General features: G+C 72.1%; 48 protein-coding genes. 25 read left to right on the forward strand and 23 right to left on the reverse strand.

The genetic code is table 11. The features are described from left to right. Positions 1–121: 121 nt before the first annotated feature. Positions 122–1,861 (reverse strand): ABC transporter ATP-binding protein, encoded by a 1,740-nt coding sequence (locus tag ACTIFU_RS03160; protein WP_439576835.1) that lies wholly within the window; start codon positions 1,859–1,861, stop codon positions 122–124. A 291-nt stretch (positions 1,862–2,152) separates the two neighbouring features. Here ACTIFU_RS03160 and ACTIFU_RS03165 point away from each other — a divergent pair, with 291 nt between their 5' ends. Next, positions 2,153–2,833: a PEP-CTERM sorting domain-containing protein gene (locus ACTIFU_RS03165; protein ID WP_439576836.1), complete on the forward strand. Its 681-nt coding sequence runs from the start codon at positions 2,153–2,155 to the stop codon at positions 2,831–2,833. On the opposite strand, the gene truA is transcribed toward ACTIFU_RS03165, so the two are convergent. The 3 genes from truA to def are packed head-to-tail and all read right to left on the reverse strand — an operon-like array spanning position 2,809 to position 4,999. Next, positions 2,809–3,567 carry a tRNA pseudouridine(38-40) synthase TruA gene (gene truA, locus ACTIFU_RS03170; RefSeq protein ID WP_439576837.1) on the reverse strand — a complete coding sequence of 253 codons (759 nt, stop codon included), beginning with the start codon at positions 3,565–3,567 and terminating at the stop codon, positions 2,809–2,811. The two genes, ACTIFU_RS03165 and truA, sit on opposite strands and share 25 nt — an antisense overlap. Continuing rightward, complete coding sequence (gene fmt, locus ACTIFU_RS03175; RefSeq protein WP_439576838.1) at positions 3,567–4,478, reverse strand: methionyl-tRNA formyltransferase; 912 nt, start codon at positions 4,476–4,478, stop codon at positions 3,567–3,569. Before fmt ends, truA begins: the two co-directional genes overlap by 1 nt. Next, a complete protein-coding gene (gene def, locus ACTIFU_RS03180; RefSeq protein WP_439576839.1) occupies positions 4,475–4,999 on the reverse strand; it encodes a peptide deformylase in 525 nt (174 codons plus the stop codon). Before def ends, fmt begins: the two co-directional genes overlap by 4 nt. A gap of 177 nt (positions 5,000–5,176) precedes the next feature. On the opposite strand from def, the gene ACTIFU_RS03185 reads away from it, so the two are divergent. Together ACTIFU_RS03185 and ACTIFU_RS03190 are read left to right on the forward strand one after the other, a co-directional pair. Then, on the forward strand, positions 5,177–5,608 hold the full coding sequence (locus ACTIFU_RS03185) for an Hsp20 family protein (protein ID WP_439576840.1): 432 nt from the start codon (positions 5,177–5,179) through the stop codon (positions 5,606–5,608). Positions 5,609–5,690: 82 nt separating this feature from the next. Then, complete coding sequence (locus ACTIFU_RS03190; protein WP_439576841.1) at positions 5,691–5,921, forward strand: DUF1150 family protein; 231 nt, start codon at positions 5,691–5,693, stop codon at positions 5,919–5,921. Between the two features lie 133 nt (positions 5,922–6,054). Here ACTIFU_RS03190 and phnC read toward each other — a convergent pair whose 3' ends face one another. The 6 genes from phnC to ACTIFU_RS03220 all read right to left on the reverse strand — a co-directional run bounded on the left by phnC (position 6,055) and on the right by ACTIFU_RS03220 (position 12,225). Next, positions 6,055–6,861, reverse strand: a complete 807-nt coding sequence (gene phnC / locus ACTIFU_RS03195) for a phosphonate ABC transporter ATP-binding protein (protein WP_439576842.1) — start codon at positions 6,859–6,861, stop codon at positions 6,055–6,057. A gap of 115 nt (positions 6,862–6,976) precedes the next feature. Beyond that, positions 6,977–7,807, reverse strand: coding sequence for a phosphonate ABC transporter, permease protein PhnE (gene phnE / locus ACTIFU_RS03200; RefSeq protein WP_439576843.1), 831 nt, complete (start codon positions 7,805–7,807; stop codon positions 6,977–6,979). Then, entirely contained in the window at positions 7,804–8,691 is an 888-nt protein-coding gene (phnE, locus tag ACTIFU_RS03205; protein WP_439576844.1) for a phosphonate ABC transporter, permease protein PhnE, read from the reverse strand. Before phnE (ACTIFU_RS03205) ends, phnE (ACTIFU_RS03200) begins: the two co-directional genes overlap by 4 nt. Position 8,692: 1 nt before the next feature. Continuing rightward, positions 8,693–9,610, reverse strand: coding sequence for a phosphate/phosphite/phosphonate ABC transporter substrate-binding protein (locus ACTIFU_RS03210; protein WP_439576845.1), 918 nt, complete (start codon positions 9,608–9,610; stop codon positions 8,693–8,695). Between the two features lie 120 nt (positions 9,611–9,730). Then, positions 9,731–10,711 carry a 2-dehydropantoate 2-reductase gene (locus ACTIFU_RS03215; protein WP_439576846.1) on the reverse strand — a complete coding sequence of 327 codons (981 nt, stop codon included), beginning with the start codon at positions 10,709–10,711 and terminating at the stop codon, positions 9,731–9,733. After that, on the reverse strand, positions 10,711–12,225 hold the full coding sequence (locus tag ACTIFU_RS03220; protein ID WP_439576847.1) for an acyl--CoA ligase: 1,515 nt from the start codon (positions 12,223–12,225) through the stop codon (positions 10,711–10,713). Before ACTIFU_RS03220 ends, ACTIFU_RS03215 begins: the two co-directional genes overlap by 1 nt. Positions 12,226–12,467: 242 nt before the next feature. Here ACTIFU_RS03220 and ACTIFU_RS03225 point away from each other — a divergent pair, with 242 nt between their 5' ends. From ACTIFU_RS03225 to ACTIFU_RS03270, 10 genes are all read left to right on the forward strand, one after another. Then, complete coding sequence (locus tag ACTIFU_RS03225; protein WP_439576848.1) at positions 12,468–13,475, forward strand: Bug family tripartite tricarboxylate transporter substrate binding protein; 1,008 nt, start codon at positions 12,468–12,470, stop codon at positions 13,473–13,475. A gap of 48 nt (positions 13,476–13,523) precedes the next feature. Beyond that, positions 13,524–14,012, forward strand: coding sequence for a tripartite tricarboxylate transporter TctB family protein (locus tag ACTIFU_RS03230; RefSeq protein WP_439576849.1), 489 nt, complete (start codon positions 13,524–13,526; stop codon positions 14,010–14,012). A 1-nt stretch (position 14,013) separates the two neighbouring features. Then, positions 14,014–15,510, forward strand: a complete 1,497-nt coding sequence (locus ACTIFU_RS03235; protein WP_439576850.1) for a tripartite tricarboxylate transporter permease — start codon at positions 14,014–14,016, stop codon at positions 15,508–15,510. A gap of 80 nt (positions 15,511–15,590) precedes the next feature. After that, on the forward strand, positions 15,591–16,787 hold the full coding sequence (locus tag ACTIFU_RS03240) for an MFS transporter (protein ID WP_439576851.1): 1,197 nt from the start codon (positions 15,591–15,593) through the stop codon (positions 16,785–16,787). 10 nt (positions 16,788–16,797) lie between these two features. Continuing rightward, the gene (hydA, locus tag ACTIFU_RS03245; protein ID WP_439576852.1) at positions 16,798–18,237 is read left to right on the forward strand and encodes a dihydropyrimidinase; all 1,440 of its coding nucleotides are present in this window, start codon (positions 16,798–16,800) and stop codon (positions 18,235–18,237) included. 54 nt (positions 18,238–18,291) lie between these two features. Continuing rightward, positions 18,292–19,575, forward strand: a complete 1,284-nt coding sequence (gene hisD / locus ACTIFU_RS03250; protein ID WP_439576853.1) for a histidinol dehydrogenase — start codon at positions 18,292–18,294, stop codon at positions 19,573–19,575. A 40-nt stretch (positions 19,576–19,615) separates the two neighbouring features. Beyond that, positions 19,616–20,989, forward strand: a complete 1,374-nt coding sequence (locus ACTIFU_RS03255; protein WP_439576854.1) for an extracellular solute-binding protein — start codon at positions 19,616–19,618, stop codon at positions 20,987–20,989. Positions 20,990–21,037: 48 nt separating this feature from the next. Beyond that, the gene (locus ACTIFU_RS03260; protein WP_439576855.1) at positions 21,038–21,931 is read left to right on the forward strand and encodes a carbohydrate ABC transporter permease; all 894 of its coding nucleotides are present in this window, start codon (positions 21,038–21,040) and stop codon (positions 21,929–21,931) included. Continuing rightward, entirely contained in the window at positions 21,928–22,815 is an 888-nt protein-coding gene (locus ACTIFU_RS03265) for a carbohydrate ABC transporter permease (RefSeq protein ID WP_439576856.1), read from the forward strand. Before ACTIFU_RS03260 ends, ACTIFU_RS03265 begins: the two co-directional genes overlap by 4 nt. A gap of 5 nt (positions 22,816–22,820) precedes the next feature. Beyond that, a complete protein-coding gene (locus tag ACTIFU_RS03270) occupies positions 22,821–23,909 on the forward strand; it encodes an ABC transporter ATP-binding protein (protein ID WP_439576857.1) in 1,089 nt (362 codons plus the stop codon). On the opposite strand, the gene ACTIFU_RS03275 is transcribed toward ACTIFU_RS03270, so the two are convergent. From ACTIFU_RS03275 to ACTIFU_RS03305, 7 genes are all read right to left on the reverse strand, one after another. Continuing rightward, the gene (locus ACTIFU_RS03275; protein WP_439576858.1) at positions 23,910–26,426 is read right to left on the reverse strand and encodes an ATP-binding protein; all 2,517 of its coding nucleotides are present in this window, start codon (positions 26,424–26,426) and stop codon (positions 23,910–23,912) included. A 118-nt stretch (positions 26,427–26,544) separates the two neighbouring features. Then, positions 26,545–28,119 (reverse strand): amidohydrolase, encoded by a 1,575-nt coding sequence (locus ACTIFU_RS03280; protein WP_439576859.1) that lies wholly within the window; start codon positions 28,117–28,119, stop codon positions 26,545–26,547. A 47-nt stretch (positions 28,120–28,166) separates the two neighbouring features. Next, a complete protein-coding gene (locus tag ACTIFU_RS03285; protein ID WP_439576860.1) occupies positions 28,167–28,763 on the reverse strand; it encodes a SphA family protein in 597 nt (198 codons plus the stop codon). 725 nt (positions 28,764–29,488) lie between these two features. Further along, on the reverse strand, positions 29,489–30,379 hold the full coding sequence (locus tag ACTIFU_RS03290) for an NAD(P)-dependent oxidoreductase (RefSeq protein ID WP_439576861.1): 891 nt from the start codon (positions 30,377–30,379) through the stop codon (positions 29,489–29,491). A gap of 3 nt (positions 30,380–30,382) precedes the next feature. Further along, positions 30,383–30,778 carry a carboxymuconolactone decarboxylase family protein gene (locus ACTIFU_RS03295; RefSeq protein ID WP_439576862.1) on the reverse strand — a complete coding sequence of 132 codons (396 nt, stop codon included), beginning with the start codon at positions 30,776–30,778 and terminating at the stop codon, positions 30,383–30,385. A gap of 58 nt (positions 30,779–30,836) precedes the next feature. Further along, positions 30,837–31,412 carry a thiamine pyrophosphate-dependent enzyme gene (locus ACTIFU_RS03300; protein WP_439576882.1) on the reverse strand — a complete coding sequence of 192 codons (576 nt, stop codon included), beginning with the start codon at positions 31,410–31,412 and terminating at the stop codon, positions 30,837–30,839. A 5-nt stretch (positions 31,413–31,417) separates the two neighbouring features. Continuing rightward, positions 31,418–31,957 (reverse strand): phosphonopyruvate decarboxylase, encoded by a 540-nt coding sequence (locus tag ACTIFU_RS03305; protein ID WP_439576863.1) that lies wholly within the window; start codon positions 31,955–31,957, stop codon positions 31,418–31,420. 166 nt (positions 31,958–32,123) lie between these two features. Here ACTIFU_RS03305 and ACTIFU_RS03310 point away from each other — a divergent pair, with 166 nt between their 5' ends. Genes ACTIFU_RS03310 through ACTIFU_RS03320 form a run of 3 tightly spaced genes read left to right on the forward strand, consistent with a single transcriptional unit; the run spans position 32,124 to position 35,352 of the window. Next, a complete protein-coding gene (locus ACTIFU_RS03310) occupies positions 32,124–33,662 on the forward strand; it encodes a hypothetical protein (RefSeq protein WP_439576864.1) in 1,539 nt (512 codons plus the stop codon). Beyond that, positions 33,662–34,318, forward strand: coding sequence for a hypothetical protein (locus ACTIFU_RS03315; protein ID WP_439576865.1), 657 nt, complete (start codon positions 33,662–33,664; stop codon positions 34,316–34,318). Before ACTIFU_RS03310 ends, ACTIFU_RS03315 begins: the two co-directional genes overlap by 1 nt. Continuing rightward, entirely contained in the window at positions 34,309–35,352 is a 1,044-nt protein-coding gene (locus ACTIFU_RS03320; RefSeq protein WP_439576866.1) for a peptidoglycan-binding protein, read from the forward strand. The genes ACTIFU_RS03315 and ACTIFU_RS03320 overlap by 10 nt, the downstream gene beginning before the upstream one ends. A gap of 9 nt (positions 35,353–35,361) precedes the next feature. Here ACTIFU_RS03320 and ACTIFU_RS03325 read toward each other — a convergent pair whose 3' ends face one another. Further along, a complete protein-coding gene (locus ACTIFU_RS03325) occupies positions 35,362–35,772 on the reverse strand; it encodes a hypothetical protein (RefSeq protein WP_439576867.1) in 411 nt (136 codons plus the stop codon). A 124-nt stretch (positions 35,773–35,896) separates the two neighbouring features. Then, entirely contained in the window at positions 35,897–36,919 is a 1,023-nt protein-coding gene (locus ACTIFU_RS03330) for an NAD(P)/FAD-dependent oxidoreductase (RefSeq protein ID WP_439576868.1), read from the reverse strand. Positions 36,920–37,009: 90 nt separating this feature from the next. Between ACTIFU_RS03330 and tsaE the strand changes: the two genes are divergently transcribed. The 8 genes from tsaE (at position 37,010) to ACTIFU_RS03370 (ending at position 47,765) form a co-directional block, all read left to right on the forward strand. Beyond that, positions 37,010–37,480: a tRNA (adenosine(37)-N6)-threonylcarbamoyltransferase complex ATPase subunit type 1 TsaE gene (gene tsaE / locus ACTIFU_RS03335; protein ID WP_439576869.1), complete on the forward strand. Its 471-nt coding sequence runs from the start codon at positions 37,010–37,012 to the stop codon at positions 37,478–37,480. After that, positions 37,477–38,460, forward strand: coding sequence for an aminoglycoside phosphotransferase family protein (locus ACTIFU_RS03340; RefSeq protein WP_439576870.1), 984 nt, complete (start codon positions 37,477–37,479; stop codon positions 38,458–38,460). The genes tsaE and ACTIFU_RS03340 overlap by 4 nt, the downstream gene beginning before the upstream one ends. Then, positions 38,457–39,194 carry a nucleotidyltransferase family protein gene (locus ACTIFU_RS03345; protein WP_439576871.1) on the forward strand — a complete coding sequence of 246 codons (738 nt, stop codon included), beginning with the start codon at positions 38,457–38,459 and terminating at the stop codon, positions 39,192–39,194. Before ACTIFU_RS03340 ends, ACTIFU_RS03345 begins: the two co-directional genes overlap by 4 nt. After that, positions 39,184–42,183: a double-strand break repair protein AddB gene (gene addB / locus ACTIFU_RS03350; protein ID WP_439576872.1), complete on the forward strand. Its 3,000-nt coding sequence runs from the start codon at positions 39,184–39,186 to the stop codon at positions 42,181–42,183. The genes ACTIFU_RS03345 and addB overlap by 11 nt, the downstream gene beginning before the upstream one ends. After that, complete coding sequence (gene addA, locus ACTIFU_RS03355) at positions 42,180–45,653, forward strand: double-strand break repair helicase AddA (RefSeq protein WP_439576873.1); 3,474 nt, start codon at positions 42,180–42,182, stop codon at positions 45,651–45,653. The genes addB and addA overlap by 4 nt, the downstream gene beginning before the upstream one ends. Positions 45,654–45,728: 75 nt before the next feature. After that, complete coding sequence (gene trxA / locus ACTIFU_RS03360) at positions 45,729–46,055, forward strand: thioredoxin TrxA (protein WP_439576874.1); 327 nt, start codon at positions 45,729–45,731, stop codon at positions 46,053–46,055. A gap of 82 nt (positions 46,056–46,137) precedes the next feature. Continuing rightward, positions 46,138–47,244 carry a PQQ-dependent sugar dehydrogenase gene (locus ACTIFU_RS03365; RefSeq protein WP_439576875.1) on the forward strand — a complete coding sequence of 369 codons (1,107 nt, stop codon included), beginning with the start codon at positions 46,138–46,140 and terminating at the stop codon, positions 47,242–47,244. After that, entirely contained in the window at positions 47,241–47,765 is a 525-nt protein-coding gene (locus tag ACTIFU_RS03370) for a cupin domain-containing protein (RefSeq protein WP_439576876.1), read from the forward strand. The genes ACTIFU_RS03365 and ACTIFU_RS03370 overlap by 4 nt, the downstream gene beginning before the upstream one ends. On the opposite strand, the gene ACTIFU_RS03375 is transcribed toward ACTIFU_RS03370, so the two are convergent. Then, a complete protein-coding gene (locus tag ACTIFU_RS03375; RefSeq protein ID WP_439576877.1) occupies positions 47,752–48,693 on the reverse strand; it encodes a bifunctional helix-turn-helix transcriptional regulator/GNAT family N-acetyltransferase in 942 nt (313 codons plus the stop codon). The genes ACTIFU_RS03370 and ACTIFU_RS03375 overlap by 14 nt on opposite strands. 142 nt (positions 48,694–48,835) lie before the next feature. Beyond that, entirely contained in the window at positions 48,836–49,150 is a 315-nt protein-coding gene (locus tag ACTIFU_RS03380; RefSeq protein WP_439576878.1) for a hypothetical protein, read from the reverse strand. A gap of 449 nt (positions 49,151–49,599) precedes the next feature. Between ACTIFU_RS03380 and ACTIFU_RS03385 the strand changes: the two genes are divergently transcribed. Then, positions 49,600–49,887 carry a hypothetical protein gene (locus ACTIFU_RS03385; RefSeq protein ID WP_439576879.1) on the forward strand — a complete coding sequence of 96 codons (288 nt, stop codon included), beginning with the start codon at positions 49,600–49,602 and terminating at the stop codon, positions 49,885–49,887. A 46-nt stretch (positions 49,888–49,933) separates the two neighbouring features. Here ACTIFU_RS03385 and ACTIFU_RS03390 read toward each other — a convergent pair whose 3' ends face one another. Beyond that, on the reverse strand, positions 49,934–51,208 hold the full coding sequence (locus ACTIFU_RS03390) for a bifunctional folylpolyglutamate synthase/dihydrofolate synthase (RefSeq protein WP_439576880.1): 1,275 nt from the start codon (positions 51,206–51,208) through the stop codon (positions 49,934–49,936). 7 nt (positions 51,209–51,215) lie between these two features. Next, on the reverse strand, positions 51,216–52,079 hold an 864-nt coding region (accD, locus tag ACTIFU_RS03395; RefSeq protein WP_439576881.1), incomplete at its 5' end, for an acetyl-CoA carboxylase, carboxyltransferase subunit beta.

The raw sequence follows: 52,079 nt of genomic DNA on the forward strand, positions 1-52,079 counted from the left end.
CCCCACCCACCCCACCTCGACCTCCGTGGGGGGCGGGGGGCCCGGCGGGCCGGGGGGCGCGGGGGGGGGGGGGGGGGGGGGGGGGGGGGGGGCCCCCCCCCCCCCCCCCCCCCCCCCAGCGCTATTTCGCGGTGTTCCCTGCCCCTTCCAGCCCGAACTGCGCCTCGTGCAGCGCGCGGTACACCGCCCCCTGCTCCAGCAGTTGCCGATGCGTGCCCTGCTCGGCGATCCGCCCATCGGCGACCACGACGATCCGGTCGGCGTTGCGGATGGTGGCAAGCCGGTGCGCGATCACCAGCGTTGTCCGCCCTTCGGCGAGTTCGGCCAGCGAGGCCTGGATCGCGCGCTCGGTCTCGGTGTCGAGCGCGCTGGTGGCCTCGTCGAGGATCAGCACCGGCGGGTTCTTGAGGAAGATGCGCGCGATCGCGAGGCGCTGCTTCTGCCCGCCCGAGAGCTTCACGCCGCGCTCGCCGATCACGGTGTCGAGCCCGTCGGGGAGTTCGCGGATCATCCCGTCGAGCCGCGCGCGCCGCGCCGCCTCGAGGATCTCCGGGTCCGAGGCGCCGAGCCGGCCATAGGCGATGTTCTCGCGGATCGTGCCGGCGAACAGGAACACGTCCTGCTGCACGATGCCGATCTGCGCGCGCAAGCTGGCGAGGGTGAAGTCGCGGATGTCGATCCCGTCGATCGTGATGCGCCCGGCATCGACGTCGTAGAAGCGCGGCAGCAGCGCGCAGAGCGTGGTCTTGCCGGCGCCCGAGGGGCCGACCAGGGCGATCGTCTCGCCCGGCGCGATGGCAAGCGCGATGTCGCGCAGCACCGGCCGGTCCGGCTCGTAGCCGAAGCGCACGCCCTCGTAGTGCACCGCGCCCTTCAGCGGCGGGGCGGGACGGGCCTCGGCGCGGTCGACGATGTCGGGTTCGGTGCCGATGAGCTGGAGGTAGCGGCGGAACCCGGCGATGCCCTTGGGGTAGGTCTCGATCACCGCGTTGATCTTGTCGAGCGGGCGGTAGAACACGCCGACCAGCAGCAGGAAGGCGACGAAGTCGCCGATCGTCATGGCGCCCTGGACGATGAAGATCGAGCCCGCCAGCATCACGACCACCTGCACGGCGCGCATGCCGAGATAGTTCAGCGTCAGGCTGATCGCCATGATGCGGTAGGCGTCGAGCTTCACCCGGCGGTACTTTTCGTTGTCATCGCCGAACAGGCGGCGCTCATGCGCCTCGTTGGCGAAGGCCTTGACGACGCGGATGCCGCCCACCGCCTCCTCGATGCGGGCGTTGAAGGCGCCGACGCGGCCGAACTGCGACTGCCAGTTCTGCGTCATTCGCCCGCCGTAATGGGTGATCACCCAGGCGGCGATCGGCACGACCAGCCCGGCGATCAGCGCGAGCGCGGGGTTCACCCAGATCATCAGCGCGAAGGCGCCGAGGAAGGTGAGCACCGCGATCAGCAGGTCCTCGGGGCCGTGATGCGCGACCTCGCCGATCTCCTCGAGGTCCTTGGTCATGCGCCCGACCAGGTGCCCGGTCTTCTGCCCGTCATAGAAGCGGAACGACAGCCGCATCAGGTGGTCGAAGGCGCGGCGGCGGAGTTCGGTCTCGATCGCGATGCCGAGCACATGGCCCCAGTAGGTGACGATCGCCATCAGCGCGCCGTTGACGAGGTAGAGCGCCATCAGCGCGGCGATCGCGAGCAGGATCAGCGGCAGCTCCTGGCCCGGCAGCAGGTGGTCGATGAAGCCGCGCACCGCCATCGGGAAGGCGAGCTCCAGCATGCCGGAGAGGGCGGCGCAGCCGAAGTCGAGCATGAGCAGCCGCTTGTGCGGGCGGTAGTACGCGAGGAAGGCGCGGAGCATTGGCGGTCCTGGAGGAGGTCTGTCGCGCACGGCGCGCGTTTTGCCGGCCCGCAGGGACGCCGGCGGCGATCGAGACCGCGGCGTGGCCGACTCCTGTGTGCCGGAGCCGGCCGAGGGTTGGCAACACCTGCGCGGCCGATGCCGGGCGGACCGTGTCGGAAAACTTTACACGTCCCGGAGGATAGTTCGATGCAGAATTGAAGACTCGAGCAGTTTCAAAGGGTTGTAACTTTGGTGTGTGGTTTGCATGACAATTTATCCATGTCTCCACAATTTGACTGGAGGTGCACCATGCGCCGCTCGCTCCCCGCCCTCCTTGCCGCCGGGCTGATCACCCTGCCCGCCGTGCCCGCCGAGGCGAACCTGCTCGTGAACCCCGGCTTCGAGGACTCCTTCAACGGCTGGACCACCTCCGGCGACACATCGCGGTTTGTGTGCGCGACCACGGTGATCGGCTGCGCGCCCGACGGCGGGACGTTCAACGCCTTCGTCGCCGCTGGTTTCGGAGGGATCACCAGTTCCAGCCTCTCCCAGGCGGTGGATGTCGTCGGCCCCGGCACCTACGCCTTCGGCGCCTATCTCTCGTTCGACACCGACCAGATCGCCGGCAACTTCAGCCAGGGGCAGATCTCGCTCAGCGTGCAGGGCGCGGGCGTGTCGGCCACGCTCGGCGCCGATCCCAATGCGCTCGCAGGGGACATCAGCATTCCAGGCTCGGGCGGTTTCCTGTTCTCCGAGTGGATGCTGTTCAGCGGCACGCTGACCTATGCAGGGATCGGCCCCGCCTCCCTGCTCGTCAACATCAGCGCGCAGAGCTTCGACCCTGACCTGCGCTTGCTGCTCGGCGTGGACAACGTGTTCATCCGCGCCGCCGCGGTGCCCGAGCCCGCCTCGCTCGCGCTGCTCAGCGCCGGGCTGCTCGGCCTCGGCGCCGCGATGCGCCGGCGCTACGCGAACGGATCGGCGGCGTAGCGCACGGCGGTCAGCGCCAGCCCCTCGGCCGGGGCGGTCGGGCCGGCCGCGGAGCGGTCGCGCGCGGCGAGCGCGGCCGCCACGTCCGCGGGCGTCCACCGCCCCTCGCCCACCAGCTTCAGCGTGCCGACCAGGTTGCGCACCTGGTGGTGCAGGAAGCTGCGCGCCTCGGCGACGATGCGCACCAGATCGCCCTCGCGCGCGACGTCGAGCCGATCCAGCGCCTTCACGGGACTCGCGGCCTGGCAGGCGGCAGCGCGGAACGAGGTGAAGTCGTGCCGCCCGACCAGCAGCGCGGCGGCCGCCTGCATGGCGGCCTCGTCGAGCCGGCGCTTCACATGCCACACCCGGCCGGCGAGGAGTGCCGGGCGGGCGCGCCGGTCGAGGATGTCGTAGCGATAGGCGCGGCCGATCGCGGAGAAGCGGGCGTGGAACTCCGCCGGCGCGCGCACGGCCGTCACGACGGACACGCGGTGCGCGCCGAGATGGAAGTTCACCGCCTCGCGCAGCCGCAGCGGATCGATCGCGCGCGCGAGGTCGAGATGCACCACCTGCGCGTCCGCATGCACGCCGGCATCCGTGCGCCCGGCCGCGACCGCGACCACGGGATCGCGCGGGGTCAGGCGCGCGGCCGCCTCCTCCAGCGCCTGCTGCACGGAAAGGCCGGTCTCCTGCCGCTGCCAGCCGACGAAGCCCGCGCCGTCGTACTCGACCAGCAGGGCGTAGCGCGGCATCAGCCGAGCCGGTCGCCGGGCGCGAGCGAATAGCCGCGCAGGAAGGCGTCGATGTCCTGCGGCGCGCGGCCTGCCCGCTGCATCCGGGTCAGACGAAGCACCGTGCCGCCGCCGCAGGCGACGCGCCCGCCGTCGAGCAGGGTGCCGGGCGGCGCTTCGGTTCGATCCGCGCAGGGCACGGCGGCGAGCACCTTCAGCGTCTCCTGGCCGTGGCGCGTGTGCGTGCCGGGCCACGGGTTGAGCGCGCGCACCTGGCGGTCGATCACGGCGGCCGCGCGCGACCAGTCGATCCGCCCGTCCTCGCGGGTGAGCTTCGGCGCGTAGGTGACGCCCTCGTCCGGCTGCGGCACCGCGGGCGGGTCCTCCGCCAGCGCGCGCAGGATCAGCCGCGCGCCGAGTGCCGCCAACGCATCGTGCAGCGAGGCGGCGGTCGTGTCCGGCCCGATCGGCACCGCCTCGGCGAGCAGCATCGGCCCGGTGTCGAGCCCCTCCTCCATGCGCATGATGGTGACGCCCGTGCGGTCGTCGCCGGCCAGGATGGCGGCCTGGATCGGCGCTGCCCCACGCCAGCGCGGCAGCAGCGAGGCGTGGATGTTCAGGCAGCCCCGGCGCGGCGCGTCCAGCATCGGCCTGGGCAGGATCAGCCCATAGGCCGCGACCACCGCGGCGTCGAGATCGAGTGCGGCGAAGGCCGCATGCTCCGCCTCGTCGCGCCGCAGCCGCGCGGGCGTGCGCACCGTCAGCCCCAGCGCCTCGGCCGCGACGTGCACCGCGCACTTCGTCTCGCGCTGGCCGCGATGCGCCGGCTTCGGCGGCTGGCTGTAGACCGCCACGATCTCGTGGCCCGCCGCGTGCAGCGCCTTGAGCGCCGGCACCGCGAAGTCGGGGCTGCCCATGACGGCGAGCCTCACGCCTGCGCCTTCTCCTTCTGCGCCTTGGCCAGCCGGCGCAGGATCATGTTCCGCCGCAGCGACGAGATATGGTCGATGAACAGAACGCCATCGAGATGATCGATCTCGTGCAGCAGGCAGCGCGCCATCAGCCCCTCGGCCTCGATCGTGCGGCGCACGCCGTCCGGCCCGAGATAGCGCACCGTCACCGCGCGCGGGCGCGCCACATCGGCGTACTGGTCGGGCAGGGAGAGGCACCCTTCCTCGCGGACCTCGGTCTCGGCGCTGGCGCTGACGATCTCCGGGTTGATCAGCACCACCGGCTCGCGCCTGTCCTCGCGCTGGAGGTCGATCACGGTGAGGCGCAGCCCCACGCCGACCTGGGGCGCGGCAAGCCCGATCCCGGGGGCGCGGTACATCGTCGCGAGCATTCGGGGCACGAGGTCGCGCACGACGTCGGCGTCGCCGGGGCCGACCGGCCTCGCCTTGCGGCGCAGCAGCGGGTCCGGGGCGATCAGGATCCGGAGCAGCTCCCCCTCCATGGCGGGGGGCTGAGAGGCAGCGTCGATCATCCGCGTCAGGTAGCGTTCGCCCCCGACGGCGGCAATGCCCGGGCGCGCGGGCCGGTCTTGCGCCGGCGCAACGCGTTTCCCATCTCGATGGGGCCAGGGTGCCTTCGGGGCCCTGGCAGGATGCTCGCTCGGAACGAGGAGACCGACATGACCCGCACATCGCCGTTCGGCAGCCCGCTGTTTCTCGGCTTCGACCATCTCGAGCAGATGCTCGAGCGGCTGTCGAAGAACGGCGGCGAGGGCTACCCGCCCTACAACATCGAGCAGACCGGGCCGGCGAGCCTGCGGATCACCCTCGCGGTGGCCGGGTTCACGATGGACGACCTCGCGATCGTGCTGGAGGACAGCCAGCTCGTCATCCGCGGCCGCCAGGCCGAGGAGGCGCCGGGCCGGGTGTTCCTGCACCGCGGCATCGCCGCGCGCCAGTTCCAGCGCACCTTCGTGCTGGCCGAGGGGATCGAGGTGAAGGGGGCGTGGCTGGACAACGGCCTGCTGCACATCGACCTCGAGCGGCTCCAGCCCGAGAGCCGCGCGCGCACGGTACGGATCGGCTCGCGCCCGGGCGGCGCGACAGTTTGAAGGCCCGGGCGCGTAACCGGGGCCGGCAACGGACCGGAAACCAGGGTGTGGCCAAGATGGCGCACCGGAGGAGTGTGACGCGATGAACATGCACAGGATCCGCGGCCAGGCGAGTTTCCCTGCGCCGACGCGCCAGCAACTCGCCGAGTTGGGGCTGGGCGGCCTTGCCTATGTCCGCCCGGTGGTCGTGGACGGTCAGTCGGCCTTCGCGATCTTCGGCGCCGATGGCGCGCAGATCGGGCTCGCGCCGGACCGGGCGCTGGCCGACGCGGCGATCGTCCAGCACGAGATGGTGCCGGTCAGCGTGCACTGAGCGCGCGCGACCAGCCTATCCACCAAGCGACGGCGCGGGCCGTCGGGGCGATGGCGTCGGGGCGATGGCGTCGGGGCGATGGCGTCGGGGCGATGGCGTCGGGGCGATGGCGTCGGGGCGATGGCCGACGCGCCTATGCGGCGATCCGCGAGGGCGCGATGCCGAGCGACGTGGAGGTGACGGTCTCGGCCTGGTCGAGATCATCCTCGCTCATGCCGTAGAGGTCGCGCACCATCGCGGCGGTGAGCTGCGCCGGGACGCCGTCGAACACGACGCGACCGTTGCGCATGCCAACGATCCGGTCGCAGTACTGGCGCGCGGTGTCGAGCGTGTGCAGGTTGCAGAGCACGGTCAGCCCGTCCTCGCGGTTGATGCGGCGGAGCGCGTCCATCACCACCTTGCCGTTGCGCGGGTCGAGCGACGCGATCGGTTCGTCGGCGAGAATGATGCGCGGCTCCTGCATCAGCGCGCGCGCGATGGCCACGCGCTGCTGCTGGCCGCCCGAGAGCGTGTCGGCCCGCTGGAGGGCGGCCTCGGCAAGGTCGAAGCGGTCGAGCGTGCGGATCGCGACCGCGCGCTCCTCGGCGGTGAACAGCTTGAACAGCGAGCTGAGCGTGCCGCGGTGGTTGAGCCTGCCCATCAGCACGTTGGTCAGCACGTCGAACCGCTGCACCAGGTTGAACTGCTGGAAGATCATCGCGCAATCGGTGCGCCAGTCGCGCAGCGCCCGGCCCCGCAGCGCCCTGACGTCGCGCCCCTCGAAGGCGATCCGCCCCTCCGAGGGTTCGATCAGCCGGTTGATCAGGCGCAGCAGCGTCGATTTGCCGGCGCCCGAACGGCCGATGATCCCCACCATCTGCCCGTCGGGGATCGCGAGCGCGACGGCATCCACCGCGGTCACGGTGCCGAACCGCCGCGTCAGATCCGTGATCTCGAGCATGCCGACCTCCTGGACCGCCGCGGTCGGACTTAGCGTGTCGCCTGGCCGAGCCGGGATGATCGTTGCGTGACAAACGCGCCGCGGCGGTCGGCCGATCCCCTGCTCGCCCCTCCCGTCACCCGGCGATGATGCGCCGACGGAGCCGCCCCGAGGTCCAGTCGATCACCGCGACCGTGACGAGGATCAGCAGGATGATGAAGGCGACCTCCTGCCAGTCGTCGAGCCGGATCCGCTCGGCGAGCTGAAGCCCGATGCCGCCGGCGCCGACGACACCCAGGATGGTCGCCGAGCGCGTGTTGCTCTCGAAGAAGTAGAGCACGTGCGACAGCATTACCGGCAGCACCTGCGGCAGGATGCCGAAGCGCGCGCGCTCGACGGCCGTGGCACCCGCCGCTTCGATCCCCTCGACCTGGCGCCGCTCGACGTTCTCGATCGCCTCGGCGAACAGCTTGGCGAGCGTGCCGGTGTCGGGCACCGCGAGCGCGAGGATGCCGGCGAAGGGTCCCATGCCGACGGCAGCGACGAAGACGATCGCCCAGATCAGGCTGTCAATCCCGCGCAGACCATCGAACAGCCGGCGCAGGCCGAAATGGAGCAGCCGCACCGGCATCACGTTGCGCGCGCCGGCGAAGCCGAGCGGCACGGCGGCGACCGCCGCCAGCAGCGTGCCCATGAACGCCATGGCCAGGGTCTCGGCCAGCCCGTGCAGCATCTGACCGAGATGGCCGCCATGGGCGGGCGGGATCATGAAGCGCACGAGGAAGCCGAGCTTGCCGAGCCCGTCGACGAACGCGTCCCAGCCCGGCAGCACGCGCCAGAGCCCGAGCGCGAGCACGGCGATGAACAGCGTCCAGACCAGCGCCAGCCTGCACCGCTCGGCCTCCGTGCGGCGGAAGACGCGCGGATGCGCCTCCCGGATCGCTGCGAGCTCGGCCGCCCCGATCATCGTGTCGCCCGCCGCGGCCCCGCCTCGATCAGGCCATGGCGCAGCCGTTCACAGCCCATGTCGATGAGCGACACCGTGACGAGGATCAGCAACACGATCGCGCTGATGTCGGAATAGATGAAGCGCCGCACGACGAGGTAGAGCTCCTCGCCGATCCCGCCCGCGCCGACGATGCCGAGCACGCTCGCCGCGCGCACGTTGATCTCGAAGCGCAGCAGGCCATAGCTGACGAAGTTCGGCAGCACTTGCGGCAGGACGGCGAAGCGCATCGTCTCGGTCCAGCTTGCGCCGGCGGCCGAGAGGGCCTCGATCGGGCGCGGATCCACGTTCTCGTTCACCTCCGCGAACAGCTTGCCGAGCGCGCCTGCGGAGTGGATGGCGATCGCGAGCACCCCGGCGAAGGGGCCGGGGCCGAAGGCGAAGACGAAGATCAGCGCGAAGACGAGCTCCGGCACGGTGCGCGCGAACTCGAAGCCGCGACGCGCGGCCCAGAACGACCACCGGTTCGGCGCGAGATTGACGGACGCATGAGCGCAGAACAGCACCGCCACGCCCGCGCCGGCGAGCGTGCCGACGAATCCCATCAGCACCGTGTCGAGCATCAGCAGAAGCCAGACATCGATCGCCCAGTACCACTCGCCGATGTCGGCGAGGGGCTGGCGGGGGGAGATCGCCGGCAGCGTCCGGTGCACGTAGTCGAGAATGTTCGGCACGCCGGCGGCGAAGCGCGCGAGGTCGACCTCGCCGACCACGGTGGAGGCGACGAACGCTGCGCCGAACACCAGCGCCCCGACGCCGGTCGTCAGCGCCTTCCGCCGCTGAAGGGCCCGGTAGTGGCCCTCGAACCGGGCGACGGCCGCGCCATCGTCCGCGATCGCCGTCACGTCAGGTGCGGCGCTGGCGACGCAGCCGGTCGAGCTCCTCGGTGATCGCGACCATGTCGAGATAGTCGTCGTGCGTGCGGCGCACCAGGCCGCGCGACTGGCCGCTTGTCAGCCCGCGCCACGCCTCAGGGTTCGTCTCTGGCAGGGCCATCAGCGTCTCGACGTAGAGGTCCCTGAGGCCCTGCGGCAGATTGGTGCGCATCACGAAGGGGCTGTTCGGAATGAGCGGGCTCTTCCAGACGATCCGCCACTGGCCCGGCGGGATCATGCTCTTCTCCTCCATCCGCTGGGGATTGCTGCGCTGCTCGTTGGTCCACCAGGTCGCGATCGCGTCGTAGCTGCCGTTCAGCAGCCCGATCACGCTCTGCTCGTGGTTCCCGGAGAAGGACGTGCGGGAGAAGAACGCGCCGGGATCGATCCCTTCGCGCCGCAGATAGAACATCGGCGCGGCGTAGCCCGAGGCGCTGTTCGGGTCGGCCCAGGCGAAGGACCGGCCGCGCAGATCGGCCAGCGACCGGTAGGGCGCATCGGTGCGCACGATGATCACCGAGTGGTAGCCGAGGCCGCCTTGAAGATCGGTGCCCGAGGCCACCGGCACGATCTTCTCGCCGGCGACGCGGCGCGCGAGCGCATAGGCGGCGGGGCCGAGATAGCCGAACTCGGCCTGGTCCGCGCGCAGCGCCTCGACGGTCGCGGCGTAGTCGGTGGCGCGGAAGACGCGGAACGGCACGCCGAGCGCCTCGGTGAAGTGGCGCGAGAACGGCTCGAAGCGAACAAGCACGTCGCGCTCGTTCTCCGAGCTGATCATGGCGAATCGCAGCTCGCGGAACCCGCCGCGCCAGTCGGCCTGGGCGGCGGCGGCGAAGGGAGCGAGGGCGGCACCGGCGAGCACGGCGCGGCGGCTGAGCACGGGCGTCATGGCGGTCTCCTCGGCGAGAGCGGATACGGCGGACTTAACAGCCTGCCGTTTCGTCGTCATGACCGTTTCGTGACGTCTCGATGACCGGTCCGGAGTCGTGGCGCTGGCGGCGCGCCGGCGCTACGGATAGCAGCCAGCCGCGCGGGCGCGCGCGCGCACCAGCGCCAGCACCGTGCGGCAGGTCGGCGCCGGCAGGTCGAGCAGCTCGGCGAACTCGACGATCACGCCGAGCAGCGCGTCGATCTCCATCGGCCTTCCGCGCTCCAGGTCCTGGAGCATCGAGGTGCGGTGCGCGCCGACCTCGGCCGCGCCGGCCATGCGCTTATCGACGTCGATGCCGAAGCGGATGCCGAGCGCCTCGCCGATCGCCTGCGCCTCGACCATCATCGCCCGGCACACCGCGCGCAGCTCCGGCTCGCCGGTCAGCACGTCCAGCGTCTGCATGGTCAGCGCCGAGACCGGGTTGAAGGTCAGGTTGCCCCAGAGCTTGACCCAGATCTCGTCGCGGATGCGCGGGCGGACGGGCGCCTTGAACCCGGCCGCGATCAGCGCCTGCGAAAGGCGGTTCGCGCGCTCGCTGCGGGCCCCGTCCGGCTCGCCGAGCGAGAACCGGTCGCCATAGGTGTGCTCGATCACGCCAGGCTCGATCACCTCGGCGGCCGGATAGACGATGCAGCCGATCGCGCGCTCGGGCGGCAGCGCGCGGAGAAGTTTCCCGCCCGGATCGACCGACTCGACGGCGCGCCCGTCGAACGGTCCGCCGTGCCTGTGGAAGTACCACCACGGGATGCCGTTCACCGCCGAGACGATCGCGGTCCCGGGGCCCAGCAGGGGATGCATCGCCTCGGCGACGCCGGGCAGCGAATGCGCCTTCAGCGTGATCACCACGTAGTCCTGCGGCCCCGCCTCGGCGGCGGTCGCGGCGCAGCGCGGGCGGGTCACGATCTCCTCGCCACCGGAACGCAGCCGCAGCCCGTTCGCCTGCATCGCCGCGAGATGCGGGCCGCGCGCCACCACGGTGACATCGGCCTCGCCCTTCTGCGCGAGGCGCGCGGCGAGCAGGCCCCCGATCGCGCCGGCGCCGAAGACGCAGATGCGCATCAGGCGGTGAGCCCCAGCTTCTCGGCGAGCCCGATGCGCTGGAGCTTGCCGGTCGCCCCCTTCGGGATCTCGGTGAGGAACAACACTTTGCGCGGCACCTTGAAGTCGGCGAGGTGCTGGGCCGCGAAGTCGCGCAGTTCGCGCTCGGTCAGTTCGGTGCCGTCGCGCAGCACGATCGCCGCGCCGACCTCCTCGCCGAGCTTCGCATGCGGGATCGCGAAGGTGACGGCCTGGGCCACGGCGGGATGGGCGGAGAGCACGCCGTCCACCTCCAGCGGGCTCACTTTCTCGCCGCCGCGATTGATCAGTTCCTTCAGCCGCCCCGTGAGCGTGAGATAACCCTCCGCGTCGAAGGCGCCCTGATCGCCGGTGCGGAACCAGCCTTTCGTGAACGCCTTCGCGTTCGCCTCCGGATTGTTCTCGTATCCGTTCGTCACGCTCGGGCCACGGATCACCACCTCGCCGATCGCGCCCTGCGGCAGCAGCGCGCCCGCCTCGTCCATGATCGCGATCTCGGGGCCGGCCGCGATCCCGACCGAGCCCGGCTTGCGCGGGCCGGCAAGCGGGTTGGACGCCATCTGGTGCGAGGCCTCGGTCATGCCGTAGCTCTCGACCAGCGGCGCGTGGAAGGTCTGTTCCAGCGCCAGCATCACGGGGCCCGGCAGCGAGGCGGAGGAGGAGCGCAGGAAGCGAAGCGGCGCGCGCGCGATGATCTCGGCATTGCGCTCGGCGCGGGTGAGGATCGCCTGGTGCATGGTCGGCACGGCGGTGAACCAGGACGGCCGCTCCTCGTCGAGCCAGCGGAAGAGGCGCAGCGCATCGAAGCCCGGCGTGCAGATCACCGCGCTGCCGGCGGCGAGCGAGGCGAGCGTTGCCGCCATCAGGCCATGGATGTGGAACAGCGGCATGATGTTGAGGCACGCGTCCTCGGGCGTCAGCGCGAGCGTGGCGCGGATGCTGCCGGCCGAGGCGGTGACGTTGCCGTGCGTCAGCGGCACGATCTTCGGCCGCGCGGTGGTGCCCGAGGTGTGCAGCACCAGCGCGACGTCGTCCGTGCCGGCGGGGCCGGGCGAGGCGGCGGTCGCGGGCGTGCCGCCGTCAAGCGTGAACTCGCCGGCGGCCGCGCCCGGCACGAGGTCGAGCACGGGGATGCCGAGCCGCGCGGCAACGGCGCGCGCGGGCGTGTCGGTGCCCTTGAGCACGACCAGCGCCTTGGCCTTCAGGTCGTCGAGATAGAAGGCGAACTCCTCATCGCGGTAGGCGGGGTTCAGCGGCGCGGTGGTGGCGCCGCAGGCGATGGCGACGAAGGCGGCGGCCATTTCGGGGCCGTTCGGCAGCACGATCGCCACGCGGTCGTTGCGGCCGATGCCGATGCGGTTGAGCGCCGCGACAGTCCGGTCGGCGAGGCTGCGCAACCCGGCATAGGTGAGCGTGCTGCGCCCGGGCGCACGGATCGCCGACTGTGTCGCCGCGCCGGCGCCCAACAGATCATGGATGGTGAGGAACGGTCGCATCGTCATCCCTTGCGGCAGGCGGCGGAGTATGGCCTGCAGGACGGCGGCGTAAAGGGCACGCGCCCCGCGGCATGGGCAGCCCGCCGCGCCGCCGAGATATGATCGTTCGTTTGCAGGCAGGCATACGACATGGATTTCCGTTGACAACGGCTGCCGCGCAACTCCATATCGGACATCAACGACACGGAACAAGCGTCGGCAGATGGTGACGGAAGGCTGCCCTGTCTCTCGGGAGATCGTGCATGCCGAACGCCCGCTGCCGCGTCCTCCTCCCCGCCATGCTTGGCTTGGCCGCCGTCGTTGCGGCGACCGAGCGCGCCGGCGCGCAGCCCGCCTGGGAGCCCACACGGCCGGTCCAGTTCCTCGTCCCCGCCGGCACCGGCGGCGGCGCCGACCAGATGGCGCGCACGATCCAGGGCATCGCCTCGAAATACGAGCTGATGCGCCAGCCGATCGTCGTCACCAACAAGGGCGGCGGCGCCGGCGCCGAGGCATTCCTCGAGGTGAAGAACAGCCGCGGCAATCCCCATATCCTGGTGATCACGCTCTCGAACCTGTTCACCACCCCGCTCGCGACCGGCGTGCCGGTGTCGTGGCGCGACATGACGCCGGTGAAGATGCTCGCGCTCGACGAGTTCGTGCTCTGGGTGCATGCCGAGAGCCCGTGGCGGACGGTGAGCGAGTTCATCGCCGCGGCCAAGACGCAGCGCCTGCGCATGGCCGGCACCGGCTCGCGCCAGGAGGATCACATCATCACCGCCGCGATCACCCGTGCCACCGGCGCGCAGTTCACCTACGTGCCGTTCCGCGGCGGCGGCGAGGTCGCGACCCAGCTCGTCGGCCGGCATGTCGACTCGACGGTGAACAACCCGATCGAGGCGGTCACGCACTGGCGCGCCGGCACGCTGCGGCCGCTCTGCGTGTTCGACGGCCAGCGCCTGCCGGTGACCGACAGGATGACGGCGACGATGGCCTGGAGTGACATCCCGACCTGCAAGGAGTCGGGCCTGGACGTCGAGTACCTGATGCTGCGCGGCATCTTCATGCCGCCCGGCGTGCCGCCGGCGGCGGTGGCGTTCTATGTCAGCCTGCTCGACCGCGTGCGCGCGACGCCCGAATGGCAGGAGCTGATGCGCAACGGCGCCTTCAACACCACGACCATGATCGGCGAGGACTTCGCCCGCTGGGTCGAGCGGGAGGAGGAGCGCCATCGCAGCCTGATGACCGAGGCCGGGTTCCTCGCGCGCTGATCCGGCCGAGACGCGCAAGCAACCGCCCCGCACCGGCGACGACACCCGATGGCTGACCGGGGACGTGGCGTACGCACACGCGCCGCCGAGCTCGCCGTCTCGGCCGGCATCGCCGCTCTGGGCTTCCTGATGGTCGCGGACGCCTACCGGCTCGGGATCGCCTGGGACCTGGACGGGCCGCAATCCGGCACGTTCCCGTTCTGGACCGGCCTCGTGATGATCGCGGCGAGCCTCGCCACCTTCGCCGCCGCCGCGCTGAGCCGATCGCGGGCGAGCTTCGCGACCGCCGAGGAGCTCGCGCGCGTCGCACGGCTGTTCGTTCCGGCCACCCTGTTCGTCGCCGCCGTGCTGGCGATCGGGCTCTACCTGCCGGCGGCCGCGCTGATGGCCTGGTTCATGACGGTGCTTGGCGGGTACCGCCTGGTCACGGCCGCCCTGAGCGGGCTCGGCATGTCCGTCGTGATCTTCGTCGTGTTCGAGAGGTGGTTTCTCGTCGCGCTGCCGAAGGGACCGATCGAGACGCTGCTGGGCTACTGACGTGGAGAACCTTCACGCCCTGATGGCCGGATTCGCGGTCGCGCTCGTGCCCGAGAATCTGCTGTTGATGGTCCTCGGCGTGATGCTCGGCATCGTCATCGGCGTGCTTCCCGGGCTCGGCGGAGCCAACGGCATCGCCATCCTGCTGCCGCTTACCTTCGCCATGCCGCCGGTCAGCGCCATCATCATGCTCTCCTGCATCTACTGGGGCGCTCTGTTCGGCGGCGCGATCACCTCGATCCTGTTCAACATCCCGGGCGAGCCCTGGTCGGTCGCGACTACCTTCGACGGCTATCCGATGGCCCAGCAGGGCCGTGCGGCCGAGGCCCTGACGGCAGCGTTCACCTCCTCCTTCGTCGGTGCCCTGTTCGCGATTCTGATGATCACTGCGATCGCGCCGCTGGTTGCCGCCTTCGCGCTCCGCTTCGGCCCGCCCGAGTTCTTCGCGGTGATGTTCCTCTCCTTCGCGTCCTTCGTCGGGCTGACCCAAGGCTCGGCCTGGAAGACGCTCACGGCGATGATGGCGGGGTTCCTGATGGCCTGCGTCGGCCTGGATACGGTCACGGGGCAGCTCCGCCTGACCTTCGGCTCGACCGAGCTGCTGCGCGGGATCGACTTCCTGGTCGCGGTGATCGGCCTGTTCGGGATCAGCGAGATCATGATCGCGATGGAGGAGGGCCTGGCCTTCCGCGGTGCTACTGCCCGGATCGACCCCAGGGTGGTCTGGCAGGTCTGGAGGACGCTGCCGCGCCACTGGGCGATCGCGCTGCGCTCCTGCGTGATCGGCTGCTGGATGGGGGTGACGCCGGCAGGGGCGACGCCGGCCTCGTTCATGTCCTATGGCATGGCGCGGCGGCTCTCGAGGGACGGTGCCGCCTTCGGCAGCGGACGCATCGAGGGGGTGATCGCGCCGGAGGTCGCCAACAACGCCGCCGGCGTGGCCGCGCTGCTGCCCATGCTCGCCCTCGGCGTGCCGGGCTCGCCGACCGCGGCGGTGCTGCTGGGCGGGCTCGTGATGTGGGGCCTTCAGCCCGGGCCGATGCTGTTCATCGAGCAGAAGGAGTTCGTCTGGGGACTCGTCGCGTCGATGTATCTCGGCAATCTCGCGAGCCTGGTCGTGGTGATGGCGCTGGTGCCGTGGTTCGCGGCCATCCTGCGCATCCCCTTCGCGATCATCGCGCCCTTGATCCTGATCGCCTGCGCGATCGGCGCCTTCACGGTGAACAACGCGGCCTTCGATCTGGTGCTGATGCTGGTCTTCGGCGTGGTCGGCTACGTCATGAAGAAGCTCGACTATCCGCTCGCGCCGCTGGTGCTGGCGCTGGTGCTCGGGAACCGAACCGAGCAGTCGTTCCGGCAATCGCTGCTGCTGAGTGACGGCTCGCTCGGCATCTTCTTCGCCAACTGGCTGGTCGGCGCGATCATGGCGCTCGGCTTCCTCATGCTGTTCTGGCCGATGCTCGGGCGGTTGCGCGCCGCCGTCCTGGCGCGGATCTAGCGGCGAGGCTTCGCCCGCGACCGAACCGTCCCGACCGCGGGAGGATGGTCCGACAGCGCCATCCGGCCTAGGCTGGCGGAATGGACGCCCAGACCCGCACGATCGTCTTCATCAACGCGGCGCACACGCTGACCCACTACGCGCTGCTGATCCTGCCGACGGCGGTGCTGGCGATGGGCGGGGCGTTTCCCGGGCTCGACTACGGCGCGATTGTGACGCTGGGCACGGCGATGTTCGCGATCTACGGGCTCGGCTCGCTGCCGGTCGGGTGGCTCGCGGAACGGTACGGCGCGCGGGCCATGATGGCGGCGTTCTTCGTCGGCACGGGGGCCGCGCTGGTCGCCTCGGGGCTGGCGGTGACGCCGATCACCTTCGCCCTCGCACTCGGGCTCGTCGGCGCGTTCCTCGCCATCTACCATCCGGTCGGCACCGCACTGCTGGTCGATGTCGCCGGGCCGGGAGTCGGCCGCGCGATCGGCATCAACGGGGTGTTCGGCAATCTCGGTGTGTCGCTCGCGCCGCTGCTGACCGGCGTGATCGTGGCGGTGTTCGGCTGGCGCGCCGGGTTCGTCCTGCCCGGCGCGGTCTGTCTCGCGATCGGGGTCGCCTATCTGCGCACGCCCGCCTCGGTGACCGCGGCAGCCCGGCGCGAGGGTGCGGTGTTCCCCGACATTCCCCGTGCGACCGCAATCAAGGCATTCATCGTGCTGACCGCGATCGCGGTGACGAACGGGCTGATGTTCAACGCGATCACCATCCTGCTGCCGAAGCTTCTGGAGGAGCGGCTGTCGGGCAGCGCCGATGCGCTGGCCTTCATCGGTCTGATCGCCTTCGCGGTGTCAATCTGCGGTGCGGCGACGCAGTACACAGTCGGGCGGATGGCGGACCGGGTGAGCCTGCGCGCGCTGTTCCTCGGCCTCGCGGCGAGCCAGATGCCGCTGGTGCTCGGCCTGACGCTGGCTTCGGGGTGGCTGACGGTACCGCTTGCCGCGGCGACGATCGCGACGATCTTCGGCCAGGTGACGGTGAACGATGCGATGCTCGCGCGCACGGTGCCGCCGGCATTGCGGGCGCGCGCCTATGCGGTGCGGTTCTTCGTCGGCTTCGTCGGCGCGGCGGCCGCGTCGCCACTGGTCGGCGTGCTGCATGCGCGCACCGGCGACATGCAGGCGGTGCTGTGGACGCTCGCCGCGGTGGGCTTGCTGACGGCGGGGTTCGCGGCGCTGTTCCCCCGCCTGACCACGGCGACGGTGCCGCGGCCCGCAGCGGCGGAGTGAGGGTGCAGGGATGAGCTTCGATCTGGTGCTGCGCGGCGGCACGGTGGTGACTGCATCGGAGGAGATGCGCGCCGATGTCGGCGTGACGGACGGGCGGATCGTCGCGATCGCCGAGTCGCTCGACAGCGCGGCGCGCATCCTCGACGCCGGGGGCCTGCTCGTGATGCCCGGCGGCGTGGACACGCATTGCCACATCGAGCAGCTCGAGGCGAACGGCACGGTGCACGAGGACAGTTTCGTCACCGCCTCGCAGAGCGCCTTCGCCGGCGGCACCACCAGCGCGATCTGCTTCGCGAGCCAGTTCAAGGGCCACCCGATCGGCCCGACGCTCGACGACTACCGACGGCGCGCGCGCGCCGCGCTGATGGACTACTCGTTCCACCAGATCATCACCGACCCGACCGACCAGGTGATCGCGCAGGAGCTGCCGGCCATCGTCGAGATGGGTATCCGCAGCTTCAAGGTGTTCCTCACCTACGACCCGCTGCACGTGGACGATGCGCAGTATCTGCGCGTGCTGGCGACCGCGCGCAGGCTCGGCGCGTTCGTCACCGTGCACTGCGAGAACTACCAGGCGATCCGCTTCATGACCGAGGCGCTGCTCGCGCGCGGCATGACGGCGCCGAAATATCACGCCTGGTCGCGCCCGCCCGTGGTGGAGCGCGAGGCGACGCATCGTGCGATCGCGCTCGCGGAGCTGCTCGACCAGCCGATCCAGGTGTTCCATGTCTCCTGCGCCGAGGCCGCCGAGGAGATCGCGCGGGCGCAGGCACGCGGCGTGAAGGTCTGGGGCGAGACCTGCACGCAATACCTGACGCTGACGGCAGGGCACATGGACCGGCCCGGCTTCGAGGGGGCCAAGTTCATGTGCAGCCCCTCGCCGCGCGACGAGCCCGAGCACGAGCGCGTCTGGGCGATGGTGCAGCGCGGCGTGCTGGATGTGATCAGCTCGGATCACTGCGGGTATTCCTATGAAGGGAGCGCCGGCAAGGGCCAGAACGGCCGCGACGCGAACTTCCGCGACATCCCGAACGGCATCCCGGGGATCGCCGCACGGCTGCCGATCGTGTTCAGCGAGGGCGTGTCGAAGGGTCGCATCAGCGCCTCCGCGTTCGTGGCGCTGACGGCGACCAACCCGGCGCGACTGTTCGGACTCTCGCCGCGCAAGGGCACGATCGCGGTCGGCGCGGATGCCGATCTCGCGCTGTGGGATCCGACCAGGCGCGTCACCATCACCAACGCGCTGATGCAGCACGCGATCGACTACACGCCCTATGAGGGGCTGGAGGTCACCGGCTGGCCGGTCGCGACCATCCGCCGCGGCGAGGTGGTGATGCAGGATGGACGGGTGCAGGCGGAGGAGCGGTCGGGCAGGTTCCTGCCGCGCGGACCCTACGTGCTCACGCGCGGCCGCGGCGTGTTCGCCAACGGCTTCGATCCGGTCGGTTGACGCGACCGCCGCGCGGTCCCTAGGCTTCGCGCAGAGGGAAGGGGGAGAGACGTCGTGGCGCGCAGCTACCTGAAGCGAGCCGAGCCTCGCACGCCGGCTGATCGGCGTGCGCTCGAGGACAGGGTCCGCGAGATCCTCGACGACATCGCCGCCAACCGCGATGACGCCGTGCGCCGCTACGCGCGCCAGTTCGACCGGTGGGAGAACGAGACGTTCCGCGTCTCTGACGACACGGTCCGCGCGGTCGAGCGCGCCCTGCCCGAGACCTTCAAGGAGGATTTCGCCTACGCCCACGCGAAGGTGACCGGCTTCGCGCGTGCCCAGCGGGACTCGATGCAGGAGTTCCAGACCGAGATCGAGCCCGGCATCACGCTCGGCCAGAAGCTGATCCCGGTCGCGAAGGTCGGCTGCTACATCCCGGGCGGGAAGTACCCGCTGATCTCCGCCGCGATCATGTCGGTCGCGACGGCGAAGGTCGCGGGCGTCGGCCACATCATCGGCGCGGCCCCGCCGCGCGACGCGGACGGGATCTATCCGCAGACGCTCTACGCGCTGCACCGCTCGGGCGCGGATGAGATCTACTGCATCGGCGGCGTGCAGGCGCTCGCGTCGATGGCCCATGGCTGTGTCGGCATGACGCCGCGCGACCTCATCACGGGGCCCGGCAACGCCTTCGTCGCCGAGGCGAAGCGGCAGCTCTTCGGCACGGTCGGCATCGACCTGCTCGCTGGCCCGACCGAGATCCTGGTGATCGCGGACGAGACCGCCGATCCGGCGCTGGTCGCGACCGACCTGCTCGGGCAGGCCGAGCACGGCCCGGACAGCCCGGCCTGGCTGATCACCACCTCGCGCCGATTGGGCGAACAGGTGCTGGGCGAGATCGCGCTGCAACTGAAGACGCTGCCGACCGTGGCAATCGCCGGCCAGGCGTGGGAGACGCTCGGCGAGATCATCGTCGTCGAGAGCGACGCGGAGGCGGTCGCGGTGTCGGACGAGTACGCCCCCGAGCACCTCGAAGTGCAGACCGCGCGCGACGACTGGTACCTCGCGAACCTGACCAACTACGGCAGCCTGTTCGTCGGCGAGCAGTCGACGGTCGCTTACGGCGACAAGGGTGTCGGCACGAACCACACCCTGCCGACCGGACGGGCGGCGCGCTATACGGGCGGGCTCTGGGTCGGCAAGTTCATCAGGACCGTGACGTGGCAGCGGCTCACCGATGACGCCTCGCGGCGGATCGCACCGATCATGGGGCGGATCTGCCATGAGGAGGGGATGCTGGCGCACGAGAAGACGGCGGATGTGCGCTTCGCCCGCTACGCGCCGAAGAACGTGTGACGCAACGACGGGCATGAGCCCGCGACGTGAGGAGGAAACCATGACCGCAACGATACGCCTGTCCGCGACCCGCCGCCGCCTGCTGCAAGGCGCGGGCGGCGCCGCCCTCGCCGCCGGCCTCGCGGCCCCCGCGATCGCGCAAGGAGGCCCGCGCGTCGCCCGCGTCTGGGGCGAGCCCGGCCCCTATGGCGGGGTGTTCGTGCAGGGCATGAACGAGTGGGCCCAGCGCAACAACGCCAATATCCGCTTCGAGATCGAGCAGATCCCGTGGGACGGCGTCACGGTGAAGCTGACCACCGACCTCGCCGCGCGGCGCCCGCCCGCGCTGATCAGCGTGGAAAGCCCGATCGCCTATCAGCTCGCCGCCGAGGGCCTGCTGGAGCCGGTCGATGACGTGACCACCGCGATCCGCGCCAAGGAGCGCCTGGTGGACGGCTTCACGCTCGAGCAGTTCGGCGGCTGGAGGGGCACGAACTATGCCGTGCCGGTGCACCACCAGCCCTGCCTGCTCGTCGTGCAGCAGGACATCATCAACGAGCTCGGGCTCGGCAATCCGGCGGAGTGGACCTGGGACCGCTTCGCCGACGCGGCAAAGGCGATCTCGGAGAAGAAGCCGGGCATGGCCGGCTACACCATGGCGCTCGGGCGCAATCTCTGCGCCGACTACCACATCTCCCAGTTGATCTGGCAGGCCGGCGGCATGACCTGGGACCCGGCGGACGGGTTCAAGACCGTGTTCGACAGCCCCGCCACCGTCGAGGCGTTCGAGTTCATCAGGCGCCTGAACCCGTACATGCCGCGCGCCGCGGTCGAGTTCAGCTTCCTCCAGGTCGTCGACCAGCACGTCACCGGCCGCACCGGCATGTCGGCCTATTGGGGCCGCACCATGGGCCGCGCGGCCGAGGAGGCGCCCGCCATCTTCCAGCACATGGAGTACTACCTGAACCCCGCCCATCCGCGCACCGGCGGGCGCTGGTCCTGGACCGACATCAATGGCTGGATCATCCCCGCGCGCGACAATCCGTTCATCCGCGAGGTGAAGGAGGCGGTCGCCTACGTGTCGAACAGCGTCGACTGGATGGTGCGCTACAGCCAGAGCCTGATGCCGAACGTGGGGCCGGTGTTCAAGGACGTCGCGAGCGCGCCGGCGATGCTCGCCCATCCCTTCTACCAGTCCAAGAAGCGCACGCTCGAGGTGATCTTCGAGCAGTCAGTGCCGCACGCCTGCAACACCGGGCTCGAGCTGAAGAAGGGCGTGAATCCGCTCGCCGGCTTCGCGCACGGCCGCAGCGTGTGGGCCCAGGCGGTGCAGCGCATGCTTCTGAACAACGAGTCGGCCAAGGTGGCGGCGGAATGGGGCCACCGCCAGTTCGAATCGATCCGGCGCGACAACCAGCGCCTCCTTGCGGGCTGAGGGGGGAGCGGGGGCGGACGCGTTCCGCCCCCGCTGATGTTTCGCGCGATGCGGTTCCGCCTGTCCGACCGTCAGGTCGGCATCCTGTTCATGCTGCCCTTCCTCATCACCGCCGCCACCTTCATCGTCTGGCCGGTGACGGAGGCGATCCGGCTTGCCTTCTACCAGTACAACCCGCTGCGCCCCGATGACCTCCATTGGGTCGGGCTCGACAATTTCGAGCGCATCCTCGACGACCCGCTGTTCTGGGAGAGCTTCCACCAGGCGCTCGTGTGGACCGGCTGGTCGATCCTGTTCCAGACCGTGCTCGGCGTCGGCATGGCGATGCTGCTGCACACCGCGCTGCCAGGGATCGCGGTCTTCCGCGGGCTGCTGCTGTTCCCCTATATCGTCCCGACCGTGGTGATCGCGCTGAACTGGCGCTGGATCTTCAACTCCGAGATCGGGATCGTGAACCACGCGCTGCTGCGGCTCGGCGTGATCTCGGAGAACATCGCCTGGCTGTCCACCCCGGACATGGCGATGATGTCCGCCATCCTGCTCAACGTGTGGAAGTACACGCCGTTCGTCATCATCTGCGTGCTCGCGCGGCTGCAGACCATTCCGACCGAGCTCTACGACGCGGCCAAGGTGGACGGCGCCGGGGCGATGCGGCGCTTCCTGGACATCACGCTGCCGATGCTGAAGGAGGTACTGGTGGTGGTGATCGTGTTCCGCACGATCTGGACCTTCAACAAATTCGAGGAGATCTACCTGCTCACGCGCGGGGGGCCGGGCACCTCGACCTTCAACCTTGCGGTCTATGCGTTCGAGGAGGGGATGGCGAATCTGCGGCTCGGCGTGGCGGCGGCGACGGGCGTGATCATGATCGTGCTGCTGCTCGCGGGCACGATCGTCTATGTGCGCGTCTCGGGCTTCGGACGCGAGGAGAAGCCGGCATGACCGCGAAGGAGGTCGCAGGCCGCGTCGTGCTCTATGCGCTGCTCGCCGGTGTGACGTTCCTGGTCTGCTTCCCGCTGATCTGGGCATTCTTCACCTCGGTGAAGCCCAAGGACGAGATCTTCCTCTGGCCACCCACGCTCTGGCCCGAGACCTGGACGCTCGAGAACTACCGCGCGCTGCTCGAAGGCAGGGACGCCTACTTCCAGGCCGGCGCCGCCTCGGGCACAGCCGTGCCGCCCTCGGCCTTCTTCATCGACTGGTTCATCAACTCCGTGATCGTCACCATCGGCACCACGATCATCAGCACGGTGGTGTCCACGCTCGCCGCCTATTCGCTCACGCGCTTCCGCTTCCCCGGCCAGCGCTCGGTGCCCTACCTCGCACTGATCGGCTACATGGTGCCCTCGATCATCTTCGTCTTTCCGATGTTCCTGGTGATGGTCGAGCTCAGGCTGACCGACACGCTGCTGTCGCTCATCCTCGGCTATGTCTGCATCACCCTGCCGTTCTGCATGTGGCTGATGTGGGCGTTCTTCCGCGGCGTGCCGATCGAGATCGAGGAGGCGGCGCTGGTGGACGGCGCCTCGCGGCTGCGCGTGTTCTGGGAGATCGTGCTGCCGACCGCCTGGCCCGGCATCGTCGCGGCCGCGATCTTCACCCTGATCGTGTCGTGGAACGACTACCTGTTCGGCCGGGTGTTCATGAACTCGATGGAGAACCTGCCGCTGACCGTCGGGGTGATGCACTTCTTCGACGGCACGCATGTGGATTGGGGATTGATGATGGCCTCCTCGGTGCTGATGACGGTGCCGATGGCGCTGCTGTTCATGCTGCTGCAACGCCACCTGGTCGCCGGCTTCGGCGCCGGCGCGGTGAAGGGCTGAGCGCGATGGATGTGCGCATCGAACGCCTCTCGAAGTCCTTCGGCTCGAACCTGGTGCTGAAGTCGCTCGACCTCACCTTCCCCGAGCGCAGGTTCGTCACCCTGCTCGGCCCCTCGGGCTGCGGCAAGACCACGCTCTTGAGGCTGATCGCCGGGCTCGAACGCGCCTCCGAGGGGCAGATCTACTTCGGCGCCCAGCGTGTGGATCACCTCACCCCGGGCGACCGCAACATCGCCATGGTGTTCCAGTCCTACGCGCTCTACCCGACGATGGATGTGGCGGCGAATATCGGCTACGGGCTGAAGGTGCGCGGCATTCCGCGCGCCGAGCGCGGCGAGAAGGTCGGCGTGGTCGCGCGCGTGCTCGAGATCGCGCATCTGCTCGCGCGCAAGCCGCGCGCGCTCTCGGGCGGGCAGCGCCAGCGCGTCGCACTCGGCCGGGCGATGGCGCGCAAGCCCGACATCTTCCTGATGGACGAGCCGCTCTCGAACCTCGACGCCAAGCTGCGCGCGACCATGCGCGGCGAACTGAAGCGCTTCCACCTGGATCTCGAAACGACCTCGATCTACGTCACCCATGACCAGCTCGAGGCGATGACGATGTCGGATCTGGTCGCGGTGATGGACCAGGGAATCGTGCAGCAATACGCGACGCCCGAGGAGGTCTATGACCGCCCCGCCAACCTGTTCGTCGCCGGCTTCATCGGCAGCCCGCCGATGAACTTCGCCGAGGTCGAGGTCGCGAGTGTCGGCGACGTGCCGGTGCTGCGCCTTGCCGGCCGCACGATCCCGGCGCCCGCGCAGTTCGACCTCGCCGCCGCGCCGCGCCGCCTCGTGCTCGGCATCCGCCCGCAGGACGTGCGCATCGCCTCCGCCGATGATCCCCACGCGATCCCGGGCACGGTCTGGATGACGGAGCTGATCGGCTCGGAGCGCCTGATCGAGGTCGAGATCGCGCCGAAGCTCCGCATCACCGCCGAGGTGAAGAGCGAGATCCGCGCCGAACTGAACGCGCCGGCCGCGGTCGCGTTCGACCCGGCCAAACTGCACCTGTTCGACCCTGAAACAGGACGCGCTCTCCCCCGGCGGGAATGATCAAGGGGATCCGGCCGCCGGCGCAGCCATGCCGGTAAGCCGCTCGAGCACCGCGAACAGCGCATCCGGCTCGACCGGCTTGGTCAGGAACGCATCCATCCCGGCGCTGAGGCAGCGGTCGCGGTCGGAGGGCAGGGCGAAGGCGGTGACCGCGACGATCGGCACCTGTCCGGCAGCGCCCGCGAGGTCACGGATGGCGCGTGTCGCGGCGATCCCGTCCACCACCGGCATCTGCACGTCCATCAGCACGATGTCGAACGGGCCGTCCTGCTGGACCGCACGGAGCGCCTGGGCGCCATCCTCCGCGGTTGCGACGCGCCAGCCGGCACGCTCCAGAAGACGCTGCATCAGCGTCCGGCTGATGCCGTTGTCCTCCGCGACCAGGACACGGCCCGGGCGACGCACGGCCGGCTCCGCGCGCGCGCGTTCGCGCGTGCACGTGGCGAGCGTCGCGGCGATCGCGTCGCGCGGCGCCGGCACGACCAGAGTGTCATCGAACGCCGCCGCCGGCTCGCCCGACGCCGTGGCCAGGATCACCGCGCCGACGCCGAGCCGCCGCAGCCCGAGCGCGACGCCCGCGTCGGCCTCCGGATCGCCCGAGGCGGCGATGATCGCCGCGTCATAGGGGCGCCGCGCGGCCGCCGCGAACCCGGCGCGCTGCAAGGCCTCCTCCGGCGCCGCGGCCGCATCGACCGGGACCCGAAGCCGTGCGCAGGCCGAGACCAGCGCCTCGCGGCTCGCCGCGCGCGGCTCGGCGACCAGGACCCGCCCCGGGAACGGCGGCGGGCGGGCGGTGGCCGCCTCGCGCGGCAGCGGCAGACTGGTCGTGAAGGCCGTGCCGCCACCGGGATGGCTCGCGACCGTGATGGTTCCACCCATCAGCCCGACCAGGTCACGCGCGGTCGAGAGCCCGAGCCCGGTGCGGGGCTGGCCGCGCGGCTGTGCGGGATCGGCCTCGGCGAAACGTTCGAAGATGCCGGCCTGCCGCTCCGGCGCGATCCCAGGTCCGGTGTCCGCGACCACCATGTCGAGCGCCTCGGCGGCCTCGATCCGGACCACCACCGATCCCGAGGCGGTATGGCGCACCGCGTTGTCGACCAGCGTCGCCAGGACCTGGCGGACGCGGTCCGGATCGCCGCGGCGCGGCTGCACAGCGCCCTCTCCCAGCACCAGGGCGAGCTCCAGCCCCTTGGTCCGCGCCTCCTCGGCCCTGGCCGCGACCACCTCCTCGGCGAGCGCAGCCGGCTCGAACGTCGCCTCGGCCAGCGCGAGCGTGCCGGTCTCGAGCTGCGCGGCATCGAACAGCGCCTCGATCATCGTGGTCAGGCTGCGCGCGCAGTGCTGCACCGTCTCGGCCTGCTCGCGTTGCTGGGCGGAGAGTGCGCTGTCCAGCAGCAGGCGGTTCATGCCGAGCACGCCGTTCAGGGGCGTGCGCAGTTCGTGGCTGATCGCGGCGAGGAAATCGCTCTTGGCGCGGCTCGCGCGCTCCGCCTCGGTGCGGGCGGCCTCGAGCTCGGCCACTTTCGCGGCGAGGTCGCGCGCCTGCACCGCGACCACCGCACGCGCCTCGTCCGCCCGGCCCAGCGTGCGCGCCATCAGCACCGCGACGAACCCGAGCATCAGGAACAGCCCGGAGGCGGCGACGACCTCGGCGCGCGAGGTCTCCCAGAACGCCGCGTCGACGGCACGCGGATCGATCCCGACCGTGACGGCGGTGTTCAGGAATCCAGTCGGGACCACCACCACGTCCCGCGTCACGCCGTCGTCATGCGGCACCGCGTCGATCCGGCCGGCGGCGGCGAACCGCCCGTCGCTCGCGGCACGCGGGCGCTCTGCGGTGACAGGAGGATCGAGTTCGGGCTGGCTGACCAGGACCGAGCCGTCCGCGCGCACGAGCCGGACCAGCGGCCGCCAGGGCAGCGCGACCGAGCGGAACAGATCCTGGAAGGATGCGTGATCCAGGGTGGCGACCGCCACCCCGTCCATGGCGCGCCAACTCGGGCCGAGGCGGCGGCTCAGCACGATCACGCGCCGCCCATTGGCCGGGTCGGCGATCGGCCCGGCGAGGTAGAGCCCGGCCGGCGCGGTGGCATGGTGGCGGAAGAAGCGCTGGTCGTGGACCGGGGGCGGCGGCGGGCCGAGCTGCGAGCCGACCACCACGGCACCCTCGGGATCGGCGATGAACACCGTGTTCAGCCACGGGATCGTCTCGGCGAAATCCACCAGCACGCGGCGGATGCCGGGGCGGTTCTGGCCCCACGGGTCGCCGGCGTCGATCGTGTCGAGGGTCAGCGCGGCGATGCGGAGGTTCTCGCCGACCTGGCGCGCCCACGCCCGCGCGGCCTGCTCGGCGAGCCCGAACGCCTCCGCCCGTGCCCGCGCGCGCTGGTCGAGCAGGGCCCAGCCGATGAAGGCGCCGAGTGCGAACTGCACGAGCACAAGCGCCGCAAGCAGGCCCAGCCGGCGTGGCCGGCGCAGCCGTGAAGATGCGATCGGTGTCTCCTCCGGCGCGTCCATGGGTGCGATCCAGTCGCCGTCTCCGCTCCCGGCCGACGGCCGGAGCCCCGCGAGACTAGGACAGATGCCGGCACGCATGCACCTGCGCGGCACCATGGGACCGCGCGAGCGGCGCGCGCTACCCCGACGGACGGAGCGCGGAGACGATCTCGTCCTCGCCGGTGCGGATCAGGTACTCCGGCACGCCGAGCGGACGGGTGCGGCTGGCAGGGATGGCGGAACGGAACGGGCGGTCGCCGATGCGGCGACGGAAATCCGCGCGCGCGGCCTCGCGCAGCGCCGGATCGGTCATGAGGTCGAAGCCGGCAGCGGCCAGCACCGCCGCCGTCGCGATCGAACTCTTGTCGCCGATGGACATGCCGCCGCAGGCCGTCACCGGCCAGGTGTGCAGCCCGACGCCAAGCGGCATGGTCGGCCAGGCGAAGACGCCGGTCGGCGTCTGCCAGCTCACATCGCCGAGATCGGTGGAGCCGCCCGAGCCGCCATCCGTCACGAAGGGAATGAGCCGCGTCGCCATGCCGGCCTCGCGCAGCCCCATCTCCTTCTGGCAGGTGCGGGCGAAGGCCTGTTCCTCCGCGGTCCAGTCGAGCGGCACCGTTTCGAGGTGGCGGTAGAGCAGCCGGGCGAGCGGCTCGTTCGGCATCAGGTCGTGGGTGCCGAAGAACGCATCCGCCTCGGCGCGCGTCTGCGTCGCCATCGCGGCGCCCTCCGCGATCTGCTGCATCCAGTCCATCATCGCCTGGACCTTCGGCATGTCGCGGTCGCGCACCACGATCCAGATCTGGGCGAAGTCGGGGACGACATTCGGCGCGGTGCCGGCACGTTCGTAGATGTAGTGGATGCGTGCGGTGGGCAGGACATGCTCGCGCATCATCTGGATGCCGAGGCCGAAGAGCTCGGCCGCCTTCAGCGCGCTGCGGCCTTCCCAGGGCGCATTGCCGGCATGGGCGCTGCGGCCATGGAACATGACCTTGGCCTTCTGGAGCGCATTCTGCCAGACGATGCCCGCGCCGCCGACGGGGGCCGGATGCCAGGCGAGGGCGGCATCGAGATCGGCGAAGAGGTCCTCGCGCGCCATGTAGACCTTCGCACCCTCCACCTCCTCCGCGGCACAGCCATAGATGCGGATGGTGCCGGGCGCGCCGGCCTCCTGCATCATGCGCTTGAGCGCGAAGGCTGCACCGGTGCAGCCGGCGCCGATCATGTTGTGGCCGCAGCCATGTCCGACCTCGGCCCCGGTCGGGCCCGGCACCTGGCGCGGCTCGGCGGCGTTGCCGAGGCTCGGCAGCGCGTCATACTCCGGCAGATAGCCGATCTTCGCCCCGCCGCTGCCCTGGCTCCACTCGGCCAGAAAGGCGGTCGGCACGCCGGCGGTGCCGCGGCTGACGATGCGGAAGCCCTGCGCCTCGATCTCGCGGATGTGGATCTCGGAGGATTTCGCCTCGTGCAGCGAGAGTTCGGGCGTGGCCCAGACCTCGCGCGAGATGCGCAGGATCGGCTCGCGCACCGCCTCCACCGCACGGGCCGCCATGGCGGCCGAGGGCGGCGGCGTGCCCGGACCCGCGGCGGCCGGGGATGGCGGCTGCGCCTGCGCGAGCACGCTGTCTGCGCCCGCCAGCGCTGCGGCGCCGCCTGTGGCCGTCGCAGCCAGCAGGGTACGACGATCAAGTCCGCCATGTGGCTCAGTCGGCACGATGAACTCCCCGTGTGCTTTGAGGGACGGATCGCCGGGGGCCCGCATCACGCCCCCGGAACATAGAGCGGCAAGGAAAAGCCGAAGAACACCGCGTCACCCCTGAGGCGCCGGGTGGTGTCGATCTCGCGGAAGTAGCGGATGCGCGCCGTCACCGGCAGCCTGCCGAGGCGGAACTCGTATCCCGCCGCCGCGCCGACAGCCCAGGCGCTGCCGCGGAACGGACCCAACCGCGCGCCCACGCCGCTGTCGCCGGAGAGCTGACGATAGTGGTACCCCGTGGGCCCGAGCGAGATGCCGTTGTCGAACCGGTAGGTCGCCGACCAGTCCCAGTGGAACTCGCTGCCGGTCCGGTATCGCGTGGCGCGGTTCTCCCGGTTGACGGTGACGCCGATCGCATGGGTGAGATCGATGCCGATCGCCGGATCGAACCAGGTGAGCGCGCCGAACAGATCCAGGGCGCCCCGGTTCTTCGCCACATTGGCAAGGCGGCCCCGGCGGTAGTCACCGATCGGGAGGAACGCCGTGACGCCGGCCTGCCAGTGGAGCGCCCCCGAACGCCAGCCGAGGAAGGCGCCGACCGGCGGATCAGCGACGGTGGTGAGGGTGTCGGCGACGGCGAACGGTCCGAGTCGGCCTGCCACACTGACGCGCCCAGCGGAACGGTCAGGGTGAAGCCGAGGCGACCGCCGAGAATCTCGACCGGCGTCACGCCGAGCAGCGTCGGGATATTGACCCCGGCGCACACGCGCGCGCGGCCGACGATCCGCCCGCCGTCGAGCGGCACCTCGTCGCCGATGCGGCCGTTGTAGAGATAGAACTGGTTCGACAGGAACAGCCCGGGCGGGGGTGTCATGCCGGCGCCGGGCCCGCGGAGGCCGAGGACGTCGACACCGGATGCGCGCTCCGCGGCCTGGACGTCAGACGCGAGGGAGACGACTGCCAACGCCACCGCAACGATCGCTGCCCGGACAGGCATGGCATCTCCGATGTGGCCGGCCGCCACGATGTCGGCCATGGCCGCGGGACTGTCCGGCATGAGTCAGCCGAGGAGGAGCATTCCCTGGCTTCATGCCCGCTGCGCCGCGGCAGTGTGCTGGCCGTGGAGCCGCAAGGGCTCGGGGGCGCACAGCCCAACTCAACCTTGAATTTCCGGGACTGTGCCGGAGGCGTTCGCGCCCTGTCCAGGCGAAACCCATGACCGGCTCATGCCACGCGGCCGGCGAACGGCGCCGCCCCGGCGCGGGCCGGCGGCCCTGTCCGGGCAGGCATCCGATGCCCCCGCCACGATCCGTCGGGCGGGCGCTCGCGCGCCCGGCTGGGGGGTCGATGGACTCGTCCCCGTCCTTGCAGCGGGGCAGCAGCAGCGTCAGCCTGCCGGCAGGATCACCTTGGCGATCGCGGTGTGATCGGCGCCGGCGCCGAGCTCGTCGGCCGCCGCGCGCCAGCGCCGCGCCATCTCGGCCGCGAGCGGCGCGTCCACGCCGATCCCGTCCGCGAGCGCGCCGGCCGTCGCGAGGTCCTTGGCCATCAGCCCGATCGAGAATCCCGAACCGAACCCGCCCGAGAGGATGTGCTGCTTCAGCTTCACCTCGGTGGAGTTGTTGCGTCCGGTGGAGGCGTTCAGCACATCGACCATCGTTGCGGGATCGAGCCCGAACCGCGCGCCGACCGCGACCGCTTCGATCGCCGCGACCAGGCCGGCCGCCGAGACGTAGTTGTTCAGCGCCTTCATCGCGTGGCCCGCGCCGGGCGGGCCGCAGCGGAAGACGTGTTTGCCCATGGCCGCGAACAGCGCCTCGGCACGGTCGATCGCTGCGGCCTCGCCGCCCGCCATGATCGCGAGCGTGCCGTCGATCGCGCGCGCGACACCACCCGAGACCGGCGCGTCGACCAACGCAATGCCGCGTGCGGCGAGCGCGGCGTGGAGGTCGCGCGTGGCGAGCGGATCGGAGGAGGACATGTCGATCACCAGCGTCTCGGGCGTCAGCGACGCCGCGACCGCCGGGTCTTCCAGCGCGGCCCGCACTGCCTTGCCGTCCGGCAGCATGGTGATGACGGCGGCCGCCTCCCGGCACGCCTCGGCGGCGGCAGCGGCGAGCGGGATGCCGGCGGCCGCGGCGGCGAGCCGCGCCGGCGGGGCGAGGTCCCAGCCGCGCAGCGCGAAGCCGGCGCCGACCAGCCGCGCGGCCATCGGCACGCCCATCTTGCCGAGGCCGATGAAGGCGATCGCGGCGGGCGGCGTGATCGCGCCTGACACGGCTCAGATCCCGCGCGCCTTGAACACCTCCTGCGCGACCTTGAAGGCATCCAGGCTCGCCGGCACGCCGCAGTACACGAACGCCTGCAGGCAGACCTCCTTGATCTCCGCCTTGGTGATGCCGTTCTCGAGCGCGCCACCGATGTGCAGGCGGAGCTCGTTCGGTCGGTTGAGCGCGATCAGCATCGCCATGTTCAGGAAGCTGCGCGTGCGCCGATCGAGCCCCGGGCGATTCCAGATGATCCCCCAGCAGTACTGGGTGGTGAACTCCTGGAACGCCTCCATGAAGTCGTCGGCCTTGGCGATCGAGGACTCGACATACTCCTTGCCGAGCACCGCCTTGCGGACCTCGAGCCCCTTGTCGAACAGCGTCTGGTTGAAGAACGGATCCTGCGGCATCGGCGTCTCCCGTGATGGCGTTGGCGCGCGCGGATGGTCGGGGGGCGGCCCGGCCCGGTCAACCGGGGGCGAGGCCGAGCTGCGCGCGGAACCGGGTCGCGAGATACGCCCCGTCCCGCGCCGGCAGCGCCTTGGGTGTGGGCTCGGCGCCGATGATCGCGCGCACCAGGCCGGGGCCCGCCGGCGTGGCAAGGCGCGGCCGGATCGCCTCGATCCCGGCCATGTCGCGCACGGTCTCGGACCAGGCGAAGCCGCACGCTTCGGCGACGCGCGGCAGGTCGGTGCCGAGGCTGGTGTGGCTCGGCTGCATGCCGGTCTCGCCGAAATGCCCGTTGTCGAGCACCACCACGAGCAGGTTCGCGGGCCGCTGCGCGCCAATGGTCGCCAGCGCGCCGAGCCCCATCAGCGCCTCGCCGTCGCCGGTCAGCACGAGGATAGGGCGGTCGGGCTGCGCGAGCGCGAGCCCCAGCCCGATCATTGCCGCGCCGCCCATGGCACCCCAGAGATAGAAGTTCGCGTCGTGGTCGCCGGCGGCGAAAAGGTCGTAGCCAGGGGTGCCGAGCCCGGCCACCACCAGCAGATCCGCCGGCCGGTCGGCCATCAGCGCGCGCACCGCCGCGCGCCGCTCCAACATCGCGCTCACTTCCACACCTTCCGCCCGATCAGCCGCTGCGACAGCAGCACCGCCACCGCCTGTGACGCGCCATAGGCCAGCGCGGCCGCCGCCTCCACCGTCTCGGCCGCGTCCTCGCCCCGCTCCACCCGCTGCACCGCCACCCCCATCGCTTCCAGCACGGTCGCGGTCGCGCGGCTCATCGGCACCTGCCACGGATTGAACTCGGCCCACTCGCCGCGCATGGTCACCAGCGTCAGGAACGGCGCGCCGCAGTTGCGGATCAGGCTCAGCATGTTGATGCAGTTGCCGACCCCGGAGGACTGCATCAGCAGCACCGCGCGCGCCCCACCGAGCCAGGCGCCGACACACGCAGCGACACCCTCCTCCTCGGTGGTGAGCGGCACCGCGCGCATCCGCGGATGCGCGTGCGCGCGCGTGATCAAGGTCGCGTGCCCGGCATCCGGGACGTAGTGCACCTGGGTGACGCCGGCGGCTTCGAGCGCGGCAAACACCTCGTCCTTCCAGGCGGCCGAGGCGGTATCGGCCGGGACTGCGTGATCCAAGGCGGTTCCTCCCTGCGAGGCCCGCAGCATTACCCCGGACGCCGCGAATGCCAACCCGGGCGGTGTTCGTCGCGGATGGTGTTGATCGTGGACGAACTAGGCTTTTTATCCTATAAGGACTGAAGTCCGGCGCGACCGCCCCCTCCCCGCCCGGAACGGAGCCGTCATGCCCGCCCGCCTGCTCGTCCTGCTCCTCCTCCCATCCCCCGTCCTCGCCCAGCAGGTCATCGTCGGCGGCTCGGCCGCGGCCGCCGCGCCCGAGGCGGCCTGGTTGGTCGGCGGCGGGATCGGCCTGATCCTCACCCTGCTCGCGACACTGATCATCCTGCTGCACCGCTCGATCCGCCGCTCGGCGGAGTGGTGCGGCGAGCCCCTGCCGGGTGCCAGCGCCGCCGACGTGCAGGAGGCGCGGCTCAGGGCCTTCGCGCTGGTGCACGGGATGCCGCTCGGCGTGCCGGAGGGGACGGTGCGCGCCTGTATCGGCCTGTTCATCATCATCCTCGGCGTCGCTGCGATCGTGTTCCAGCGCCAGCTCGGCCTCGGCACCACCGGCGAGCTCGCCGGGCTGCTCGGCACCGTGCTCGGCTTCTATTTCGGCACCCGCTCGACCTCCGGCGACCGCGAGGCCGCGCGCGAGGCGACCCGCACCGCGGCCGAGAAGACGGCCGAGGCGGCCTCTGCCCACCAGCGGGCGGACGCTGCGCTCGCGCGCGAGGGCGAGATCCGCGCCGAGGCCGCACACACGATCGAGTCGGACTCGAAGGCCCGCGCGACCCTCGCCAGCGCCGAGCGGATCGCCTCGAACGCGCGCACCATCGCCGAGGTGGTCGCCTCGGTGGCACCCGACCTGCCGCTCGCGCGCACGGCCGCACGCGTCACCACGCTCGCCGACACGGCGCTCACGGTGGTCAGGAGCACCGCCGCGGGCGCGGTCGACACCGGCGCGGTCGCCGAGGCGGCGAGCCGCGCCTCGTCGCTGGTCGCCGAGATCACCGGCGACGATCCGCTCGCCAAGCTCGTCTCCACCGCCACGGGTGGGCTCTCCGGCGCGCTTCGGGGAGCCACCGGACTGGTCGCAACGATCGGGGGTCCGCTCGGGCTGGCCGGCGCGGTGCTCATGGGCGCGGCCGGCGCGTTCCGGATCGGCACCGAGCACTACCGACGCTGGGTCGCGCGCGTACTCGACCGGCCCTACGGGCTCGATCTCTATCCGGAAGGGTTGTCGGATGCGGCGATGGCGCTCGCCGCGCTGGAGGTCGCGCCGATCTTCCGCCGCGTCTACGGCGAGACGATCCTGAGCCCCCGCGATCTCGCCGCCGCGCGCGCCCTGCTCGCGACCACGCTCCGCCCCGAGGCGGCGACGCTGATCCCGGCTGGCGACGGCGCGCTGCGCCCCGCGCCCGTCGGCGAGGGGGGCGCCTTCGCCACCACGACCGAGCTCGAGGAGGGCATCCAGCAGTTCCGCCGCGCGGTGCTCGAGCGGATCCTCGACCAGACCGACAGCGCGCCGGTGACCGTGCCCCTGCCGACCGGGCCGGTCGCCGTGCCGCAGGCGGCGCTCCGCGCCGCCGTCGATGCCGCGCGCGAGGACCCGGGCGGGGCGGCAGCGCTCGACCAGCTCGCCATGGCCGGCGCGAGGCTCGCGCACGAGCCGGGCGTGGACATCGCCGATTCGCTCGCCCGTGCCGCCAAGGAAACCACCTGATGCGCCCTGCCCTCGCCCTGGCCCTGCTGCTCGCCGCCTGCGGCACCGCGCGTGAGCTCGACCGGCTGAAGGATCTCAACGCCGCCGGCGACCTCGCCGCGATCGCGGCCACGCAGGTGGACTGCACCGGGCCGAACGATCCCGCCTGTCTGCAGGCGCGCGAGATCAAGGCGAATGCCTGCCTGCGCCTCGGCACGGCGGCCCTCGCACCGGGCTCGGGCCGCGCTGCGGAAGCGCCCGCGCAGTTCGACTGCGCGATCGCGAACTATCGCGTTGCCGTCGTCGCCGGGCCGCAGCCGCTGCCGGCCGCCGATCGTTCGCGGCTCGCGGCCGGCCATCTGCTGGCGCTGCGCGAGCGGCGCGACCAGGCGCGCAGCGCCGCCGAAGCGATTCCGCTGAACGCGGCGCTGGCGGAGGAGGCGGCACGCGCGCGCACCGCCGCGCCGGCATCTGCGCTCGGCTTCTACTACGGCGCCTCGGCGGCCCATGCGCGCGCCGCGCTCGGCCCCGAGACGGCGCTCGCGCGGTGCCCGCCGCTCGGCGAGGCGCAGCACCTGCTCACGCGCGCGCCGGCGCCGGATGCCGGCCTCGCCCCCGCTCTCGCTGCGCTCGCGCGCGCGGTCGGCACCGAGCGACGGAGATTCGCATGCCCCTGAACCGTTTCGTCGGCGTGCCACGCTACGAGCGCGCGCTGCGCCTCACCCTGCCCTACATGCGCGGCACCGACGTGCGCTCCGTACAGGCGCGGCTGATCGAGCGCGACCCAGAGGTGGCGCGCCTCGTCGGCGCCGCCGACGGGCTGTTCGGCCCGGCCACCGAGCGCGCGGTGATCGCGTTCCAGCGCCGCTACCGCGACCGCTACGGACTGGAGGTGGACGGCGTGGTCGGGCCGATGACCTGGGGCGCGCTGTTCGCGCCCGCGGAGACGGACGACGGCGAGGTGAAGCACGTTGTGGCACTGACCGCGCACACCGCCTCCACCGCCGCGGTGCTGCGCGACGCGCTGCCGCAGATCACGCGGCCGCATCGCGTGTTCACCGACAGCGTCGCCTGGGCGCTCACCCGCGAGGGCGTCGCGATCGACGGCGCGCCCCCCGCCGGCACGCCGGGCGAGCCGCGCACCATCCGCGCGCTGCTCGCGCACCGCGTGGTGGGCCCGGCGATCCTGCAGGTCGCCGCCGAGGAGGGCGTGCCGGTGGAACTCGTGCTCGCGACCATCGCCACCGAGTCCGCCGGCGGCCGGCGCTCGGTCGATGACGCGATCGGCGCGCGCCGCGAGGAACCGGGATATGTCTCCGACGAGGCGACACCCCACCGCGTCTCGGTCGGGCTCACCCAGACGCTGATCAGCACCGCGCGCGAGGTGATGAAGGACCCGACGATCGGCGATGCTTGGTTGCGCGTGCCCGAGAACGCGATCCGCGCCGGCGTCGGCTATATCCGCCGCCAGGCGCCGCGCACGCGGCTCGATCCGCCCGTGGTCGCCTGCGCCTACAACGCGGGCGATGTCTACTACCAGGGCGGAACGGCCAACCGCTGGAAGATGCGCCAGTATCCGATCGGCACCGGCGCGCATGCGGATCGGTTCGTGGCCTTCCTCAACGATGCGATGCGCGTGATCCGCACCGATCGCGTCGCGCTCGGGGCCGCGCCGGCCTTCGCCCTGCTGCTCGAACGCGTGGCGGCCTGATGCAGCCGTTCAGGGCTCGCCGCGCACGACCCCGTCGCGGATGAACACCCGGAACGGCGTGGTGCCGGAGGCGTCGCTCTCCAGCGAGCGCCAGCGCCCATTGGTGCAGAGAACGCCGCCCTGCACCGGCACGGCATCGAACACCACCTCGTTGCGATGCACCGTGCCGTCCGGCTCGACGGCCTGGAACGCGGTGGTGCAGCGATCTCCCGTCACCACCGGCCGGTAGCCCTCGATCATCACCCCGCCGCCGCCCGTGCTCGGGAAGCGCGGCTGCACCTCCGGCCACGCGCCATAGTCCTCGCTCGCTGTCGCGCCCCACGGGAGCACCAGGAGAGCCAGCAGCATCCGTTGCATCGCGCATCCTCCATCCGTCGTGGCAGGACTACGCGCGACCGGCACGATCGGATGCAGCCTCATGCCGGCCTGCCGAAGGTTTCACCCTCGGCGGGCCGGCATGAAGGGGTTGTCTCGCGCGTGGCCGCCCCGCCAGCCCCACGCGCGATACCCGGCTGCCAAAGGTCAAACCTTTGGCAGCCGGGTATCAGGCGGCGATCCCCTGCACGCCCTTGGTGGTGCTGTACTCGAAGTGCAGCGCCTGGTCGGGGAAGACGAGCGGGTGGATCGCGTGCGCGGCCATCGCCGCCTCGCTGAACCCCTGGAGGATCAGCTTCAGCTTGCCCGGGTAGGTCGCGATGTCGCCGATCGCGAACACGCCCGGCACGTTGGTGGCGCAGGTCGCGGGATCGATGCGGACATGCGTGCGATCGAGTGCCAGGCCCCACTCGGCGATCGGCCCCAGCTCCATCGCGAGGCCGAAGAAGCAGAGCAGCGCATCCGCGGGCAGCGAGCGCACCTCCCCCTTCAGCGTCGCGACCTCCACCGCCTCCAGCACGCCGCGCGTGCCGCGCAGCCCGTGCAGCTGGTACGGCACCACCATCGCCACCTTGCCGTCCGCCGCCAGCGCCTCCAGGCGCACGACACTCTCCGGCGCGGCGCGGAACTTCGCGCGCCGGTGCACCACCTGCACCGCCGCCGCGACCTCGGCGAGACTGACCGCCCAGTCGACCGCGGAATCGCCGCCGCCCGCGATCACCACGCGCTTGCCACGGAATTCCTCGCGCCGCTGCACGGCGTAGAACACCGAGCGTCCCTCGAACGCCTCGATCCCATCGAGCGGCGGGCGATTGGGCCCGAACGCGCCGGCGCCGGCGGCGATCACCACCGCCCTGGCCAGGATCGCGTCGCCCGCCGAGGTGCCGACCCTGAGCCGCCCGTCAGGCTCGCGCGCGAGGCGCACCACCTGCCGCCCGAGCCGGTAGTCAGGCCGGAACGGGGCCGCCTGCGCGATCAGCGCCTCGATCAGGCCGGAGGCGCTGATGGAAGGATGGGCGGGGATGTCGTAGATCGGCTTCTCGGGGTAGAGCGCGATGCATTGCCCGCCGATCGCATCCAGCGCATCCACCACCACGCAGCGCATCCTGAGCATGCCGCACTCGAACACCTGGAACAGGCCGACCGGCCCCGCCCCCACGATGCACACATCGGTCTCGGTCGGCGCGGCCATTCTCGTCTCCTGCGTCACGGCCTGCCATAGATACGCCCCGCCCCCCGTCGCGCAAGCGCGGCCGGGCTGGCAGACTTCGCCGGCGATGCCATGACCATCACCGAGTCGATCACGCTCGCCCTGCCCGACGAGGCTGCGACCGCGCGCCTCGCGCAGGCGGTCGCGCGGCTCGCGCGTCCGGGCGATGCGATCCTGCTCGCCGGCCCCTACGGCGCCGGCAAGACGGCGTTCGCGCGCGCCTTCCTGCGCGCCGCCACGGTCGATCCGGATCTGGTGGTGCCGAGCCCCTCCTTCACCCTCGTGCAGACCTATGCGCTGCCGACCGGCGTCGAGGTCTGGCACTACGATCTCTGGCGCGTCGCCGGCGCGGACGAGCTCGCCGAGCTCGGCTGGGACGAGGCGCGCGCGGGGATCGCCCTGGTCGAGTGGCCGGAGCGGCTCGGCGGCCTCGCGCCGTCAGATGCGCTGACGGTCGCGCTTGCGCCGGTGCCGTACGATCCCGACGCGCGCGTCGCGACGCTGTCGGGCTGGCCCGACCGGCTCGCGGAGCTTGGCGCATGACGCCCGAGGACTTCCTCGCCGCGCACGGCTTCGGCGCGGCCGAGCGCGTGACGCTGCCGGCCGATGCCTCGTTCCGCCGCTACGAGCGGCTGGTCGGGGGGCCGGTGTCGGCACTGCTGATGCTCTGCCCACCCGGCCGAGAGCCGATCGCCCCCTTCCTGCATATCGCCGCGCATCTGCGCGGGCTCGGTCTGTCGGCGCCGGAGGTCTATGTCGTCGACGAGACGGCCGGACTGGCGCTGATCGAGGACCTGGGCGAGGACACCTTCACCGCGCTGCTCGCGCGCGGCGAGAACGAGACCACGCTCTATGTGCTGGCGGCCGAGACGCTCGCGGCCCTGCACCGTCACGCAGCGCCCGAGGGCCTTCCCGCATGGGATGTGGACACGATGGCGAGCGCCGCCGCCGCGACGCTGCTCGACTGGTGGTGGCCAGCCGCGTTCGGTGCGCCGCCGGACCAGCGCGTGCGGGCGGGCTTCGCCGAGGCCGCGCGCGCCACACTCGCGCCCTTCGCCGATGATCCGCCCGTGCTCGTGCACCGCGACTTCCATGTCGACAACCTGCTGCGGCTCGACCGCGCGGGCGCCGCCGCCTGCGGCCTCCTGGACTTCCAGGACGCCGGCGCCGGCCATCCCGCCTATGACGTGATGAGCCTGCTCGAGGATGCGCGGCGCGACATCGATCCCGCCGTGCGGCGCGCCGCCCTCGCGCGCTATCTCGACGCCGCGCGCGTGGCCGACCGCGCGCGCTTCCTCGCTGCCTTCGCCGCGCACGGCGCGCTGCGGCACGCCCGCGTCGCTGCGCTCTGGACCCGGCTCGCGCGCCGCGACGGCAAGCGGCACTACCTCGCCCACGCGCCGCGTACCTGGCGGATGCTTGACCGCGCGCTCGCCCATCCCGCCTGCGCGCCTATCGCCGCCTGGTTCGACGACACCATCCCGCGCGGGCTCCGCCGCGCCCCCGAGGAGCATGCCGCATGAGCCTCTCGCCGAAGCGCGGCATGGTGCTCGCCGCAGGGCTCGCGACGCGGATGCGCCCGCTCACCGACACCACCGCCAAGCCGCTGCTGCATGTCGCCGGTCGCTCGCTGCTCGACCGCGCGCTCGATCACCTGGCGGATGCCGGGGTGGAGCGCGTCGTCGTCAACACCCACTGGCACGCGGACGCCGTGCACGAAGCACTCGCTGCGCGCGGCCGGCCGGCGGTGATCGAAAGCCACGAGGAGACGCTGCTCGACACGGGCGGCGGCGTCGTGCGCGCGCTGCCTCATCTCGGCGAGGCACCGTTCTATGTCGTCAACGGCGACGCGTTCTGGCTCGACGGCGCGCGGCCCGCGCTCGCCCGCCTCGCCGATGCGTTCGATCCCGACACCACCGACGCGGTGCTCCTGGTGCATCGCGCCTCGCATCTGCCCTACTACGCCGGGCGCGGCGACTTCGCGGTCGATCCCTGGGGACGCGTGCGACGGCCGAAGGAGAAGGAGATCGTTCCCTATCTCTATGCCGGTGTGCAGCTCGTTGCACCCGCGCTGTTCGCCGCGGTACCCGAAGGTCCGTTCAGCACCAACCTCCTGTGGAACCGCGCGATCGCGGCTGACCGGCTGCGCGCGGTGGTGCATGACGGCATCTGGCTGCACCTCTCCACGCCCGAGGACCTGACCGAGGCCGAGGAGACGCTGCGCGGGCGCACATCCGTCTTCGCCTATGCCCGCTGACGCGTTCGCGCATCCGAACCCGCGCGTCTTCACGATCGCGCCCGACCGGCCGTTCCTCGACGATCTCGCTGGCGGGATTCTCGCGCTCGCGGGCGACGATCCGCTGGCGCTCGCGCGCATCACGGTTCTCCTGCCGACCCGGCGCGCCGGTCGCGGTCTCGCCGACGCCATGCTGCGCCTCACCGGCGGGCGGCCCGCACTGCTGCCGCGCATCCACCCGATCGGCGATCTGCCCGACGAGGCGCTGGCGCTGTCGGGCGCGCTCGATGCCTCGCCCGCCGTGTCGCCGCTCGCGCGCCGCGCCGCGCTCGCCCGCCTCGTCGCGGCCTTCGAGCCCGACCTGCCGCTCGACCGCGCCTGGCGGCTCGCCGAGGAGCTGGGCGCGCTGTTCGACGAGATGGCGACCGAGGATGTCGATCCGGCGAAGCTGCGCACGCTGGTGCCCGATCGTTTCGCCGAGCATTGGCAGCGCACGCTGACGTTCCTCGACATCGTCACCGGCGCCTGGCCCGACGAACTTCGCGAGCGCGGCGAGAGCGATCCGGCCGAACGGCGCGTGCGGCTGCTGCGCGCGCAGGCGGACGCGTGGCGCACACACCCGCCCGACGCGCCGGTGATCGCCGCCGGCTCGACCGGCTCGATCCCCGCGGTCGCCGAACTGCTCGGCGTGATCGCGGCGCTGCCGAAGGGTGCCGTGGTGCTGCCCGGGCTCGACCAGCGCCTGCCCGATGCGCTGTGGGACAGGCTGCCCGATACCCACCCGCAGGCCGGGCTCGCGCGCCTGCTGCGCGGACTCGCGATCCCGCGCGAGGCGGTGCGTGCCTGGCCCGCCCGTGCCGAAGCCGCACCGATCCCCGACCGCAGCGAGCTTGCCGCCGCGATCATGGCGCCGCCCGAGGGGCTGGAGGCATGGCGGCGACGCGACCCGGATCGCTGGCGCGCGGCCCTCGTCGGTCTCGCGCGTGTCGATGCGGCCGATCCGCACGAGGAGGCGATGGTCGCGGCGCTGGCGGTGCGGCGCGCGCTGGAGACGCCGGGACACACGGTGGCCGTGGTCACGCCCGACCGCTTCCTCGCCCGCCGCATCGCCACCGAGCTCGGCCGGTTCGGCGTGCGTGCCGACGACTCCGGCGGCGAACCGCTGACCAACACGCCCGCCGGCACCTTCATCCGCCTGCTCGCCGCCGCGGTCGCGGAGCACCTCGCGCCGGTGACGCTGCTTGCGCTGCTCAAGCATCCGCTCGCCGCCGCCGGCGAGGTGCCGTCGCGGTTCCGGCTGGAGGCGCGCGCGCTGGAGCGCACCGCGCTGCGCGGGCCTCGACCGGCGCCCGGGCTCGACGGGCTTGCCGCTGCGATCGAGAGCGCGCGCGGCTTTCCACCGCGCGGGGCGGATTTCAACGCCGCGACACGCTGCCTCGATCGCATCCGGCCGATCCTCGCCCCTGTGCTCGCGCTCGTCGAGCAGCGATCCGTTCCACTCGGCGATCTTCTGGAGGCGCATCTCCGCGCGGCGGAACGGCTCGCCGACACGCCCGAGGTCCCCGGCCCGTTCCGCCTTTGGGCGCGCGAGGACGGCGAGGCGCTGGCGCGCCATCTCGCCGAGCTCGCCTTCGCGGTCGAGAGCCTGCCGCCCGTCACGCCGCGCCAGTTCCCCGCCTTGCTCGAGCCGATGCTGGAAGGCCCGGTGGTGCGGCTGCGCCGCGTCGAGGCGGAGCATCCGCGCGTGGCGATCCTCGGCGCGCTGGAGGCGCGGCTGCAACGCGCCGACCTGATCGTGCTCGCCGGCCTGAACGAGGCCACATGGCCCGCGGCCGCCGAGCCGGGCCCATGGCTGTCGCGGCCGATGCGCGAGGAGATGGGCCTGCCCTCGCCCGAACGGCGCATCGGCCAGGCGGCGCACGACGTCGCGCAGCTGCTCTGTGCCGGCGCCGAGGTGCTGCTGACGCGCAGCCGCCGCGCCGAAGGGGCACCCACCGTGCCGTCGCGCTGGCTGTCACGGCTCGCCGCCTTCCTGCACGGACAGTTCGGCGACGAGGCGGAGCGACTGCTCCGCCCGCCGGAGGACTACGCCGCGATCGCGCGCGTGCTCGACGATCCGGGCGCGCCGATGCCGGCACCGCGTCCGGCGCCGCGCCCGCCGCTCGTTGCGCGGCCGCGACGTCTGTCCGTCACCGAGATCGCGACCTGGATCGCCGACCCCTACGCGCTCTATGCGCGCCGTGTGCTCGGCATCGAGCCGCTGGAGCCGATCGACGACGAGGCGGATGCGGGCGATTTCGGCGATATCGTGCATGGCGGCATCGCCGATGTGCTGCGCGCCACGAGGCTTGCCTGGCCGGCGCGTGCGGACGCCGAGCGGATGCTGATCGACGCGTTCCTGCGCCGGCTCGACCGGCGCGGCGCGCGACCGGCGCAGGCGGCGCTGTGGCGGCCGCGGCTTGCGCGCATCGCCGCCTTCGTCGCCGAAACGGAAGAGGTCCGGCGCGCGAACGCGCCGCTGCGGGGCCTGTTCGCCGAGGTGAAGACCGAGCACGCGATCGGCGGCCTGCCGGGCGGGCCGCTGCTGCTGGTTGCGAAGGCGGACCGGATCGAGCAGCGCGACGGGCGTCTCTCGGTGCTCGACTACAAGACCGGCACGGTGCCGAAGGATGCGCAGGTGACGTCAGGCACCCAGCCGCAGCTCACGCTGGAGGCAGCACTCGCCGCGCGCAGCGCGTTCGACGGCATCCCGGCGCTGCCGCCGGGCGAACTCGCCTACTGGCATCTCTCCGGCGGCTATGTCGCGGGTGCCGAGCATCCGCGCTGTGCCGGCGAGGAGGCCGCCGCAACGGAGGCCGCCTGGACCGGGTTGCTGCGCCGGCTGCACGCCTTCGACGATCCGGCGACGCCCTACATGGCGCGTCCGCACCCGCGGCTGGAGATGTTCCGCTCGCCCTACGCGGTGCTCGCGCGCGTCGACGAGTGGTCGGCGGGGCAGAGCGCCGAGTGAGCGCGCCGACCCCCGAGCAGCGGAAGGCGGCCGATCCGCGCGCCTCGTCCTGGGTCTCGGCCTCGGCCGGGTCGGGCAAGACCCGGCTGCTGGTCGATCGCGTGCTCAGGCTGATGCTGGCCGGGAACGATCCGGCGCACATCCTCTGCCTCACCTTCACCCGCGCGGCGGCGGCCGAAATGGCGACGCGCTTGCAGGCGCGGCTCGGCGACTGGGCGACGCTGCCGGACGCGGCGCTGGATGCCGAGATCGAGGCGCTCGCGGGGGCGCGGCCCGACAAGGACACGCGCGACCGTGCGCGGGCCCTGTTCGCGCGCGTGCTTGACCTGCCGGGCGGGATGAAGATCGCGACCATCCATGCCTTCTGTCAGGGGCTGCTGCGCCGCTTTCCGCTCGAGGCGCGCATCCCGCCGCAATTCGCGCTGGTCGAGGAGGCGGAGGCGCGCGGGCTGCTCGAACAGGCGCGCGAGTCCGCACTCGCCGAGGCGCCGCTGACGCAGGCAGGCGAGCAGGCGGTGGCGCGGCTCGCGGCGCTCACCGATCCGGGCCGGCTCGGCGAGGCGATCCGTGCCGTGCTGCCCGCGCGCGGACGGCCCGGGCTCGCCGCGATCGGCAACAGCCCCGACGGCGTGGCCGCGGCGCAGCGGCGCGTGCTCGGGCTCGACATCGACGACACGGAGGCGTCGGTGCTCGCCGCGGCGTGCGACCCGCCGGCGGCAGTCACGGACGCGCTCGCGCGGCTCGCCGCGGCGTGGATCGGCGCGAACGGCGCGCAGGAGGAGAGCGGGCACGGCGTGCGTGCCTGGCTCGCCGCCGATGCGGCCGCGCGCGCGGCGCGATGGGACGCGTACCGGCTGCTGTTCCTGACCACCACCGGCGCGCCGCGCGCCGAGAAGACCGTCGCACCCAGGACGGTGCAGTCGCTCTGCGCCGACGCCTTCGCGATCGCCTCGGCCGAGGCCGAGCGCGTGCTGGAGGTCGACCGCCGGCTGCGCGCGGTGCGGCTCGCCGAGGCCTCGGCTGCGCTGGCGCGCGTCGGCCTGCCGGTGATCGAGCGCTACCGCGCGGCAAAGGACGCGCGTGCGGCGCTCGACTACGACGACCTGATCGCCCGCGCCCGCCGCCTGCTCGAAACCCAGGGCGCGGTGGAGTGGGTGCACTACAAGCTCGATGCGGGGCTCGATCACGTGCTGCTCGACGAGGCGCAGGACACCAACCCGGACCAGTGGGCGGTCGTCGGCGCGCTGACCGAGGAGTTCTTCACCGGGCTCGGCGCGCGACCGGGGCCGCGCACCATGTTCGCGGTCGGCGACGACAAGCAGTCGATCTACGGCTTCCAGGGTGCCGATCCGCGGGCCTTCGTGGACTGGAAGTCGGTGTTCGAGCGCCGCGCGCACGACGCGCGCGCACGCTGGCAGCCCGAGAGCCTGACGCTCTCCTTCCGCTCGGTCGCCCCGGTGCTGGCGCTCACCGACGCCGTGTTCGCGGGCGACGCCGGGCGCGGCGTGTCCCTCGCCGGCAGGACGATCGCGCACCGCGCCGCGCGCGAGGGCCATGCGGGATCGGTCGAGCTCTGGCCGCTCGTGTCGGGCAGCGAGGTGCCGGAGCCGGAAGCCTGGGACCCGGTGACCGAGGCCGTGGACCTGCCCGACCCCGCGCAGCGCCTGGCGGTGGCGATCGCGCGGCGCATCAAGTCCTGGATCGGCCGCGAGGAGCTGCCGGCGCGCGCACGCCGCATCCGCGCCGGCGACGTGATGATCCTGGTGCGGCGGCGCGACGCCTTCGTCGCCAAGCTGGTGCGCGAGCTGAAGCGCGAGCAGGTGGCGGTCGCGGGCCTCGATCGCCTCACCCTCGCCGACAGCCTGCCGGTGCAGGACATCCTCGCCCTCTGCCGCACCGCCGTGCAGCCGGAGGACGATCTCTCGCTCGCCGAGGTGCTGCGCGGCCCGTTCTGCGACGTCGACGAGGAGAGCCTGTTCGCGCTCGCGCGCGACCGCGACGACGTCGCGCGGCTGCGCCCCTCCACGCTGTGGTCCGCGCTGCGCGATCGGCGCGCCGAGCGGCGCGAGTGGGAGCACGCCGCGTCGCTGATCGAGGAGATCGCCGCACGCGCCGACTACGACCGCCCCTACGACGTGCTCGCGCATCTGCTCGGCGAGAAGCGCGGACGGTGGCGGCTCAGGCGCCGGCTCGGCCCGGATGCTGCCGATCCGATCGAGGAACTGCTCGCCCAGGCGCTGCACTACGAGCAGCTGGCGCCGCCGAGCATGCAGGGCTTCATCCACTGGATCGAGCGCAGCGGGCTGGAGGTGAAGCGCGAGCAGGAGGGGGCGGGCGATGCGGTGCGCGTGATGACGGTGCACGCGGCCAAGGGGTTGCAGGCGCCGATCGTGATCCTGCCCGACACGGTGCGCCCGCCGCCGATGCAGGACACGGTACTGTGGGCGACCGACACCATCGACGACGCGCATCTTGTGCCGCTGTGGGCGCCGCGCGCCGCGCTGCGCGATCCCGTGTTCGACGACCTGCTCGCGGCCGAGAAGACGCACCAGGATGCCGAGTACCGCCGCCTTCTCTATGTCGCGCTGACCCGCGCGGAGGACCGGCTGATCGTCTGCGGCTGGTACGGCGTGCGCGGCCCGGGCAACGGAAGCTGGTACAGGCTGGTCGAGGCGGGGTTCCGTGCGCTCCCCGATGCGGCGCCCTTCCCGTTCGACAGCCGGGGCAGCGACTGGGCGGGCGCCCAGGGCTGGGAGGGCGAGGGTTGGCGGCTCGAAGCGCCGCAGGAGCGCCCGCCCGCCCCCGACCGGCGCGAGGCCGAGCCGCCGGCCCTGATCCGCCCGCCCCTTTGGGCCGAGACCCAAGCCCCTGCCGAGGCGCCCTCGCCGCGCCCCATCCGCCCCTCGCGCGAGGATGGCGAGGAGCCGCCGGTCGCCCCGCCGGTCGCGGCCGGCGATCGCGGCGGGCGGCGCTTCCGCCGCGGGATCATCGTCCACGCGCTGTTGCAGCACCTTCCCGATCGGCCCCCGGCTGACCGGCGAGCCGCCGCGCAGCGCTTCCTCGCCGGCCAGGAAGTCACCCCCGGCGAGGCGGCGGCGATCGCGGCCGAGACGCTGGCGATCCTCGACGACCCGGCCTTCGCGCCGCTCTTCACCCCCGGCAGCCTGGCCGAGGCGCCGATCATCGGCCGGATCGGCGCGCGCGCGGTCAACGGCACCGTGGACCGGCTGGCGGTCACGGACGAGGCGGTGCTGATCGCCGACTACAAGACCAACCGCCCGCCGCCCGAGCGGGTCGAGGACGTGGCCCCGCTCTATCTGCGCCAGATGGCGGCGTATCGGGCCGTGCTGCGCGCGGTGTTCCCTGGCCACCCCGTGCGTTGCGCCCTTGTCTGGACCTATGCCGGACGGCTGATGCCCCTGCCCGACCGCGCGCTCGACGCCCACGCGCCGGATGCAGGGGAGGGCTGACCGATCCCCCCGCTTGGACGGCCGGCGCCGTGTCACGATATGCTGGCCAGTCGTGCAACTCTCGGGAGCCAGCGCATGAGCGCGAACACCAAGTCCGTCTCCGATCAGAGCTTTGAGACCGACGTCCTGAAGGCCCAGGGCCCCGTGCTGGTCGATTTCTGGGCCGAGTGGTGCGGCCCCTGCAAGGCGATCGCCCCCGCGCTCGAGGACATCGCCAAGACCTACGAGGGCAAGCTCACGATCGCCAAGGTGAACATCGACGAGAACCCGGTGACGCCGAACCGCTTCGCCGTGCGCGGCATCCCGACCCTGATGCTGTTCAAGGGCGGCCAGGCGATCGCGACCAAGGTGGGCGCCGACAGCAAGAGCAACCTCTCCGCCTGGGTCGAACAGAACATCTGACACACGGGGACGCGAGCAGGGGTTTTCCCGCTCCGCCCGCACCGCCACCTCCCCGACGGTCCAACCGTCGGGGAGGTTTCTCATGAGAGCCCTGCTGTTCGCCGCCGCCGGACTCGTGCTGGCCGGCCCGCTCGCCGCGCAGGAGGTGGTGCGCACCGAGCGTGCCGCGTTCCGGATCGCCCCCGTGGCGCAAGGGCTGGAGCACCCCTGGGGACTCGCGTTCCTGCCGAACGGGTGGATGCTGGTGACTGAACGCCCCGGCCGGGTACGGCTGGTCGGTGCGGACGGCCGGCTCTCGGCGCCGCTGGGCGGCCTGCCCGAGACGGTGGCGCGCAGCCAGGGCGGCATGCTCGACATCGCGCTGCACCCCGAATTCGCGCAGAACGGCCTCGTCTATCTGTGCCAGGTGCAGGCCGGCGAGGGCGGATTCTCCTCGACGCTGGTGCGCGCGCGCTTCGCCGAGAGCCGGTTCGAGGGTGCGGAGACGCTGTTCGCCGCCGAGCCGCGCGCGACCACCGGGCAGCATTTCGGCTGCCGCCTCGCCTTCGGCCCGGACGGCATGATCTACATGGGGCTCGGCGATCGCGGCCGGATGGACCGCTCGCAGGACCTCGCCGACCACAACGGCTCGCTCTTGCGCCTCACCCCGGATGGCCGCGTGCCGCCGGACAACCCCTTCGTCGGGCGCACTGACGCGCGGCCCGAGATCTGGTCCTGGGGTCATCGCAACATCCAGGGCCTCGCCGTGCGGCCGGGCACGGGGCAGGTCTGGCTGCACGAGCACGGGCCGCAGGGTGGCGACGAGGTGAACCTGATCAAGCGTGGCGCGAATTACGGCTGGCCGCGCGTCACCCACGGCGTCAACTACGGCGGCGGGCAGATCACGCCGCACACCGCGCTGCCCGGCATGGAGGACCCCGTGCATGTCTGGACGCCCTCGATCGCGCCCTCGGGCATGGCGTTCTACGAGGGCGACGCGTTCCCCGGCTGGCGCGGCAACATCCTGGTCGGCGCGCTGCGCTCGCGCCTGCTGGTGCGGCTGACGCTGGAGGGTGACCGGGTGGTGGCGGAGGAGCGCATCCCCACCTTCGGCGAGCGCATCCGCGACGTCCGGGTCGGGCCGGACGGGCGGGTCTATCTGCTGACCGACGATTCGCGCGGCGCGATCTGGCGGCTTGACCCGGCATGACGGCGACGGTCGAGACGCATCTGTTCGCCGCACCCGCGGGGGGCGTGCCGAACAACCCGGACCTGCCGCTGCTGGTCTATCGCGGCGTGCTGGCCGAGGCCGAGCGGTCGGCCGCCGCGATGCGCGCGCTCGCCGGCGCGCGCGGCTGGCACGGGTTCTGGCAGGGCGGGGTCTATCCGTTCCACCACTTCCACGCCGACGCGCACGAGGCGCTCGGCGTGATCGCGGGCCGGGCGCGCGTGCAGTTCGGCGGCGATGGCGGGGCGAAGGTCGAGCTCGCCGCCGGCGATGTGGTGCTGATCCCCGCCGGGGTCGGCCATTGCGCGCTCGGGGGCAGCGCGGATTTCGCCTGCGTCGGCTTCTATCCGCCGGGCGCCGAGCCGGATCTGGAGCGCGACGAGGCCCCGCCGGAAGATGCCGCTGCGCGGGTCGGCGCCGTGCCCCTGCCCGCGACCGATCCGCTGTTCGGCGAGGACGGGCCGCTGGTGCGGCTCTGGCGCGCGCGGGTCAGTCCGGCGTGAGGTCGCGCTCCCAGGTCTCGGAGACGAGGTCCTGGCCGAAGCTCGTGTGCGGTTCGCGCGCGGTGCAGACGAAGCCGGCCGCCTCGTAGATCCGCCGCGCCGCCACCAGCACGTCGTTGGTCCAGAGCGTCATGCGCGTGTAGCCGGCCGCACGCGCGAAGCCCATCGCGTGCTCGACCAGGCGTTTGCCGATCCCCAGGCCGCGCGCCTCCGGCTCGACCAGCAGCAGGCGGAGCTTGGCGGTGCGCGCGTCCTGGCGCACCACGAACACGGAGCCCACCGGTGCGCCGCGGCACTCGGCGATCCAGCCGCCCTCGCGCGCGGGGTCGTGGGCGCGCAGGAAGGCCGCGACGATCTCGGCGACCAGCGCCTCGAACTCGGCGTTCCAGCCGTACTCCCGGGCGTAGAGCCGGCCATGGCTCTCCACCACCCAGCCGCCGTCGCCCGGGCCGAGCGGCCGGATCAGCCAGGGCGCGGGGGCGTCCGGGTCGAGCAGGGTCTCGATCGTGCGCATCGCCGCGACCAGGCGACGGCGCGCCGGCTCCGGCAGGGCGCCGAGCAGGCCGCGCACCTGGCCGCGCGAGGCCGCGTCGAGCCCGGCGAAGGCGTCGCGTCCTGCTGCGGTGAGCCGCAGCGCGGCGCGGCGCCCGTCCTGCGGGACCGGCGCGCGCACCACCAGCCCGTCGGACTGCAAGCGGGTGAGGATGCGGCTGAGATAGCCGGGATCGAGGTCGAGCCGACGCGCCAGCGAGCTCGCCCCTTGGTCCGGCGCCTGGGCGAGCTCGTAGAGCACGCGCGCCTCGGTCAGCGCATAGGGGCTGTCGAGCAGGCCCTCGCGCAGCACGCCGAGGCGGGCGGTGTAGAAGCGGGTGAAGCGGCGGAAAGCGGCGATCTGGCGATCGAGCGGGGTATCGAGCGATCCGTCCATGTGTGCGTCCCGATTAAGGCAATCACTTTGTTGCTTGAGGCAAGCATCACTCGGGAACGGTCGCGGCGCAAGCCGGCACGCAGGGGGCGGGCCCCGGGGTGTGGGGGGGGGCGGCCCCACGCCCGCCCCCCGCGCGTCATGGTCAGCGGACGGTGTCGTCGATGCGCCCGGCCACGGCGGTCTCCCGGTCGGGGGTCACGCCGATCCGCATGGCCTCGGCCGCGTTGAACGCGCCGGGCTCCTCGCCGGTGGCGGCGACATGGCCGCCACCCCAGAGCGGGCTCGCGGCCGAGAGATCGAACCCGCCACCGCTCTCGCCGGAGATCGGGCCGGTGAACCCGCCATGATAGGTCGCCGTCATCGACCCGTCATGCGGCTGCTCGCTCGGACCCTCGGCCAGAGCGGCAGTCGTGGACACCAGCAGGGTGATGGCGGCGGCAATCGCACCGTACCTCATGAGCGTTCTCCTTCGCTGCCTCGCGGCGCTGCCGCGGGGTGCCGCGTTGCAAGGCCGCGGCGGTTGCCCCGGGCGCTCGCCCGCCTGCATCGGTCGGACCGAGATGCGTCGTAACGGAACCTGTCGCGACGCGAACGGTCCGGCGGCAGGATGACCGCGTCCGGAGCAGCGGTGCGGGGAGGCTGATCCGACATTCCCTCGCGCTGCCGAGGAGCAGACTGTCCGATGCGATCGGCGCCCGCTGTGCGCTCCGGCACAGGTCGTCAAAGAAGTGGAACGGAACCGGGAGTTCGCCGGGCCGCGGCCACCGGTTACATGCGCGGGACGGATAGCGGCAATCGGCGCGCCGACGCATCCGATCGCCGAGCTGCGGCGAAGTCCTGGCATCGCCCGCTGAAGGGCGCCCGTCGGGACGGTCCCGCCGGGCCGTTCCAGGAAAGAACCAGGCCATGACCAAGACGCTCTTCGCCGCCCTTGCCGCGCTCGCCATCGCCGCCTCGCCTGCGCTCGCCAGCGAGCAGCCGCATGACGGCGCCGTGCACCCGACCTTCACCGGCGGCTTCACCGGCCCCACCTCCGGCGAGGCGGGCGGCGGCTTCGACCTGTCGCGCTCGATGCCGCTCTACAGCGGCGGGCAGATGATGAACCAGAACAGCGCCGAGGGCGGCAGCAGCTTCGATGCCATGCTCGCGACCAAGGTCGGCCGCGGCATCTCGGCCAGCAGGATCCGCGGCTGAGGTCGGCCCTGCCCCCTGCCCCGGCGTCGCGCCCGCGACGCCGGGCTCAGCCGTTCTCGCGCAGCACCACGCCGGCAAGGTAGAGGCTGCCGCAGATCAGAACGTTTCCGGGACGCTCCGTGGACGCGACAATCGCGGCGAGCGCGTCGGCGATGCGCGGGCCGATCCGCGCCGCGCCCCCGGAGGCGGCGACGATCTCCTCGGGCGAGCGCGCGAGGTGCTGCTCCGGTTCCGCGACCGCCCAGACGCTCGCCGCGTGCGGCAGGATCGGCGCCAGAAACCCTTCCGCTCCCTTGCCCTTCTTCATCCCCACGATCACGTGCCAGGGCCGGTCCGTCACGGTCGCGAGATGGATCCCGAGCGCGCGTCCGGCATCCGGGTTGTGCCCGCCATCCAGGGTCAGCGACCATCCCGGCGGCAGCATCGCCGCCAGCTTCCCGCGCGTCAGGCGTTGCAGCCGCGCCAGCCATTCCGCTGTCGTGAGGCCCGTGGCGATCGCCGCGGCGCCGATCCGCGAATCGGCGAGCGCGCGCACGGCCGCGACCGCGATCCCGGCATTGTCGTGCTGGTGGATGCCCGCGAGCGACGGCGCGGGCAGGTCCAGCGTACCGGCGCGGTCCTCGTAGCGCAGGCCCTGGCCCGCTCGGGCGATCGTCCAGTCGCGGCCGCGCGCGGCGAGCGGCGCGCCGACCGCGTCCGCGCGGGCGGCGATCACCCCGAGCGCGCGCGCGTCCTGCGCGCCGGTGACCGCAGTCACGCCGGACTTCAGGATGCCGGCCTTCTCGAACGCGATCGCCTCGATCGTGTCGCCGAGGAACTCCATGTGATCCATCGAGATCGACGTGATCGCGCAGGCGGCGGGACGCTCGACCACGTTGGTGGCGTCGAGCCGCCCGCCGAGCCCGACCTCCAGCACCAGCAGATCGGCCGGCGTCCCGGCGAACAGCAGGAACGCGGCCGCGGTCGCGATCTCGAACACGGTGATCGGGTCCTCGCCGTTCGCGCGCTCGCACGCCTCGAGCGCCTCAGTCAGCGCGGCGTCGTCCACCAGCCGCCCGGCCAGCCTGATCCGCTCATGGAACGTCACCAGATGCGGCGAGGTATAGACATGCACCGGCATCCCCGCCGCCTCGCCGATCGCGCGCAGGAACGCGCAGACCGAACCCTTGCCGTTCGTGCCGGCGACGTGGATCACCGGCGGCAGGCGCCGCTCCGGGTGGCCGAGCCGGGCGAGCAGACGCTCGATCCGGCCCAGGCTGAGGTCGATCAGCTTCGGGTGCAGCCGCGCGAGGCGCTGCATCACCGACTCGGCGGGGCTCATGGTCGGGTCAGGGCGTGGGGATGGCGGGCAGCTCGATCACCTCGGCCGAGGGACGCTCGGCCTCGATGCGTCGCGCATCAGTGAGCAGGCCGATCAGGCGCGCGAGCGTGGCCTTCATCTCGCCGCGCTTGACCACGGCATCGACCATGCCGTGCTCGTGCAGGTACTCCGCGCGCTGGAACCCGTCGGGCAGCTTCTCGCGCACGGTCTGCTCGATCACGCGGGCACCCGCGAAGCCGATCAGCGCGCCGGGTTCGGCGAGGTGGATGTCGCCCAGCATGGCGAAGGAGGCGGTGACGCCACCGGTGGTCGGGTCGGTCAGCACGACGATGTAGGGCAGCCCCGCCTCTTTCACCATGCGCACCGCGATGACGGTGCGCGGCATCTGCATCAGGCTGATCGCGCCCTCCTGCATGCGCGCGCCACCCGAGGCGGTGAACACCACGAGGGCCGCTTCCTGGAGCACGGCGAGGCGCGCGGCGGCGAGGATCGCCTCGCCCACCGCCGCGCCCATCGAGCCGCCCATGAAGTCGAAGGCGAAGGTTGCGACCACCGACTTCTGTCCGCCGATCGTGCCGTGCGCGACCAGCACCGCGTCCTCGAGCCCGGTCTCGCTGCGCGCCGCCTTGAGCCGGTCGGTGTAGCGCTTCTGGTCGCGGAAATGCAGCGGATCGGCCAGCACCTTCGGCAGCTCGATCACCGCGTAGCCCTCGTCGAGCACCGAGGCGAGGCGCTCGCTCGCGGGCAGGCGCATGTGATGGCCGCATTGCGGGCAGACGCGCAGCGACTTCCTCAGGTCGTCGTGGAAGATCATCTGCTGGCAGGAAGGGCAGGTGTGCCAGAGATTGTCCGGCACCGGCTTCTGGCCGAG

It is taken from the genome of Elioraea sp., assembly GCF_051860475.1.
In the GTDB taxonomy this organism is placed as follows: domain Bacteria; phylum Pseudomonadota; class Alphaproteobacteria; order Acetobacterales; family Acetobacteraceae; genus Elioraea.

Coding starts and splice junctions, on each gene's coding strand:
- ACTIFU_RS03160 (WP_439576835.1), bottom strand. CDS start 1,861: ATGCTCCGCGCCTTCCTCGCGTACTACCGCCCGCACAAGCGGCTGCTC.
- ACTIFU_RS03165 (WP_439576836.1), top strand. CDS start 2,153: ATGCGCCGCTCGCTCCCCGCCCTCCTTGCCGCCGGGCTGATCACCCTG.
- truA (WP_439576837.1), bottom strand. CDS start 3,567: ATGCCGCGCTACGCCCTGCTGGTCGAGTACGACGGCGCGGGCTTCGTC.
- def (WP_439576839.1), bottom strand. CDS start 4,999: ATGGAGGGGGAGCTGCTCCGGATCCTGATCGCCCCGGACCCGCTGCTG.
- ACTIFU_RS03185 (WP_439576840.1), top strand. CDS start 5,177: ATGACCCGCACATCGCCGTTCGGCAGCCCGCTGTTTCTCGGCTTCGAC.
- ACTIFU_RS03190 (WP_439576841.1), top strand. CDS start 5,691: ATGAACATGCACAGGATCCGCGGCCAGGCGAGTTTCCCTGCGCCGACG.
- phnC (WP_439576842.1), bottom strand. CDS start 6,861: ATGCTCGAGATCACGGATCTGACGCGGCGGTTCGGCACCGTGACCGCG.
- phnE (WP_439576843.1), bottom strand. CDS start 7,807: ATGATCGGGGCGGCCGAGCTCGCAGCGATCCGGGAGGCGCATCCGCGC.
- ACTIFU_RS03210 (WP_439576845.1), bottom strand. CDS start 9,610: ATGACGCCCGTGCTCAGCCGCCGCGCCGTGCTCGCCGGTGCCGCCCTC.
- ACTIFU_RS03215 (WP_439576846.1), bottom strand. CDS start 10,711: ATGCGCATCTGCGTCTTCGGCGCCGGCGCGATCGGGGGCCTGCTCGCC.
- ACTIFU_RS03220 (WP_439576847.1), bottom strand. CDS start 12,225: ATGCGACCGTTCCTCACCATCCATGATCTGTTGGGCGCCGGCGCGGCG.
- ACTIFU_RS03225 (WP_439576848.1), top strand. CDS start 12,468: ATGCCGAACGCCCGCTGCCGCGTCCTCCTCCCCGCCATGCTTGGCTTG.
- ACTIFU_RS03230 (WP_439576849.1), top strand. CDS start 13,524: ATGGCTGACCGGGGACGTGGCGTACGCACACGCGCCGCCGAGCTCGCC.
- ACTIFU_RS03240 (WP_439576851.1), top strand. CDS start 15,591: ATGGACGCCCAGACCCGCACGATCGTCTTCATCAACGCGGCGCACACG.
- hydA (WP_439576852.1), top strand. CDS start 16,798: ATGAGCTTCGATCTGGTGCTGCGCGGCGGCACGGTGGTGACTGCATCG.
- ACTIFU_RS03255 (WP_439576854.1), top strand. CDS start 19,616: ATGACCGCAACGATACGCCTGTCCGCGACCCGCCGCCGCCTGCTGCAA.
- ACTIFU_RS03260 (WP_439576855.1), top strand. CDS start 21,038: ATGCGGTTCCGCCTGTCCGACCGTCAGGTCGGCATCCTGTTCATGCTG.
- ACTIFU_RS03265 (WP_439576856.1), top strand. CDS start 21,928: ATGACCGCGAAGGAGGTCGCAGGCCGCGTCGTGCTCTATGCGCTGCTC.
- ACTIFU_RS03270 (WP_439576857.1), top strand. CDS start 22,821: ATGGATGTGCGCATCGAACGCCTCTCGAAGTCCTTCGGCTCGAACCTG.
- ACTIFU_RS03275 (WP_439576858.1), bottom strand. CDS start 26,426: ATGGACGCGCCGGAGGAGACACCGATCGCATCTTCACGGCTGCGCCGG.
- ACTIFU_RS03295 (WP_439576862.1), bottom strand. CDS start 30,778: ATGCCGCAGGATCCGTTCTTCAACCAGACGCTGTTCGACAAGGGGCTC.
- ACTIFU_RS03300 (WP_439576882.1), bottom strand. CDS start 31,412: ATGTTGGAGCGGCGCGCGGCGGTGCGCGCGCTGATGGCCGACCGGCCG.
- ACTIFU_RS03310 (WP_439576864.1), top strand. CDS start 32,124: ATGCCCGCCCGCCTGCTCGTCCTGCTCCTCCTCCCATCCCCCGTCCTC.
- ACTIFU_RS03315 (WP_439576865.1), top strand. CDS start 33,662: ATGCGCCCTGCCCTCGCCCTGGCCCTGCTGCTCGCCGCCTGCGGCACC.
- ACTIFU_RS03320 (WP_439576866.1), top strand. CDS start 34,309: ATGCCCCTGAACCGTTTCGTCGGCGTGCCACGCTACGAGCGCGCGCTG.
- ACTIFU_RS03325 (WP_439576867.1), bottom strand. CDS start 35,772: ATGAGGCTGCATCCGATCGTGCCGGTCGCGCGTAGTCCTGCCACGACG.
- ACTIFU_RS03330 (WP_439576868.1), bottom strand. CDS start 36,919: ATGGCCGCGCCGACCGAGACCGATGTGTGCATCGTGGGGGCGGGGCCG.
- tsaE (WP_439576869.1), top strand. CDS start 37,010: ATGACCATCACCGAGTCGATCACGCTCGCCCTGCCCGACGAGGCTGCG.
- ACTIFU_RS03340 (WP_439576870.1), top strand. CDS start 37,477: ATGACGCCCGAGGACTTCCTCGCCGCGCACGGCTTCGGCGCGGCCGAG.
- ACTIFU_RS03345 (WP_439576871.1), top strand. CDS start 38,457: ATGAGCCTCTCGCCGAAGCGCGGCATGGTGCTCGCCGCAGGGCTCGCG.
- addB (WP_439576872.1), top strand. CDS start 39,184: ATGCCCGCTGACGCGTTCGCGCATCCGAACCCGCGCGTCTTCACGATC.
- trxA (WP_439576874.1), top strand. CDS start 45,729: ATGAGCGCGAACACCAAGTCCGTCTCCGATCAGAGCTTTGAGACCGAC.
- ACTIFU_RS03365 (WP_439576875.1), top strand. CDS start 46,138: ATGAGAGCCCTGCTGTTCGCCGCCGCCGGACTCGTGCTGGCCGGCCCG.
- ACTIFU_RS03370 (WP_439576876.1), top strand. CDS start 47,241: ATGACGGCGACGGTCGAGACGCATCTGTTCGCCGCACCCGCGGGGGGC.
- ACTIFU_RS03375 (WP_439576877.1), bottom strand. CDS start 48,693: ATGGACGGATCGCTCGATACCCCGCTCGATCGCCAGATCGCCGCTTTC.
- ACTIFU_RS03380 (WP_439576878.1), bottom strand. CDS start 49,150: ATGAGGTACGGTGCGATTGCCGCCGCCATCACCCTGCTGGTGTCCACG.
- ACTIFU_RS03385 (WP_439576879.1), top strand. CDS start 49,600: ATGACCAAGACGCTCTTCGCCGCCCTTGCCGCGCTCGCCATCGCCGCC.
- ACTIFU_RS03390 (WP_439576880.1), bottom strand. CDS start 51,208: ATGAGCCCCGCCGAGTCGGTGATGCAGCGCCTCGCGCGGCTGCACCCG.